At 60.0% G+C, this 57,671-nt stretch carries 50 protein-coding genes (1 of these 50 cut by a window edge); 23 read left to right on the plus strand and 27 right to left on the minus strand.

The genetic code is table 11. From position 1 onward, the window contains the following. Positions 1-201, minus strand: partial view of an acetyl-CoA carboxylase biotin carboxylase subunit gene (locus BMY45_RS16850; RefSeq protein ID WP_092399521.1) — the 5' portion only. Its footprint begins 1,215 nt before the window's first position; 201 of the gene's 1,416 nt are visible here — the first part of the coding sequence; its start codon is at positions 199-201; its stop codon lies beyond the left edge, outside the window. A gap of 188 nt (positions 202-389) precedes the next feature. On the opposite strand from BMY45_RS16850, the gene BMY45_RS16855 reads away from it, so the two are divergent. Beyond that, complete coding sequence (locus BMY45_RS16855; RefSeq protein ID WP_092399523.1) at positions 390-1,352, plus strand: LysR family transcriptional regulator; 963 nt, start codon at positions 390-392, stop codon at positions 1,350-1,352. Here the strand turns inward: BMY45_RS16855 and BMY45_RS16860 are convergent. The 3 genes from BMY45_RS16860 to BMY45_RS16870 all read right to left on the minus strand — a co-directional run bounded on the left by BMY45_RS16860 (position 1,294) and on the right by BMY45_RS16870 (position 5,615). Next, entirely contained in the window at positions 1,294-1,503 is a 210-nt protein-coding gene (locus tag BMY45_RS16860; RefSeq protein WP_092399525.1) for a PA3496 family putative envelope integrity protein, read from the minus strand. The two genes, BMY45_RS16855 and BMY45_RS16860, sit on opposite strands and share 59 nt — an antisense overlap. Positions 1,504-1,734: 231 nt before the next feature. Continuing rightward, a complete protein-coding gene (hexR, locus tag BMY45_RS16865) occupies positions 1,735-2,601 on the minus strand; it encodes a transcriptional regulator HexR (RefSeq protein WP_003187110.1) in 867 nt (288 codons plus the stop codon). 140 nt (positions 2,602-2,741) lie between these two features. Beyond that, positions 2,742-5,615, minus strand: a complete 2,874-nt coding sequence (locus BMY45_RS16870; RefSeq protein ID WP_092399527.1) for a putative bifunctional diguanylate cyclase/phosphodiesterase — start codon at positions 5,613-5,615, stop codon at positions 2,742-2,744. 261 nt (positions 5,616-5,876) lie between these two features. On the opposite strand from BMY45_RS16870, the gene uvrD reads away from it, so the two are divergent. The 3 genes from uvrD to BMY45_RS16885 all read left to right on the plus strand — a co-directional run bounded on the left by uvrD (position 5,877) and on the right by BMY45_RS16885 (position 9,794). Next, positions 5,877-8,060, plus strand: coding sequence for a DNA helicase II (gene uvrD, locus BMY45_RS16875; protein ID WP_092399529.1), 2,184 nt, complete (start codon positions 5,877-5,879; stop codon positions 8,058-8,060). 312 nt (positions 8,061-8,372) lie between these two features. Next, on the plus strand, positions 8,373-9,248 hold the full coding sequence (locus BMY45_RS16880) for a Tim44 domain-containing protein (RefSeq protein ID WP_092399531.1): 876 nt from the start codon (positions 8,373-8,375) through the stop codon (positions 9,246-9,248). 138 nt (positions 9,249-9,386) lie between these two features. Further along, complete coding sequence (locus BMY45_RS16885; RefSeq protein ID WP_003187120.1) at positions 9,387-9,794, plus strand: SMI1/KNR4 family protein; 408 nt, start codon at positions 9,387-9,389, stop codon at positions 9,792-9,794. Positions 9,795-9,816: 22 nt separating this feature from the next. Here the strand turns inward: BMY45_RS16885 and BMY45_RS16890 are convergent, their stop codons facing one another. Then, entirely contained in the window at positions 9,817-11,580 is a 1,764-nt protein-coding gene (locus BMY45_RS16890; protein ID WP_092399533.1) for a cation:proton antiporter, read from the minus strand. Positions 11,581-11,835: 255 nt separating this feature from the next. Between BMY45_RS16890 and BMY45_RS16895 the strand changes: the two genes are divergently transcribed. Next, positions 11,836-12,321, plus strand: coding sequence for an acyl-CoA thioesterase (locus BMY45_RS16895; protein ID WP_047226692.1), 486 nt, complete (start codon positions 11,836-11,838; stop codon positions 12,319-12,321). Positions 12,322-12,360: 39 nt separating this feature from the next. Here BMY45_RS16895 and pdxY read toward each other — a convergent pair whose 3' ends face one another. Continuing rightward, positions 12,361-13,233, minus strand: coding sequence for a pyridoxal kinase PdxY (pdxY, locus tag BMY45_RS16900; RefSeq protein WP_092399535.1), 873 nt, complete (start codon positions 13,231-13,233; stop codon positions 12,361-12,363). A gap of 119 nt (positions 13,234-13,352) precedes the next feature. On the opposite strand from pdxY, the gene BMY45_RS16905 reads away from it, so the two are divergent. Beyond that, positions 13,353-13,775: a DUF3301 domain-containing protein gene (locus BMY45_RS16905; RefSeq protein ID WP_047226690.1), complete on the plus strand. Its 423-nt coding sequence runs from the start codon at positions 13,353-13,355 to the stop codon at positions 13,773-13,775. A 12-nt stretch (positions 13,776-13,787) separates the two neighbouring features. Here the strand turns inward: BMY45_RS16905 and BMY45_RS16910 are convergent, their stop codons facing one another. Then, positions 13,788-14,753, minus strand: a complete 966-nt coding sequence (locus BMY45_RS16910; RefSeq protein WP_092399537.1) for a CobW family GTP-binding protein — start codon at positions 14,751-14,753, stop codon at positions 13,788-13,790. A gap of 27 nt (positions 14,754-14,780) precedes the next feature. On the opposite strand from BMY45_RS16910, the gene BMY45_RS16915 reads away from it, so the two are divergent. Continuing rightward, positions 14,781-15,134 carry an NADH:ubiquinone oxidoreductase gene (locus BMY45_RS16915; protein ID WP_092399539.1) on the plus strand — a complete coding sequence of 118 codons (354 nt, stop codon included), beginning with the start codon at positions 14,781-14,783 and terminating at the stop codon, positions 15,132-15,134. Here BMY45_RS16915 and BMY45_RS16920 read toward each other — a convergent pair. Both BMY45_RS16920 and zigA read right to left on the minus strand, forming a co-directional pair. Further along, entirely contained in the window at positions 15,131-15,781 is a 651-nt protein-coding gene (locus BMY45_RS16920) for a DUF1826 domain-containing protein (RefSeq protein ID WP_092399541.1), read from the minus strand. The genes BMY45_RS16915 and BMY45_RS16920 overlap by 4 nt on opposite strands. Next, positions 15,781-16,989, minus strand: coding sequence for a zinc metallochaperone GTPase ZigA (gene zigA, locus BMY45_RS16925; protein ID WP_092399543.1), 1,209 nt, complete (start codon positions 16,987-16,989; stop codon positions 15,781-15,783). Before zigA ends, BMY45_RS16920 begins: the two co-directional genes overlap by 1 nt. Before the next feature lie 161 nt (positions 16,990-17,150). Between zigA and BMY45_RS28440 the strand changes: the two genes are divergently transcribed. From BMY45_RS28440 to BMY45_RS16950, 5 genes are all read left to right on the plus strand, one after another. After that, on the plus strand, positions 17,151-17,543 hold the full coding sequence (locus BMY45_RS28440; protein WP_092399545.1) for a glutamine synthetase: 393 nt from the start codon (positions 17,151-17,153) through the stop codon (positions 17,541-17,543). A 127-nt stretch (positions 17,544-17,670) separates the two neighbouring features. Further along, positions 17,671-18,567, plus strand: a complete 897-nt coding sequence (folE2, locus tag BMY45_RS16935; protein WP_092399547.1) for a GTP cyclohydrolase FolE2 — start codon at positions 17,671-17,673, stop codon at positions 18,565-18,567. After that, positions 18,564-19,232 carry a metal ABC transporter ATP-binding protein gene (locus tag BMY45_RS16940; RefSeq protein ID WP_092399549.1) on the plus strand — a complete coding sequence of 223 codons (669 nt, stop codon included), beginning with the start codon at positions 18,564-18,566 and terminating at the stop codon, positions 19,230-19,232. Before folE2 ends, BMY45_RS16940 begins: the two co-directional genes overlap by 4 nt. Further along, entirely contained in the window at positions 19,232-20,098 is an 867-nt protein-coding gene (locus tag BMY45_RS16945; RefSeq protein WP_092399551.1) for a metal ABC transporter permease, read from the plus strand. Before BMY45_RS16940 ends, BMY45_RS16945 begins: the two co-directional genes overlap by 1 nt. Before the next feature lie 11 nt (positions 20,099-20,109). After that, positions 20,110-20,985: a metal ABC transporter substrate-binding protein gene (locus BMY45_RS16950; RefSeq protein WP_092399553.1), complete on the plus strand. Its 876-nt coding sequence runs from the start codon at positions 20,110-20,112 to the stop codon at positions 20,983-20,985. A 105-nt stretch (positions 20,986-21,090) separates the two neighbouring features. On the opposite strand, the gene BMY45_RS16955 is transcribed toward BMY45_RS16950, so the two are convergent. Next, the gene (locus BMY45_RS16955) at positions 21,091-21,612 is read right to left on the minus strand and encodes a DUF3617 domain-containing protein (RefSeq protein ID WP_092399555.1); all 522 of its coding nucleotides are present in this window, start codon (positions 21,610-21,612) and stop codon (positions 21,091-21,093) included. Between the two features lie 141 nt (positions 21,613-21,753). Between BMY45_RS16955 and cls the strand changes: the two genes are divergently transcribed. Continuing rightward, on the plus strand, positions 21,754-23,193 hold the full coding sequence (gene cls / locus BMY45_RS16960; protein ID WP_092399557.1) for a cardiolipin synthase: 1,440 nt from the start codon (positions 21,754-21,756) through the stop codon (positions 23,191-23,193). Positions 23,194-23,208: 15 nt separating this feature from the next. Here cls and cfaB read toward each other — a convergent pair whose 3' ends face one another. After that, positions 23,209-24,396, minus strand: a complete 1,188-nt coding sequence (cfaB, locus tag BMY45_RS16965; protein WP_092399559.1) for a C17 cyclopropane fatty acid synthase CfaB — start codon at positions 24,394-24,396, stop codon at positions 23,209-23,211. Between the two features lie 320 nt (positions 24,397-24,716). Here cfaB and lpdA point away from each other — a divergent pair, with 320 nt between their 5' ends. Further along, on the plus strand, positions 24,717-26,117 hold the full coding sequence (lpdA, locus tag BMY45_RS16970; protein ID WP_092399561.1) for a dihydrolipoyl dehydrogenase: 1,401 nt from the start codon (positions 24,717-24,719) through the stop codon (positions 26,115-26,117). A 69-nt stretch (positions 26,118-26,186) separates the two neighbouring features. On the opposite strand, the gene BMY45_RS16975 is transcribed toward lpdA, so the two are convergent. The 7 genes from BMY45_RS16975 to BMY45_RS17005 form a co-directional block, all read right to left on the minus strand. Then, positions 26,187-28,337, minus strand: a complete 2,151-nt coding sequence (locus tag BMY45_RS16975) for a hypothetical protein (protein WP_092399563.1) — start codon at positions 28,335-28,337, stop codon at positions 26,187-26,189. Beyond that, positions 28,324-29,517, minus strand: coding sequence for a DUF3142 domain-containing protein (locus tag BMY45_RS16980; protein ID WP_092399565.1), 1,194 nt, complete (start codon positions 29,515-29,517; stop codon positions 28,324-28,326). The genes BMY45_RS16975 and BMY45_RS16980 overlap by 14 nt, the downstream gene beginning before the upstream one ends. A gap of 79 nt (positions 29,518-29,596) precedes the next feature. After that, a complete protein-coding gene (locus BMY45_RS16985; RefSeq protein ID WP_092399567.1) occupies positions 29,597-30,412 on the minus strand; it encodes a class I SAM-dependent methyltransferase in 816 nt (271 codons plus the stop codon). After that, a complete protein-coding gene (locus tag BMY45_RS16990; RefSeq protein WP_092399569.1) occupies positions 30,406-31,560 on the minus strand; it encodes an acyltransferase family protein in 1,155 nt (384 codons plus the stop codon). The genes BMY45_RS16985 and BMY45_RS16990 overlap by 7 nt, the downstream gene beginning before the upstream one ends. After that, positions 31,557-32,432, minus strand: coding sequence for a class I SAM-dependent methyltransferase (locus BMY45_RS16995; RefSeq protein ID WP_092399571.1), 876 nt, complete (start codon positions 32,430-32,432; stop codon positions 31,557-31,559). Before BMY45_RS16995 ends, BMY45_RS16990 begins: the two co-directional genes overlap by 4 nt. After that, the gene (locus BMY45_RS17000) at positions 32,429-33,721 is read right to left on the minus strand and encodes a glycosyltransferase (RefSeq protein WP_092399573.1); all 1,293 of its coding nucleotides are present in this window, start codon (positions 33,719-33,721) and stop codon (positions 32,429-32,431) included. The genes BMY45_RS16995 and BMY45_RS17000 overlap by 4 nt, the downstream gene beginning before the upstream one ends. Next, entirely contained in the window at positions 33,715-35,310 is a 1,596-nt protein-coding gene (locus BMY45_RS17005; protein ID WP_092399575.1) for a glycosyltransferase, read from the minus strand. Before BMY45_RS17005 ends, BMY45_RS17000 begins: the two co-directional genes overlap by 7 nt. A 425-nt stretch (positions 35,311-35,735) precedes the next feature. On the opposite strand from BMY45_RS17005, the gene BMY45_RS17010 reads away from it, so the two are divergent. The 8 genes from BMY45_RS17010 to BMY45_RS17045 are packed head-to-tail and all read left to right on the plus strand — an operon-like array spanning position 35,736 to position 44,739. Further along, the gene (locus BMY45_RS17010; protein ID WP_092399577.1) at positions 35,736-36,650 is read left to right on the plus strand and encodes a GDP-mannose 4,6-dehydratase; all 915 of its coding nucleotides are present in this window, start codon (positions 35,736-35,738) and stop codon (positions 36,648-36,650) included. Next, entirely contained in the window at positions 36,647-37,615 is a 969-nt protein-coding gene (gene gmd / locus BMY45_RS17015) for a GDP-mannose 4,6-dehydratase (RefSeq protein WP_047226665.1), read from the plus strand. Before BMY45_RS17010 ends, gmd begins: the two co-directional genes overlap by 4 nt. A gap of 3 nt (positions 37,616-37,618) precedes the next feature. Further along, on the plus strand, positions 37,619-39,061 hold the full coding sequence (locus tag BMY45_RS17020; protein WP_092399579.1) for a mannose-1-phosphate guanylyltransferase/mannose-6-phosphate isomerase: 1,443 nt from the start codon (positions 37,619-37,621) through the stop codon (positions 39,059-39,061). Then, complete coding sequence (locus tag BMY45_RS17025) at positions 39,061-39,858, plus strand: ABC transporter permease (protein WP_092399581.1); 798 nt, start codon at positions 39,061-39,063, stop codon at positions 39,856-39,858. The genes BMY45_RS17020 and BMY45_RS17025 overlap by 1 nt, the downstream gene beginning before the upstream one ends. Continuing rightward, positions 39,858-41,123 carry an ABC transporter ATP-binding protein gene (locus BMY45_RS17030; protein WP_092399583.1) on the plus strand — a complete coding sequence of 422 codons (1,266 nt, stop codon included), beginning with the start codon at positions 39,858-39,860 and terminating at the stop codon, positions 41,121-41,123. Before BMY45_RS17025 ends, BMY45_RS17030 begins: the two co-directional genes overlap by 1 nt. Continuing rightward, positions 41,120-42,487, plus strand: a complete 1,368-nt coding sequence (locus tag BMY45_RS17035) for a glycosyltransferase family 4 protein (protein WP_092399585.1) — start codon at positions 41,120-41,122, stop codon at positions 42,485-42,487. Before BMY45_RS17030 ends, BMY45_RS17035 begins: the two co-directional genes overlap by 4 nt. Next, positions 42,478-43,608, plus strand: a complete 1,131-nt coding sequence (locus BMY45_RS17040) for a glycosyltransferase family 4 protein (protein ID WP_092399587.1) — start codon at positions 42,478-42,480, stop codon at positions 43,606-43,608. The genes BMY45_RS17035 and BMY45_RS17040 overlap by 10 nt, the downstream gene beginning before the upstream one ends. Further along, entirely contained in the window at positions 43,609-44,739 is a 1,131-nt protein-coding gene (locus BMY45_RS17045; RefSeq protein ID WP_092399589.1) for a glycosyltransferase family 4 protein, read from the plus strand. It abuts the gene before it with no gap. A gap of 58 nt (positions 44,740-44,797) precedes the next feature. Here BMY45_RS17045 and BMY45_RS17050 read toward each other — a convergent pair whose 3' ends face one another. Both BMY45_RS17050 and BMY45_RS17055 read right to left on the minus strand, forming a co-directional pair. Then, on the minus strand, positions 44,798-45,424 hold the full coding sequence (locus BMY45_RS17050; protein ID WP_092399591.1) for a glutathione S-transferase family protein: 627 nt from the start codon (positions 45,422-45,424) through the stop codon (positions 44,798-44,800). 125 nt (positions 45,425-45,549) lie between these two features. Beyond that, complete coding sequence (locus BMY45_RS17055; RefSeq protein ID WP_092399593.1) at positions 45,550-46,452, minus strand: LysR family transcriptional regulator; 903 nt, start codon at positions 46,450-46,452, stop codon at positions 45,550-45,552. A gap of 280 nt (positions 46,453-46,732) precedes the next feature. Between BMY45_RS17055 and BMY45_RS17060 the strand changes: the two genes are divergently transcribed. Next, complete coding sequence (locus BMY45_RS17060) at positions 46,733-48,946, plus strand: LTA synthase family protein (protein WP_177193359.1); 2,214 nt, start codon at positions 46,733-46,735, stop codon at positions 48,944-48,946. 195 nt (positions 48,947-49,141) lie between these two features. Here BMY45_RS17060 and nudK read toward each other — a convergent pair whose 3' ends face one another. The 7 genes from nudK to BMY45_RS17095 all read right to left on the minus strand — a co-directional run bounded on the left by nudK (position 49,142) and on the right by BMY45_RS17095 (position 57,622). Beyond that, complete coding sequence (gene nudK / locus BMY45_RS17065) at positions 49,142-49,735, minus strand: GDP-mannose pyrophosphatase NudK (RefSeq protein ID WP_092399597.1); 594 nt, start codon at positions 49,733-49,735, stop codon at positions 49,142-49,144. 95 nt (positions 49,736-49,830) lie between these two features. After that, complete coding sequence (locus tag BMY45_RS17070; protein ID WP_092399835.1) at positions 49,831-51,258, minus strand: FAD-binding oxidoreductase; 1,428 nt, start codon at positions 51,256-51,258, stop codon at positions 49,831-49,833. A gap of 122 nt (positions 51,259-51,380) precedes the next feature. After that, positions 51,381-52,901 carry a tripartite tricarboxylate transporter permease gene (locus tag BMY45_RS17075; RefSeq protein ID WP_092399599.1) on the minus strand — a complete coding sequence of 507 codons (1,521 nt, stop codon included), beginning with the start codon at positions 52,899-52,901 and terminating at the stop codon, positions 51,381-51,383. 9 nt (positions 52,902-52,910) lie between these two features. After that, on the minus strand, positions 52,911-53,393 hold the full coding sequence (locus tag BMY45_RS17080; RefSeq protein WP_092399601.1) for a tripartite tricarboxylate transporter TctB family protein: 483 nt from the start codon (positions 53,391-53,393) through the stop codon (positions 52,911-52,913). Positions 53,394-53,473: 80 nt separating this feature from the next. Continuing rightward, entirely contained in the window at positions 53,474-54,445 is a 972-nt protein-coding gene (locus tag BMY45_RS17085) for a tripartite tricarboxylate transporter substrate binding protein (protein ID WP_092399603.1), read from the minus strand. Positions 54,446-55,011: 566 nt separating this feature from the next. Continuing rightward, complete coding sequence (gene glmS / locus BMY45_RS17090) at positions 55,012-56,844, minus strand: glutamine--fructose-6-phosphate transaminase (isomerizing) (RefSeq protein WP_092399605.1); 1,833 nt, start codon at positions 56,842-56,844, stop codon at positions 55,012-55,014. 1 nt (position 56,845) lies between these two features. Further along, positions 56,846-57,622 carry a DeoR/GlpR family DNA-binding transcription regulator gene (locus BMY45_RS17095; RefSeq protein ID WP_092399607.1) on the minus strand — a complete coding sequence of 259 codons (777 nt, stop codon included), beginning with the start codon at positions 57,620-57,622 and terminating at the stop codon, positions 56,846-56,848. Positions 57,623-57,671: the final 49 nt, after the last annotated feature.

Consider the following 57,671-nt stretch of genomic DNA (forward strand, 5'->3'; position numbering starts at 1 on the left):
GTTCACCAGTTTGCGCGGGTTGAGATAGCCGGCCAGCGGATCGGCGCCGATGCTGTGGGCCTCGTCCGCACGCTTGACATGCAACGCATGGCGGTCCGCGTCGGAATAGACCGCGACCGAGCGAATGCCCATCTCGGCGCAAGCGCGCACGATGCGGACGGCAATCTCACCACGGTTGGCGATCAGGATCTTTGTTATCAATTGGAGGTTCCCTTGAGCCGGTGGTACCACGACCTGGAGCTTCAGGTCGACGCGTGACCAGATGTAACAATCGGTCGCAGCACCACACTAGTCCTGGCTGTTGATTAACAAAAATGAATATTTATTGGGTCGTGCATAAGCAAAGACTTATAGTTGATTCATCCGCCCCGACCCAGAGGCTATAGAAAATGCGTAAGTCATTGATGCGTATGACATTGCGTCAACTGCAGATTTTCAACGAGGTGTGCGACCTGAGGTCCTACAGCCGCGCAGCCGACGAAATGTCTCTCACACAACCGGCCGTTAGCCTACAGATTCGATCACTTGAGGAACTGATCGGCCAGCCGCTGTTCGAGTACGTTGGCAAAAAACTCTACATGACCGAAGCCGCCGAAGCCCTTCAACGCGCCAGCCGGGACATCTTCGGGCGCCTGGAAAACCTCGACATGCAATTGTCGGACATGCAGGGCTCGCTGCAAGGCCAACTGAAGCTGGCGGTGGAATCCAGTGCCAAGTACTTCGTGCCGCACCTGTTCGCCGCTTTCAAGCGCCAGCACCCGGAGGTCAACCTCAACCTCACGGTGGTCAACCGCGGCCAAGTGATCCGCAGGCTCTCGGACAACCGCGACGATCTGGTGATCATGTCCATGGTGCCTCAGGACATGGGCCTGGAATTCCTGCCATTTCTCAACAACCCAATCGTCGCTGTGGCACCCCCCGACCATCCGCTGTGCCACATGGGCCCGTTGCGCCTGCAAGACCTTGAGCCGTATACGCTACTGCTGCGCGAGCCGGGGTCAGGCACGCGGTTGGCCTGCGAGGAATATTTCAAGGAGAAACGGGTGCATTTCACCCAGACACTGGAAGTGGCGTCGGCGGAGGCCCAACGCGAATGCGTACTGGCGGGGCTGGGCGTGGCGCTGCTGACGCGCCACGCCGTAAGCCGGGAGCTGGTGTCCGGCGCGCTCATCGAGTTGCCGGTGGAGGAATTGCCGCTTTACCGCAGCTGGTGCCTGGTGCAGGCCAGGGCTAAGCGCCTGTCACCGGTGGCTCACGCCTTCCTGGCGTTCGTTCGCGGCGAGCGCGCTCAGATCATTGGCCTGGTTGGTCGTTTCGACGGGAAGCCGCCGGTGTTGCCTGCCAATAGTTGAATTCTACAGCGTCCGGAAACTCGCTGATTTCGGCCAGCAGCTGGCGCTGCTCACAGCGGTCTTCGATGGCACGACGGAACGCCATGCGGCGCTGGTCTTCCTGCTGACGACGGGTTTTGACGGCGCTGCGTTCTTCGTAGGACTGGGTCATGTCGAGACTCCCAAGACGTATACGGGAGCTTTACGATGAAGGCGCGGGATGACGGTTTGGCGGCGCGAGCGTTACAGAACGATGAATTCGGGCAAATGCCGTTTTGTGGCGAGGGGATTTATCCCCGATCGGTTGCGCAGCAACCGCAAAAAACGGGGCCGCTGCGCGCCCCAGCGGGGATAAATCCCCTCGCCACAAAAGCCTCCTCGACAAAGAATCGGAGAGACCCAATTAGTCATCCAGCGCCTTCACCGACTTGGGCGACAGCCGCAGGCTGCGAAGGCTGCGCTTCACGCTCTTGAGATGGTTGACCAGGCTCGGGCCGCGCGCCATGGCGACGCCCATCGCCAATACGTCGATCACCACCAGGTGGGCAATGCGCGAGGTCAACGGCGTGTAGATCTCGGTGTCTTCATGCACGTCGATGGCCAGGTTCACCGTCGAGAGCTCGGCCAGTGGCGTCTGGCTCGGGCACAAGGTGATCAGCGAGGCACCACTTTCGCGCACCAGGTTGGCGGTGATCAACAAGTCTTTGGAGCGCCCCGACTGGGAAATGCAGATCGCCACATCGGTGGGTTTCAACGTGACCGCCGACATCGCCTGCATGTGCGGGTCGGAATAAGCCGCTGCCGTCAGCAGTAGCCGGAAGAACTTGTGCTGGGCATCGGCCGCCACCGCGCCCGAAGCACCGAAACCATAAAACTCGACACGCTGGGCCTGGGACATGGCCGTGACGGCTTTTTGCAACGCCACCGGGTCAAGCTTCTCGCGAACCTCCATCAGCGTATGCAGGGTCGTGTCGAAGATTTTCAGGCTGTAGTCCGCGACCGAGTCGTCCTCATGGATCGCAAACTGGCCGAAGCTCGCACCCGCGGCCAGGCTTTGCGCCAGCTTGAGTTTCAGGTCCTGAAAACCCGAACAACCGATGGCTCGGCAGAAACGCACAATGGTCGGTTCGCTGATGCCGACGCTGTGGGCAAGATCGGCCATGGAGCTGTGCATCACGGCCGCAGGATCAAGCAATACGTGATCGGCGACTTTCAGCTCCGACTTGCGCAGCAGATGGCGTGACTGGGCGATGTGTTGCAACAGGTTCAAGGGACTGGACTCTTGTTATTGGCAGAAGCCGGGATGTAGCAAGCTTGTAGTTATACTACAAGAATCGGCTTTTTGCCCGCCCAATCCGTAACTCAATCTCCCGGTTTCATGCCGCATGCGCGCCATGTAGCAGCGGCGGGCTAGCAATCATCCCGGTTGGCCCATAACAGCGCGGCCAGCCCTTGGGCTTCAACCGGCCGGCTGATGAGATAGCCCTGAACCTCATCACAGTGTTCGGCTTTCAGAAATTCGAGTTGCTCTGGCCGCTCGACGCCTTCGGCCACCACTTTGAGCGACAACCCATGGGCCATTGCAATGATTGCCCGGGTAATGGCCGCGTCTTCGCTACCCTCCGTCAGCCCACGAATGAACGCCTGATCGATTTTCACGTAATCCACAGGGATGCGTTTGAGATAACTCAGAGACGAATAGCCGGTACCAAAGTCATCGATCGCCAGCTTGACGCCGAGGTCGCGCAGTTGCTGGAACGTCGCGATGATGTGCTCAACGCTGTCGAGCAATTGGCTTTCAGTCAGCTCCAGTTCCAGGTATTGCGGCGCCAGACCGGTTTCCTCCAGCACTTGCCGAACCAGGCTGACCAGCTTGCCCTGGCGCAACTGATGCACCGACAGGTTGACCGACACCCTGATCGGCGCCAGGCCCTCACGCTGCCATTGGCACGCCTGCCAACAGGCCTGGCGCAACACGAACTCGCCGATCGGCCCGATCAGCCCGGTCTCTTCGGCCAGGCTGATGAAGTCTCCCGGCGGGACTCGGCCCATGAGCGGATGATCCCAGCGCACCAATGCCTCGGCGGCGTTCAGGCGGCCTGTCGCCAGGCACAATTTGGGTTGATAAAAAACCTTCAACTGCTGCTCTTCCAGGGCTTTACGCAGCTGGTTCTCCAGTTGCAGCCGCTCCAGCGTGCTGGCCTGAAGGCTGTCGGTATAGAACTGGAAATTGTTGCCGCCCAAATGCTTGGCATGTTGCATGGCCATGTTCGCCTGACTGACCAGCGTGGAAATCTCCCGCGCGTTGTCGGGCAACATGCTGATGCCGATCGAGGCACTGACCACCAGTTCATGGCCCTCGATGGTCAGCGGCAGACGCAACTTGGCGGACAGGCGGGTCGCCACCCGCGCCAGGCTGGAAAGGTTGCCGTAGGCATCGAACAGCACCCCGAACTCATCGCCGGATAAGCGGGCGATGGTGTCCGCTTCGGGCAATGCATTGATCAGGCGGCGGGCCATCTTCTGCAACAGCTGGTCAGCAACATCATGGCCGAGGCTATCGTTGAGGAGCTTGAAACGGTCCAGGTCGATATGCAGCAATGCCAGGCTGCGTCGTCCGCCCTGGCGCACCCGTTGGTGGGCTTCGTGCAGGCGCTCGCGAAACAGCGAGCGGTTCGCCAGCCCAGTGAGTTCGTCGTAATGGGTCAGGTAGCGCATTCGCTCTTCGGACTCACGCCTGGCTGAAAGATCGGCGAAGAAGCCCACGATATGGCTGACATTTCCCCGAGCATCGCGCACCACGTTCAGTTGCAGCCACTGCGGATACAGTTCGCCATTGGCCCGGGCCTCCACCAGCTCACCTTGCCAGGTGCCGTGCTGCTTGAGCGCCTGGCGAATGACCGGGTAGTGCCGACGGGCATCACGACTGCATGGCAGATCGACCACATTGCGCCCGAGCATGTCATCGATATTAAAACCTGTGACCCGCGTGAAGGCCTGGTTGGCGGCCAGCAGCGCGTAATGCGGGTCAAAAATCACAATGCCTTCGCTGGCGGCCTCGAAAACCGTGGCCGCCAACTGGCGCTGTTGCTCGAGCTCTTTACGGGGGCTGATGTCTCGCCGGGTGCCGACCATGCGCAGCACTCGGCCACTCGGGCTGCGCTCCACGGCCCGACCGCGGTCTTCGATCCAGACCCAATGGCCGTCGCCGTGACGTACGCGGTATTCGATCTGGTAGTCCTCGCTACGGCCTTTGAGGTGCTCAATGAGGGCGCGTTTGAGGGCCGGCACGTCTTGAGGATGCAGGCGCGGGGTCAGGTGGCTGAGCATCGCTGTGATGTACTCGGGCTCCAGACCGAACAGCTCCTTGAGCTGGGTGTGATGGACTTCGTCGGTTTGCAGGTTCCAGTCCCACAGCCCCAACTCACTGGCTTTGAGCGCCAGGTCAAGACGCGCTTCGCTCTTGCTCAGGGCCTGGCTGGTCGCCTCCAGCTCGAGACTGCGCTGTACCACGCGCGCCTCCAGTCCTACCTGAGCCGACCGTAGTTTTTCCTCGGCGCAGCGGCGTTGTTCGACTTCCCGACCAAGCGCCTCGTTGAGCTGTGCGCTACGGGCTTGCGCCTGCTGCAAATGCTCGATCAGCGCCTGGTTCTGGAACCTTCGCAGCATGCCACTTTGTATCAACCGGTTGACCTGCCAGGCAACCACGCTGAGCGAGACCAGCACGACCAGCCCGAGCCAGCCCCATCCGCGCTGCTGTTCATCACCGCCCCAAAATAGATAACCGATGGCCGGCAATAGGCACGGCAAGGTAAAGGACAAAAATGCCGGAAGGCTCACGGCATAGGCAACGCTGGCCGACAGGGTAGCTGCGCCTATCAGGCCGAATACCCAGGCTTGTTGCTGGAAACTGTCGGCCGGTACCAGTGCTATACCCGCTCCGGCCAATGTCAGCCCGGTCATTGCCGAGCCGAGCAAAAACATCCGCAACCAGACCGGGTGCGCTTGGCGGCTGGGTATCGCCGAATCGAAGGCCGCCACCTGGATGACCCGCAGCGCTACCAGCGAGAGCAACCAGACCAGCCAGACGCTGACCTGAAAATGACGCGAAGGCCCCCACAACAACGCGGCGCAAACCAGACCGTTGACCAGCATGAACAGCGTGGGCAGCAGCGAACCCTGATACAACAGCCTTGTGCGTTCGACCGCCATTTCCGTGGCGTACTGCTTGCAGATGATCCGTGGTTCCACACAGGGGCCCGCCAGATCGGAATTTAGGGTCATAGGCACTTGTTCTTGTTCTTATTCAGCGGAGCATGGAGAACCCGAAACATTCAGCGAGCATACACAAGGCAGCGGCCATCCCACACTGTCCAAGCTCATAAAAATGCTGAAAAAGTCGCTATTTCATTGGGTCGCGGGCCCTTCAAGCGAGTCCCGCCAATGCTTGTGGCCCATGACCAACCGGTCATCACCGACCGGTCTTTTATCGGCTGGCGCAAAGCTCGGTTTGCCCGGGCTGCCGCCGCACCCTAGAATGCCCCGATGCGCGATGATCTCTCCCTTCTGCTGAACTCCCTCAACGATGCCCAACGCCAGGCCGTAGCGGCCTCCGTGGGTCGTCAGTTAGTCCTGGCCGGTGCCGGCTCCGGTAAAACCCGGGTGCTGGTGCACCGTATCGCCTGGTTGATCCAGGTCGAGAACGCCTCGCCCCATTCGATCCTGTCGGTGACGTTCACCAACAAGGCCGCTGCCGAGATGCGCCATCGCATCGAGCAACTGATGGGCATCAACCCGGCCGGCATGTGGGTCGGTACCTTCCACGGCCTGGCGCACCGCTTGTTGCGGGCGCATTGGCAGGAAGCCGGCCTGAGCCAGACGTTCCAGATTCTCGACAGCGACGACCAGCAGCGGCTGGTCAAGCGGGTGATCCGTGAGTTGGGCCTGGATGAACAGCGCTGGCCGGCTCGTCAGGCCCAGTGGTTCATCAACGGCCAGAAAGACGAAGGCCTGCGCCCGCAACACATCCAGGCCAGTGGCGATCTGTTCCTGGCGACCATGCGCAGCATCTATGAAGCCTACGAGGCGGCGTGCCAGCGCGCTGGTGTGATCGACTTCTCCGAACTGCTTCTGCGCGCACTGGACCTGTGGCGCGATCACCCAGGCCTGCTGGCGCACTATCAGAAGCGCTTCCGGCATGTGCTGGTGGACGAGTTCCAGGACACCAACGCCGTGCAATACGCTTGGTTGCGCCTGCTGGCCAAGGGCGGCGACAGCCTGATGGTGGTGGGTGATGACGATCAGTCGATCTACGGCTGGCGCGGCGCCAAAATCGAGAATATTCATCAATACTCGGCGGACTTTCCTGACGCCCAAGTGATCCGCCTGGAACAGAACTACCGCTCCACTGCCGGCATCCTCAAGGCCGCCAACGCCTTGATCGCCAACAATACCGGGCGCCTGGGTAAAGAGCTGTGGACCGACGGTGGCGAAGGCGAAGCGATCAACCTCTATGCCGCCTTCAACGAACACGATGAAGCCCGCTACGTGGTGGAAACCATCGAGAGCGCGCTGAAAACCGGCCTGGCCCGCAGCGACATCGCCATCCTGTATCGCTCCAACGCCCAGTCCCGGGTATTGGAAGAAGCCTTGTTGCGCGAACGTATCCCGTACCGCATCTATGGTGGCCAGCGCTTCTTCGAGCGCGCCGAAATCAAGAACGCCATGGCCTATCTGCGCCTGCTCGAAGGACGCGGCAATGACGCGGCCCTGGAGCGGGTAATCAACGTCCCGACCCGGGGCATTGGCGAGAAAACCGTCGAAGCGATTCGCGACCACGCGCGCCACAGCCATGTGTCCATGTGGGAAGCCATGCGCCAGCTGGTTACCAACAAAGGCATGACCGGTCGCGCCGCCGGTGCGCTGAAGGCCTTCATGGACCTGATCGAAGATCTGGCCACCAAGTGCACGGACATGCCGCTGCATTTGATGACCCAGACCGTTATCGAGCAGTCCGGCCTGATCGCCTACCACGAAGCGGAAAAGGGTGAGAAAGGCCAGGCCCGGGTGGAAAACCTTGAGGAGCTGGTCAGCGCCGCCCGAAACTTCGAGAACACCGAGGAAGACGAGGAGCTATCGCCACTGTCTGCCTTCCTGGGCCATGCCTCTCTGGAGGCCGGCGACACCCAGGCCGACGAGCATGAAGACAGCATCCAGTTGATGACCCTGCACAGTGCCAAGGGCCTGGAATTCCCCTACGTATTCCTGGTGGGCATGGAAGAGGGCCTGTTCCCGCACAAGATGAGCCTGGAAGAGCCGGGGCGCCTGGAAGAGGAACGACGCCTGGCCTACGTTGGCATTACCCGCGCCATGCAGAATCTGGTGCTGACGTACGCCGAGACCCGGCGCCTGTACGGCAGCGAAACCTACAACAAGGTGTCGCGCTTCGTACGTGAAGTGCCCAAAGGCCTGATTCAGGAGGTGCGGCTGTCCAACAGCGTCAGCCGTCCGTTCGGCGGCGGCCAGCAGCAAAGCACCAGCAGTCTTTTTGGCGGCAGCGACATCCCGGAAACCGGCTTCAGTCTCGGCCAGACCGTGCGTCATTCGGTGTTCGGCGATGGCGTGATCCTCAACTTCGAAGGCGCCGGCGCCCAGGCCCGGGTTCAGGTGAACTTCAGCGAAGGCAGCAAGTGGCTGATGCTGGGGTATGCCAAGTTGGAAGCGATCTAGAGATTTCGTAAGAAGCACCTTGCTGTGGGAGCAAGGCTTGCCCGCGAGGCGGTGGCACATTCGACACAGATGCGTCAGACCGATCGCTATCGCGGGCACGCCTTGCTCCCACAGGTATCTCTCCCCCTCCCACATTAGCTTCCGACCGAACTTATTTCCTTTTCCTACAGCCCAAAGCGAACAGACCCTCTTGCGCGACTGAAGCGGAACCTCACCTGTCACGCAAAAGCCCGAAACACTCTGCCGCTAGCCAGCAACAGTTCACCTGTGCAACATGGCGCGCGTGCTATCCACAAATGGGAATGCCCTTATATGAAACGTTTTCTTAGCATCGCCATGGCGTTGTGCATCGGCCTGACGATGGCCATCGACGCCAATGCCGCCAAGCGCTTTGGCGGTGGTAAAAGCTCGGGCGCTGCCCCGACCCACCAGACCAGCCAGATGGCGCCGTCCTCTGCGGCCGGCTCTACCGCGGCTACTGCGGGCGCGGCCGGTGCGGCTGGCGCCGCCACCAAGGCCAGCGGTGCTTCGCGCTGGCTCGGCCCCCTGGCCGGCATCGCCGCCGGTGGCCTGCTCGCCTCCATGTTCATGGGCGACGGCTTCCAGGGCATGCAGATCTTCGACATCCTGATCATGGCGGTCATCGCCTTCCTGGTCTTCCGCTTCATTGCCGCACGTCGTCGCAAGCAGCAGGAGCAACTGGCTCCGGCCGGTCATGCGCCGATGCAACGTGAGGTGTTCAACCAGCAACCGGCCAGTGGTTCGATCTTCGGTGGTTCGGCAGCACCCGTGGCTGCTCGTCCGGTGATCAACGCGCCAGCCTGGTTCAACGAAGAGCGCTTCATCGAAGCTGCGCGTAACCATTTCATGTCCCTGCAGCAACACTGGGATGCGAACGAAATGGACAAGATCTCTGAGTTCGTGACCCCGCAACTGCTGGAATTCCTCAAGCGCGAGCGAGCCGAACTGGGCGATGGCTTCCAGTCGACCTACATCGACAATCTGCAAGTACAGCTGGACGGTGTTGATGATCGCGCCGACAAGACCATCGCCACCCTGACCTTCAGCGGTGTGTCGAAGGACTCGCGCTTCGACAAGGGCGAAGCGTTCAGCGAAAGCTGGAACATGGAACGTGCCCTGGGCGATGACCAGCCTTGGCTGGTGGCCGGTATTCGCCAGAACGGTTGAACCTCTGCGCGTTTTGCATGTTGAAATAAAAGAACCCCGGCTCAGGCCGGGGTTTTCTATTTCACGGTTGCATCTATAGCGAGCTACTGTATAAACCGCTCCATATAAACCGCGCCATCGAGAAAGAGGATCCCGGACGTGGAAGAAATCATCGAACAATTGCGTGAAGCCAACGAACCCGTACCGGTTCCACTGGAGTTGCCTGACGAAGACTTGCTGGTGGAGATCGAAGAGCAGCTGTTCATCGATATTCCGTTCGTATTCAGAGAATTTTTGCTGACGGTCAGCGATGTTGTCTACGGCAGCCTGGAACCGGTGACCGTCACCGACCCACAGTCCCATACCTATCTGCCAGATGTGGCCGCCAATGCCTGGGATGCCGGTGTCGACCGTAGCCTGATCCCGATCTGCCAGGACGGCGACGACTATTACTGCGTCGAAGAAGACGGGACCGTGGTGCTGTGGCAGGCCGAAGAAGAGCTGATTGCCGAAGAAACCTGGGAATCCGTCTGGCACTGGGCCCGGGACGTCTGGCTGGAAAGCTGATCCGCCGCACGCCCGCCGTCGGTCAATGCCCGGACGATTCCTTGTGATTGTCCAGGGTCTCCAGCAAGGCCACCTGCATCCGCGTATGCAGGCGGACGAACCAGCGCCAGAGCAATGCCGCCACGGCCGTGGCCACCACCGCGATCAGTACCAGCAACTTGTTGGTCGGTAGAATACTGGCCGACAAGGCTGCCAAGAGCAGGAAAATCATCAGCAGCGAGAGGATCGGGATCACTTCTGCGATCACTCGCCGCACGCGCTGGGTGTGACGGCCGGCCATCTCCGGCTTCACGCCCATTTCCGCCAGCAGCATCGACAACGCCTTGAGCTTGCGATACGCGGCAATCAAAAACGGCAGCGACAACAACAACGCCCCGCCCCAGATCAGCGCTTTCTGCCAACTCGGGTCGCTGATCCAGGCTTGCAGATAGGCCGACATTTGTTCGGCAAAGTAGCCACCGGCGATAAAAATCGCGATGACCAGCGCCAGGTTGATGCCCACCTGCAGCAAAATCCGCCGGATCATGGCGGCTAACAGCGCGCCCTCCCCTTGCGGTTGAATGCTGCGAAGCCACTCGCCATACATTCCCAGTACCCTCGACAGCCGTTGTGGCATAACGGCAGCCAGCCTGACCGATAAAGGGTCGGCGGCCCGGATCAGGTAAGGCGTCAGCAGAGTGGTCAGGACCGAAACCGCGACCGCTACCGGATAAAGGAAATCGCTGGTGACCTGCAAGGTCATCCCCAGCGATGCGATGATGAAGGAAAATTCGCCGATCTGCGAAAGGCCCATCCCGACTCGCAGCGAGGTCCGCCCGTCGTTGCCGGCAATAAAAGCACCGAGGCCGCAGGACAGCACCTTGCCCAACACCACTGCGCCAGTGATTACGGCAATCGGCCAAGCGTATTGGAGCAATATGACCGGATCGAGCATCAGCCCGATGGCGACGAAGAAAATCGCGCTGAACAGGTCGCGCACCGGCTCCACCAGTCGCTCGATTTTCAGCAACTGCCGCGACTCGGCCATGATCGCGCCGATCAGAAACGCTCCCAGCACCATGCTGTATTCCAGCTTTACCACCAGTAGGCAAAAGCCGAAACACAGGCCCAGCACGGTGATCAGCAACATCTCGTCGCTGTCGAACTTCGCCACGTAAGCCAGCAGCCTGGGCACCAGCAAAATGCCGATCACCAGGGCGACGATCATGAATAACGACAATTTGCCGACCGTGGAGAACACTTCGCCGGAGCTGACCGTCCCGCTGACAGCGATGCTCGACAGCAAGGCGATAATGCCGATGCCCAGGATGTCTTCGACGATCAGGACCCCGAAGATCAACTGCGCAAAGCGCTCGTTCTTCATCTTCAGGTCATTGAGGGCTTTGACGATGATGGTGGTCGAAGAGATGGCCAGGATTGCCCCGAGGAACAACGAGTCCATGGTGTTCCATTCGAACCAGCGGCCGATTTCGTAGCCGATCCAGATCATCAACACAATTTCGAGGAACGCCGCGATGAACGCCGTGGCACCCACCTTGAACAGCTTGCGCAGGCTGAACTCCAGGCCCAGATAAAACATGAGGAAGATGACTCCCAACTCGGCCAAGGTCTTGATCGTCTCTTCGTCGTGGATAAAACCGAAAGGCGGGGTATGCGGACCAATGATGAAGCCAGCAACGATGTAACCCAGCACCACCGGTTGTTTGAAACGATGAAAGAGTACGGTGACCAGCCCCGCTGCCATCATGATGATCGCCAGGTCTTGAATAAAACTGATGGCATGCATGGTGGGGCTCCCTGTTCAAATGACCTATCACAGAGCTGGATAAGCCCGTTTCCATTGTAGGAAATACCCTCGCAAGGGGCTTTTGAAGGGTACCACCGCGACTTCCGACAAAAAGACAGTGCAATATATGGAAACAGATCCACCGGGGCGTGACGGCTGCCACAGGCGCAGCGTCCCGATACTGGTAGTTTGAAAACCTTCCAGCACCCGCAGAGGTGCACTCCCGAAATTGCTGCCTTGAACCGTGAGTACGTTATGGAACCCGGAAATGCCCAGCTGTCGATGACGGTGCTGATGACCCCCGATATGGCCAACTTCTCTGGCAATGTCCATGGCGGCACCCTGCTCAAGTACCTCGACGAAGTCGCCTACGCCTGCGCCAGCCGCTACGCCGGGCGCTATGTAGTGACACTGTCGGTTGACCAGGTGATTTTCCGCGAGCCGATTCATGTCGGCGAACTGGTGACGTTTCTGGCGTCGGTGAATTACACCGGGAACACCTCGATGGAAGTGGGCATCAAAGTCGTGACCGAAAACATTCGTGAACGCTCGGTGCGCCACACCAACAGCTGCTTCTTCACCATGGTCGCGGTGGACGACCAGCGCAAACCCGCCGCTGTCCCGCCATTGCAACCGCAGAACAGCGAAGAAAAACGCCGTTACGAACAAGCCCAGCAGCGTCGGCAGATTCGCCAGGAGCTGGAGAGGCGGTATCAGGAAATCAAGGCCGACGGGCCTTAACAGATCCGCCCGGCTCGCGCCCACAGGGATTGGCGTTGATCAGAGGCTGATTGGTACAGCTTCGAACCTTACCCTCGGATGGGTGATCCGGTCCTGGGCGCGTACCAGTTCCAACTCGTAACTGGCGCACGCCTGGGTTTCCAGCAGGACTTCGTGCACGGCTGCGGCCGTAAATTCAAGCGCCGCCACCAGGCTGTCACCCAGCAACACCCGCGCCAGGAACAGTCCCGAGGTCAAGTCACCCACCCCCACCGGCTGGCGAGGGAAAGCCAACAAAGGACGGCGCAGATGCCAGCTTCCATCAGCGGTCACGAGCAACATTTCGAAGCTGTCCTCGGGCTTACCCGGATAGGCCAGATGTTTGACGAGTATCGCTTTGGGTCCGCGGGCCAGGAGCACGCGAGCCATAGCCACGCAGTCCAGCAGCGACTGCGCCTTGCGTCCCGAAAAGCTGTCCAGCTCCAGCTGGTTCGGGCACATGATGTCCGCCACACTGGCAGCTTGCTCCAGAAGAAAATCGCTCACCTCGGGCGCCACGATGCAACCCTTCTCCGGATGCCCCATGACCGGATCACACAAATAAATTACCTTGGGATTGCACGCCTTGATTCGCGTCACGCCCGCCAGAATCGCCTGTCCTTGGGCGGCGCTGCCCAGGTAACCGGACAACACCGCGTCACAATTGCCTAGCTCGCCGATCGCCGCGATCCCCTCTACCAATGCCGGTATCTGATCAGAGGCAAGCACGTCGCCGGTCCACTGTCCGTACTGAGTGTGATTGGAAAATTGCACGGTGTTGAGCGGCCAGACATTCACCCCAACCCGCTGCATAGGAAAGACTGAAGCGCTGTTACCGGCGTGGCCGAAGACCACGTGAGACTGGATGGCAAGCAGATGAGGGGTACGTTTCATGCGGGATGTTTCCGTAAAACGAATGAAATTCAAGCCGCGCAGTATGCGACTAAACGCAGCCTGTACGACAGACCGGGGACACAGTTAAGCTGACAGCAACTTGTAGGAGCACTTCGTTCATGCTGACCCTTGGAAATATTTTCGTGCTGATGCTGCTGGCTACCGCCGGCGCCTGGCTGTGGCACAACCATGGTTTGCGCGAACGAGCGTTGGCGAGGGTCATGCAACATTGCGCCAACCTCAAGATCGAGCTGCTGGACGGCAACGTGGCGCTGAAAAAGATTGGGTTCGTCAAAGACGCCAGCGGACGCCGGCGCCTGGCCCGCATCTATAACTTCGAATTCACCGTCACGGGTGAATCGCGCCATTCGGGCACTATTACCCAGTTCGGGGCCCACAGCGCGCAAATCGAGCTGGCGCCCTACCCAATGCCGTTCGAAGAGTCAGCGCCGACACCGATCGAACCGGTCCAGACCAGACCCAGGGCCGAAGTCATCGAGTTGAGTCAGTGGCGCCAGGAACACAACAAGTGGAAGCCTTGAAGCAAGGCTGACTCACGGGCACCGACAGTTCGCCAGACCGGCTTGCAGCGCCGCCACGTCTTGAGGTCCATCAAAAATCAATTCGATTCGTGAGTCCTGGCGCCACTCGCTCGCCTGCCACCGCAGCGTCGCGCCCTCCAGCGCATTGGCTGAAACCCAGCCATCGGCGCTGTGGATAACCATCTTCGCCCGTTTCCAGCCGCGACCTTGCAGCCAGCGCGTCAGCGTCGCCGTGTCCAGTCGCTGACTCGGATGCCAACGCCAGCCAATACTCCAGCCGCCTTCCTGTTGCTGATACAGGCAGATGGGCGATGTCGGGTCGGTCCAGACGGCCGGCATCTGTCCCACCTCCTTGGGCAGACTCACGTCATCCACAGCCCCACTTCCCCGAGCTGCAAGACCTGGCAGTCGATCGATCGGCATCACAGCCTGTCGAGTCCAATACAAGGCAATCTCCGGCAGTTGCGCAGTGATGCCCAGGCGTTCGGTTTCGCTCAGGTGCTCGGATTTGTTCAGCACCACCAACCCTGCATCGGCCAGAGTTTGCCGTTGGGCGTCGGGCAACGGCGTGCCATCCGCCATCGCTCGGGCATCAAGCACCAACACGCAAGGCTGAACCGCCAGCACGCCGAGCCATGGCCTTTCGTTCAGTTGCCGCATCAACTGCGCCGGATGGCCCAGGCCGGAGGGCTCGATAAACAGTCGATCCGGGCGCGCCTTGCGCAGTAAACGAGCGAGGCCGATCTGAAATGGCGCGCCGTTGACGCAACACAAACAGCCCCCGGCCACTTCGCCCAGTGCGATACCATCGGCAGTCTGGGTCAGCAACGCCGCGTCCAGGCCGATTTGACCAAACTCGTTGATCAGCACCGCCCAGCGCTCATTCGCCGGGCGCTGCGCCAGCAATTGCTTGATCAGGCTGGTCTTGCCAGCACCCAAAGGGCCTGCGATGACGTGGGTGGGAATGTTCTGCAACATAATCGGCGGCTTTCGATGGAGGTGAACATGCGGTTGATCGGCTGTTTTTTATTGGCGCTGACGTCGAGCCAGGCGCTGGCCCAGGCTTGTGTCGTGCATAGCCAGGCAGAACGGCTCGATGTGAAAGTCTGCCAGCAGAACCGCAATATTCCACAGAAACTGTTCGCCGACGGCTTCTGCCAGCCAAACCTTGCCGGACAAAAAGTCGAGGTGCAGTACGTCGATCAATGCCCTGGCGGCGCGTTTGGCATCTGCAGCAATGCCCAGGTCGCCAATATGCCCTACCGCCAGGATATTCACTATTACGGCGTGGCCAGCGATGCGGCCTATCTGCAGCCGTTTTGTGAAGGACAAAGTCAGGGCAACTGGCTCAAACCTTAAGCGAGCCAGTCCAGAGTAAGGATCAATCGACGCTCCCCCGGCGCCAGCTGCGGCGAGCGATGGATCAGGCCCATGCCCTCGTTTCCATGCCACTTCTCGCCTTTGAGCAGCGCCACATCGCCACAGGCAAGCTGCTGAACCGCATGCGGGTCACCCGGTTCAGCTTCAGGCTGCCCCAGACATCGACGATCCATCACACCCTCCTTTAGCCACTGGCTACCCACGCCGGCGTACGTGGTGATCAGCCGCACCGGCACATGGTCGACGTGAAAACGCGGGCACATGGCCTTGTCCAGCGTTCGCAGGCGCAGGCCGACACGTCTGGCGCCCAGCAGGCAGGTAAACGCACTGACCAGCCAGGAGACATCGCTGATGAAGCCTTCATAGCCCTGCAGATCGCCAAAGCCTGCGGCGAGACCATCCAGTGCCGGTTGCGCGTCCTCCTGCGGCAGGTCGAGCACCCGCGATTCGGCCAAAGGCTGACCTATGGAAAGCACCATGGCCGCAAAATCGCTGATGTGCACCGGCAGTTGACGTTGCCAGACCGCCAGGTTGGCATCGTCGTCCAGAATTTGCGTCAGGATCCGCGGAGTGTCACCCTGAACCTGGCGTACCTGCACTTCCCGCTTCGCACTGGGCGCCAGCATCACGCTGCGGCCTCGTCATGCCAGGGGCCGAACGGGTCCGGCAGCAAACGCCAACTGTCGACACCCAGGGCCATTTCCGCGTCACTGAGCAGGCAAGCGTCCAGCTCGGCAGTCAGTTGCGTGAAGTCGATATTCTGGCCGATGAATACCAGCTCCTGCCGGCAATCACCGGTGGCGGGAAGCCAGTTTTTCAGGATGGCTGCGGTACTTTCCCCATCTTGCGGCCATTGGCTTTTCGGTACAAACCGCCACCAGCGCCCGGCGAATCCATGTCGCATCAAGCCGCCGGCCTGGGACCAACTGCCCGCTTCTTCATGTTTGCTGGCCAACCAGAAGAAGCCCTTGGAGCGCAGGAGCTTGCCATTGGTCCACGAACGGTCGATAAAGCTGAAAAAACGCTGGGGATGAAATGGCCGGCGCGCCCGGTAAGCTGCCGAAGCGATACCGTATTCTTCGGTTTCGGGCACGTGCTCACCGCGCAGTTCCTGTAGCCAGCCCGGTGCTTGAGCCGCGCGCTCGAAGTCGAAAAGGCCTGTGTCGAGGATCTTTTCCAGCGGTACTTGGCCCATGACCATGGGAATGATCTGCGCCTGGGCGTTGAGCCGTTCCAGAATCGCGATCAACTCCTCCCGTTCGTGACGGCCGATCAAGTCGATTTTGCTGATCAGAATCACATCGGCGAACTCGATCTGCTCAATCAACAGATCAGTAATGGAACGCTCATCCTCCTCCCCCAGGGTTTCGCCTCGTGAAGCGAGGCTTTCGGCAGCGTGGAAATCCAGCAGGAAATTTACGCCATCGACCACCGTCACCATCGTGTCGAGCCGTGCCACATCGGCCAGGCTGCGGCCCTGTTCATCACGAAAAGTAAAGGTTTCCGCCACCGGCAAGGGTTCGGAAATCCCCGTGGACTCGATCAGCAGATAGTCGAAGCGGCCTTCCCTGGCGAGCTGGCCGACTTCTTCCAGCAGGTCTTCACGCAACGTGCAGCAAATGCAGCCGTTACTCATCTCCACCAGTTTCTCTTCAGACCGGCTTAGGGTGACATCTCGCTGGACTTCGCTGCCATCGATGTTGATCTCGCTCATATCGTTGACGATCACAGCGACACGCAGGTTGTCGCGATTGCGCAGGACGTAATTGAGCAGTGTGCTTTTACCGGCGCCGAGAAATCCGGACAGCACGGTGACGGGAAGACGATTGGGCACAGGTATATCCTCATCGGGCGGGCGGCGCTGACGCGGTTGAACGCAGGTCGCGGCTCTTTTCTTCAGGCTTGGGTTCGGTTCAAGGTCTAAGCCTTTTTAATGTTATAGTATAACAACAACATTTAACCAGCATCGCTGTTCAACCGGTCTGAAGTAAAAACATGCGCAATTTTCTAAAATTTGTATTCGCAAGCCCGATGCTGCTGTTGGCGCTGGATGCCTCAGCCCAAAGTCCTGTGTTGGCAAACTGCACTCGCAGCGCGAATTTACTGGCCTGTGTGGATGGCCAAGGCAATGCCTACAGCGTCATGACGGCTGGAAACACCCTTTATCTGCGTGGGTTTGAAGTGATTGGCCGGCGCTATTGGGCCCAAACCACTAGCCGTTACGGCCAACTGACGTTCTTTACCGGAATAGCTTCTGACGGAGAGAGCTGGGTGGGATACAGCCGGCGCGTAGGCTGGACGACAATCAATCGTTTCTCGAGCTCGGGTGGAAGCACTGGGAAATTCCTATGTGGACGCATAAGCGGGTGTCAGGACGCACCCCGCTGATGTTTCACGTGGAACGGTTCGTGAGCCATCCCCCCCTGAGTAAAATGAAACTGCGTTCATGAATAGTGTTCGTCGTGCACATTGTTATAGTATAACATCTATTGTGTGCCTATGACGGACCTTGAATATGAATGCGTTAACTCTGCCGGACGTTGCTGCGCAGGCTTCGCGCCAGTCCCTGCCCCTCGATTGGGTAGGCATGTGCGGCATCGCGGTACCCGTATTGATCGACGGTCAACGTCTCAACGCGATCGCTGATGCCGGTGTCAGCCTTGACGACGGTGAAGCCCGTGGCATCCATATGTCACGCTTGTATCTGGCGCTCGAGCTGCTCGAAGACGCGGCGCTGTCTCCCATGCTGTTACGCCAAATCCTCCAGCAATTCCTCGACAGTCACACAGGCCTATCCGCCGCCGCCTCGCTGAGCGTTCGCACCGGTCTACTGTTCAAGCGCCCAGCGCTCGTCAGCCCACTGGCTGGCTGGAAGCGCTATCCGATCAACATCGAAGCCCACCTGAAGAATGATGTGTTCCACGTGGAACTGAACATTCAGATTGCCTATTCGTCCACCTGCCCTTGCTCGGCCGCGCTCGCTCGTCAGTTAATCCAGCAGCAATTTGTAGACGACTTTGCCAATAAGGCACTCGAGCACGCCAGCGTCCTGGCTTGGCTTGGCTCATCAAAGGGCATCGTCGCCACGCCGCACAGTCAGCGCAGCACGGCCACCTTGAATCTGCGGCTGAACCCGGGCGTCGACGAGCTGCCGCTGCTGTCCATCATTAACGAAGCTGAAGCGGCCCTCGGCACGGCTGTACAAACCGCAGTGAAACGGGCCGATGAGCAAGCCTTCGCGCTCGCTAACGGTCAAAACTTGATGTTCTGTGAAGACGCCGCGCGGCGGCTGAGCATGGCCTTGCGGCGATCCCCCGATATCGCCAGCCTCAATGTGCGAGTGGTGCACGCCGAAAGTCTGCATGCCCATGACGCTGTGGCACAAAGTCGTTGGGTCAGGGAGGCTCTGTGATTCGTTGCCAGTCATTGCGCTGGGGCGCCCCGGGCCACCCCCTCACACCGCCGCTGAACATAGAACGGCCGGCGGGGAGCCTGACGGCCATCGTCGGTGCCAACGGTGCGGGCAAAAGCAGCCTGCTGAAAGTGCTGGCGGGCCTGCAAAAACCTCTATCCGGCAAAGTCGAACTGGATGTTCCACGTCGCGGCAGCGTCTCGTTTCTGGCGCAACAGCAACATCTGGACCGGCAATTTCCAATCAACTTGCAAGAGCTGGTGGCGGCGGGATCCTGGGGTAGCAGACACACGCCGGCGATGCGCCGCCATCGATTGAAAGCCGTACTGCAAGACTGGGCGTTGGATGGCCTGGAGCATCGCTCGTTGATGGCGTTGTCGGGAGGCGAGCTGCAACGCGCCCTTCTCGCCCGTTTGAGTCTGGCCGAAGCGCCTCTGCTGTTGCTCGACGAACCCCACGCCGCCCTCGACGAACAAGGCCAGGCGCTATTGTGGAAGCACATTCACGGCTGGCATGCCGAAGGCCGTACCCTGGTGGTGGTGTGTCATGATCTCGCCGCGGTGCGCCAACATATTCCGCATACATTACGGGTCAGCCAAGCCGGCTGCACGCTGGGCCGCAGTGTCGATTTGATTACCCAACAACCCTTCACGCAGGTGGCCTGATGCTCGCGGCCACCCACCTCTGGCAACCCTTTCAGGAATTTGTCTTCATGCGCCGGGCACTGCTGGGCGGCCTGGTATTGGCGTGTAGCACGGCACCGCTTGGCGTGTTTTTGATTCTGCGACGCATGAGCTTGATAGGCGATGCCGTCGCTCACGGCATCTTGCCCGGAGCAGCACTGGGTTTCTGGTTCGCTGGGCTGAGCCTGCCAGCCCTGACGCTGGGTGGACTCGGCGCAGGCTTGAGCATGGCCGGGCTGGCGGCCTGGATTACCCGTCGCACCGGTCTGCGGGAAGACGCCAGCCTTGCGGCGATTTATCCCATTTCCCTGGCCGCCGGTGTGTTGATTCTCGGTATGGCCGGCAAACGCCTGGACTTGCTGCACCTGTTGTTCGGCTCGGCGCTGGCGGTAGATGGCCCGACACTTACCGGCATGCTCTGGGTTTCGGGGATCAGCCTGCTCGCGATGACGCTGATTTACCGACCGCTGTTGCTGGACACCCTGGACCCTCTTTTCCTGCAAACCGTCAGCCGTCTGGGCCCTCTGGCCCATGGCGTGTTTCTGACCTTGGTCGTGTTGAACCTGGTCATCGGCTTCCAGGCCATCGGCGCACTGATGGTGGTCGGCCTGATGATGTTGCCTGCTGCCGCTTCACGATTCTGGGGCCGCCGTTTGCCGGTTCTGATGGGAGTCGCGGCGCTGTTTGGATGTCTGTCGGTGTGGCTCGGGCTGCTGTTGTCATTCCACTTCTCGCTACCCAGCGGGCCGGCCATCGTACTGGTGGCGGGCGCGCTGTATCTGCTGTCCGTAGTGTTCGGTCCGGTGCACGGTTTGCTGCGTCGCCCGCCTTTACTCACATCCCAATGAGGTGTTTCCCGATGCGCGTTCTGCTCGTGCTGTTCAGTCTGATGCTGTCCTTGTCGACGTCTGCCGCCGAAAAGCTCCAAGTGGTGACCAGCTTCAGCATCCTTGCCGACATGACCCAAGAGGTCGGCGGCGCGCATATCCAGATCACCAACCTGGTGGGGCCGGACGCGGATGCACACACCTACGAACCTACGCCAGACGACGCCAAGGCGTTGCTCAGGGCCAAACTGATCATCAAGAATGGCCTGGGTTTTGAACCGTGGCTGGATCGCCTGGTCACCAGCACCGAAACCAGCGCCCCAGTGATCAGCGCCAGCCGCGGCGTTATTCCTCGTTCGCTGGATGAAGACGGCGAGACTGTTCCCGACCCGCATGCCTGGCATAACCTGGCGAACGCCGAACTGTATGTCAGGAACATCACCAAGGCGCTGGAAACCGCCGACCCGGCCCACAAGACCGACTACGAACGTAACAGCCAGGCTTATCTGAAAAAGATCTACGCGCTGCTCGCCGATGCCAAGGCCAAGCTTGGCGCCTTGCCACCGGGCAATCGCAGGATCGTGACGTCCCACGATGCCTTCGGCTATATGGGACAGGCCTATGGCATCGAGTTTATCGCGCCACAGGGGCTGTCCACTGAACGGGAGCCCTCGGCCGCCGATGTCGCGGCGCTGATAACCCAGATACGCAAAGCGAAAGTAAAAGCCGTGTTCATGGAGAACATCAAAGACGCGCGCCTGCTCAAGCAGATAGCGGCTGAAAGCGGTGCGCACATCGGCGGCACGCTGTACTCCGATGCGCTGGCGGCCAGCGGACCGGCCAGTACCTTCATCGGGTTGTTCGAGTACAACCTGAATATGTTGTACGAAGCGTTGAGCCGGCCATGATTTGCAAGCGCTCTTGAAAGAACTTCTGTGGGAGCAGAGCTTGCTCGCGATGCGCATGCGCCTTGCTGCCACAGATCAACCAGGTCATGTACGCCAGAGCGGGACTCAAGCCCTCGGCTTGACCGTCCCGCAGTCCTGCCCCAACCACACGGCGCGGGTATCCAGGCTGCCGTTCTGCTGGATGCCGGTGGCGTTGAACGTGCCGTTCACCGTCGTAGTGAATTCCCGATCACTCTGGAATGTCGCGACCCCATTGCCTTGGGCTTTCGGACAACTGAAACGAAACTTCCACTGATTGCCGGTGCGCTCGGTGATCTGTTGTTTGCACCCCGATTGCGGGTCTTGCAACGGAATGTCATTGGTCTGGACCTGTTCCGGGGTCAGGCATACGCGAATGCCCTTTCCGCCCATGGTGATGCCCTGCTTTTCCAGCATCGCCCGTTGCTCTGGGGTTATCTGGTTTTGCAGTTGGCCAAGAATCAGTTGCAGATCTGGCAGATTCTGGTTGTCGACCTTCATATTGCTTGTAGTCAGCTCCCACAAACCGGGTTGAAGCATCTGCGCCTGAGCCACCACAGAAACCGACAAACCAACCGTCAGGGCCAAACCCAGCAGACAAACTTTCATCACAAGCACTCCAGAGGACAGGTGGCCGTTAGACGTCTCCCACAGGCTTCGGTTCAGGCTCGACAGGAGTGAATTAATTAGCGACATCCGCCGTGGAACATGGTCTGTTAAGCATTGAAACTTCAGGAGCAAGGCTGCCCCATGGATTATTTCGGCCCGCATGTTTTCGGTTACCTGATCGCATTGCTTCACACTTTGGGTTCTATCGCCGCCGTTCACGCGGTGCTGACGGTACGGACCGCTCAGGGTTCCATCGCCTGGGCCCTGTCGTTGGTATTTATCCCCTATTTGACGTTGATTCCCTATCTGGTTTTCGGCCGGAGCACGTTCGACGGTTATATCAAGGCGCGCCGACAAGCCAACGAAGAAATGCGCAAAGCCGTCTCCGAGCTGAACTGGCGGCCATGGGTCGAAGAAGCTCTCACCGCCCGCGCCTCTCAAGCCTACGCCTCATTACGGGCGATGCCCAAGCTGGGGCGCACGCCGTGCCTGGCGAACAACCAGGTGCGCCTGCTCATCAATGGCTTCGCCACATTCGAGGCAATTTTCGAGGCCATTGAGGGTGCCCGAGAAGCCGTGCTCATTCAGTTTTTCATCATCCACGACGACCGCCTCGGCCAACGTCTGAAAACGCTGCTCTTGAAGAAAGCCGCAGAAGGCGTCGCGGTGTATCTCCTTTATGACCGCATTGGCAGCCATTCCCTGCCCCACCGCTACGTCCAGGCATTGCGCGACGGCGGTGTCCATGTCAAAGCTTTCGCCACCCGTAGCGGCTGGCTCAACCGATTCCAGGTCAATTTTCGCAACCATCGCAAGATCGTCGCGGTGGACGGCGTCCTGGGCTTCGTCGGCGGACATAACGTGGGCGATGAGTACATGGGGGAAAAGCCGCCCTTGGCGCCCTGGCGCGATACCCACGTCGAAGTACGCGGACCCGTCGTGGCGAGCATGCAGGAGTCGTTTGCCGAAGACTGGTTCTGGGCGGCCCGCTCATTGCCACCGCTCATCCTGCCGGACGCCTACCCGGATGACGGCGTGCTCTGCCAATTGCTGGCCAGCGGCCCGGCCGACGCGTACGAAACCTGTTCACTATTTTTTGTCGAAGCGATCCATGCGGCTAGCGAGCGTATCTGGATCACCACGCCGTACTTCATTCCTGATGAAGCGGTATTCGCTGCGTTGCGCCTGGCGGCATTGCGCGGGGTAGACGTGCGCATCTTGCTGCCATCACGCCCAGACCATAAGGTCGTCTACGCGGCGTCGAGCCTATACGCGTTCGAAGCAGTACGGGCCGGCGTGCGGGTATTTCGTTATGAGCCGGGCTTCCTGCACCAGAAAGTCGTGCTGATTGACCGTGAAATCAGCGCCATCGGCAGCGCCAACCTGGACAATCGCTCGTTCCGGCTGAACTTCGAAGTGATGCTTCTGACCGTGGATATCTCGTTCGCTACGCAGGTCGAGCAGATGCTCGAGAACGACTTCGCCCAAGCACTGGAAATAGACAAACAGGAAGGCCGGGAGACCCACCGCCTGCAGAAGATCGGCATGCGGATCGCCCGGCTTATTTCCCCGATACTCTAAGTGGCACACATCTGATCAAGGGGTATAGATGTCGTCGCGAGTCCAGGGCAACTCATGGCTGCCATCGGCGTGCGTCTTCACCGCCAGGATCTGGTGCAGGTTGATCCAGCCCTTGGCGAATGCGTAGGCGCATCCGGCCAGATAAAGGCGCCAGATCCGCAGCGCTTGCTCTGGCACTTCTTTGGCGGCGGCCGCGAGGTTGTCTTCCAGCCGCTCACTCCAATGATCGAGCGTGCGGGCGTAATGCATGCGCAGGCTTTCCACATCGACAATCTCCAACCCCGCTTCGCTGATCTGGGCGGAAATCATCGACAGGTGCGGCAGCTCGCCATTGGGGAACACATACTTCTCAATGAATTCACCCGCACCACGTCCGACCGGGCGACCGTCCGTGTGCTTGGCGGTGATGCCATGGTTCATCACCAAGCCACCCTCGCGAACCGCGCCGAAAAGGGTTTTGCAGTACTGCTGAAGATTGGCATGGCCAACGTGCTCGAACATGCCGACGCTCACCACTTTGTCGAAGCGACCGTCCTGGGGCAGGTCCCGGTAGTCGAGCAACTGCAACTCCACCTGACCATCCAGGCCGTCAGCCGTGACCCGCTCCCGAGCCAGGGCCAGTTGCGCCTTGCTCAGGGTGATGCCAAAGACCCTAGCGCCGAACTCCCGCGCCGCGTAACGCGCCAACCCGCCCCAGCCGCAGCCCACATCCAGCAAGTAATCTCCCGGTTGCAGGCGCAGCTTGCGGCACAAATGGCGGAATTTGGCTTGTTGAGCCTGCTCAAGGGTTTCGCTACCGGTCTCAAAGTAAGCACAGGAATAGGCCATGTCGCTATCGAGCCAGAGCTGATAAAAGGCGTTGGAAAGGTCATAGTGGTAGGAAATCGCCTTGGCGTCGGCTTCCTTGTCATGAACCGAGCGTACCGGCAGGTAATCAACGTTTTCGGCCAGCAGGGCTTGGCTCCATTCATCGCAGACGCGGATGACTTCGTGGATCGATCCTTCGAGTTCCAGCTTGCCTTCTACAAACGCCGCTCCCAATGAATTAAGGCTGGGATGGGTGAGTTGTGCGACCATCTGTGGGTCCTTGACCACGATCGTGACGCTGGGATCGGCACCCAGCGTAAATTCATGGCCGTCCCAGAGCCGCAGCCGAAGCGGTAAATGCAGATTCTGTAAGGCCGGTGGAAGTTGCGCGAGCATGAGATAGCCCCCCTTGTTTCAGACGTCTGAAATGAGGGTAGACCATCCTGGAAAAGTAGCAGCCTATGGAATTTATAGCCTTTTTCTATCGCGCTGCCCTTGCCTCCCTTCTGAGGGTCATTTTCAGCATTTAGATCCCGGGGCGCGTTAACTGAATAAGGCCTAGCCACCCAAAGACCGGCCCCCTGAACAACCCCATTTGTTCCACGTGGAACTAAACTCAGCAAACCAACCCATCTCAATCCTGGCCCTTGACCGAGCCATTCGAAAACGCACACATTACGCTCATAATTTTTCTCAAGCCGAGCGGGAGAAGAGCCATGAGCAACTACGACGTAATCATTCTGGGCGGTGGCCCCGGTGGGTATAACGCGGCGATTCGCGCCGGACAGTTGGGGTTAAAGGCTGCCTGTGTCGAAGGCCGAGCCACCTTGGGCGGCACCTGCCTGAACGTCGGTTGCATGCCCTCCAAAGCATTGCTCCACGCCTCGGAGCTGTACGAAGCGGCCATGGGAACGCCATTCGCCAATCTGGGCATCGAAGTCAGCCCCACCCTCAACCTCGCTCAAATGATGAAGCAGAAGGACGAGAGCGTGGCGGGACTGACCAAGGGTATCGAATTCCTGTTTCGCAAAAACAAGGTCGAATGGATCAAGGGTTGGGGCCACATCGACGGGCCCGGCAAAGTGACGGTCACCGGTGAAGACGGCGGCAAGACCACACTGAGCGCCAAGGACATCGTCATCGCCACCGGTTCCGAGCCCAGTCCCCTGCCGGGTGTGGCGATCGATAACCAGCGCATCCTCGACTCCACCGGTGCATTGTCCTTGAGTGAAGTGCCGCGTCATCTGGTGGTGATCGGCGCGGGCGTCATCGGCCTCGAATTGGGTTCGGTCTGGCGGCGCCTGGGCGCTCAGGTCACGGTGGTGGAGTACCTCGATCGCGTCTGTCCTGGCGTGGATGGCGAGGCCGGCAAGACCTTGCAAAGGGCCCTGGCCAAACAAGGCATCCAGTTCAAACTGAGTTCCAAAGTCACAGGCGCCACTTCTTCGGCCAGCGGCGTGCAATTGCAGGTTGAGCCCGCCACGGGTGGCGAGGCGCAGACCCTCGACGCGGATTATGTACTGGTCGCCATTGGTCGTCGGCCGTATACCCAGGGGCTGGGGCTTGAAAACGTCGGCCTCAGCACCGACAAACGCGGCCTGCTCGCCAACAAGGGCCACCGCACCGAAGTGCCCGGCGTGTGGGTGATCGGCGACGTGACATCCGGCCCGATGCTGGCCCACAAGGCAGAAGACGAAGCCATGGCCTGCATCGAACAGATCGTCGGCAAGGCCGGCGAGGTCAACTATGACCTGATCCCCAACGTCATCTACACCCGCCCAGAACTGGCCAGCGTCGGCAAGACCGAGGAACAGCTCAAGGCTGAAGGCCGTGCCTACAAGGTCGGGAAGTTTCCGTTCACGGCCAACAGCCGGGCGAAGATCAATCACGAGACCGAAGGTTTCGCCAAAATACTGGCCGACGAACGGACCGATGAAATCCTCGGCGTACACCTGGTGGGGCCGAGCGTCAGCGAGATGATCGGGGAATACTGCGTCGCCATGGAGTTCAGTGCCTCAGCCCAGGACATCGCGCTGACCTGCCATCCGCACCCTACCCGCTCGGAAGCCTTGCGCCAGGCGGCGATGAATGTGGAAGGCATGGCGACACAGATGTAATGCGTGAGTTTATCCACAACCGCTGGGAGCAAGACTTGCTCCCAGCGTGCCTGGATGTACACACAAAGCTTAGCGAGCCGAAATTCGGGCCTTGCGCTGGCGAAGGTTGATCAATCCCAGCCCCAGCGCCACCACCAGCAGGACACCGGCTATTTGCAGCCAAACTTTGTAGGGCCGCAACGCCGAACGAATCGGCTCCAGGGCCTGGGTCACGTAGCGTTTGTCCGCGTTGCGAAAATCAGGATAAGGGCAGTGCCGGCCAAAATCCCACGCCCACTCCACGTAAGGGCCGTGCTGCACATAACGTTGATACAACGCGCGTTGCTCCGCCAGGCTGGAGTTGTACCCCACCGCGGCACACAGTACCGCCGCAAACGCATGGCTGGTATGGGGCAGGTTATCGGCCGCCTGGCTCGCCAACGCCGTGGCGACAAAACGATAGTGATAACGCGCGTCCGGTTGCGCGGCGCTGGCCTGCTGGCGTTGCCACTCGCCTTCGCTGATCAGTGGTCCAACCTTCAGGTCGGCGGGTTCAAGGCTATAGTTGCCGCCAAAGGTGGCGTAGTCCGGCGCCATCTCGTAACCGAGCAGTTCCATACCCTGGGTACGCGCGAACCAGGACGCATTGAAATACGCCTCGGCCCGTCGAGTGGGCCACCATCTGGACTCGGCCTCCTGACGCAACTGCCCATAAGCTCGAGCCTGGTTCTGTAGCTCGACGTTGTCGAAGTAGTCTGGCGCCTCGTCGTAGCGTCCTTCTCGTAGCAAGCGACGCCCCAGCAGATTGCGCAGGTTCGCGGCCACCGGCAGTTGCACGTAATTGTCGCGATCCTGCTGGCTCAACGGCGGCACCGCCGGGACTTGAGCGTCGACGTATTGCTTGAGCTCGTCGACTGTCAGCACTCGCTCAGCGACCGTAGCGGCGTCATACCAATAAATGCTCTGGCTGCGGTAGAGCTGATCGAAGGCTTGAAGGTAATCGCCCCGTTGCAAGGCCAGGATCGCGCTTTCGCCTTCGACCCGACACTTGGGTTGCACCGACTCGTAATTCCAATCCGGCGTGCGTCGTTCGCCCCACGACTCGTCTTTGGGAAACGCCTGGGCAGCTTTGGCATAGGCCGCCGCCGCGGCGCCTTTGTCACCCTCGCGCACCGCCAGTTTGGCCCGCAGCCACCAAGCCAGGCCGCTATCCCCGGCCTTTTCCAGGAACGCCTTGGCGGCGGCATAATCGCCTTGCTGATAATTCACCGCCGCCAGACGGTCGGCATTATCGAGGCTGTCACGGGTGCTGGCTTGCAGCAATTGGACCAGCCGCTTCTCGCCGGCCGGTTGCTCACCGAATGACCAACCGATGCGGCTGAGCAACGAAGCGGTGAGCAGTTGCTGCACTGCTTTGCCTTTGAGCAGGCGCATCAACTGCTCGTCCGGCAGCTCGTTCAGGTCACCGACCAATTGTTTCAACGAACTGTAGCCGACCTCGGAGCCCAGCAGGTTCTGGCTGGCGTAGAGTTCAATGGCACTGTTCCAGTCGTCACGGATGTAGGCAACCCGGGCTTCTTCGCCGAGGCTGGCGACACCCAGCTCCAACGGGTCGCTGAAGCCACTGATGCTCAACTGACGAGCCAGACGGAACGCCTCTTGAGCCTGGTCCAGCAATCCTGCCGGTTCACCGCTGCCCGCCTCGCTATTCATGGCGAACAAGGCTCGCCCCAGGGAATACGCAGCCCACGTGCTGCGCAACCGGCGCTCGTTCGCCGGCAACGCGAGTAACTGACGGAACGAATCGACCGCCAGCGCATGCTCGCCGGCGTTGAAGGCTGTCGCGCCGATCGCGTACAAGCGCAGTTCGGCAGGCAGATTCGCCGCTTCGGTGGTGACCTGCTGAACGTCGGTCAGCGCCCGCACACGCTCCACGACCGCTTGTTGCGGCGGGGTCAGGCCGAGCCGTTCGGCCTTGTTGCGTTGTTCGACGTAGGCAGGTAAATCACCGTAGCGCTGATCCGGGTTGGCCGTCGCATCGGTGACCGGCTTGAGCCCGGCTATGGCGTGGCCGAGGCGACTGATCTCGAAGCGAAAGCTGCCTTCGGGCAAATCCGCCAGCGATTGACTGCGGTTATCCAGCAGGCGCATCGGGAAGTCCGGTCCGCAGGCCAGCGCCTGACCCAACGGCAGGCTGAGGCTCAGGCAGAGCAGACGACTGGGCCACTTACGGGTGAACATTGAAACCTCCTTGGTCAATTTTCGTACAGCGCGCCCAGCCAACGGCACGCTGGGCGCCGGCGGCCAGGCGGCCTTCCTGAATGCGGGTGAAGGTAAGCAGTCCGGGCGTTTGTTGCAACGTGTACCCCGCCAGCGCATCAGCACCGTCGCACGCGCCAACCACCAGGGTCAGACGCTGGGGCCAGGGACTGTCGAGGTTGCCCTGATTAACCAACTCAATATCGTAAAGCCCGCCCTGTTCATGCACTCGCAAGGACAACCGACTGTCCAGGCGGTCTCCCCGCGCAACGGCACCGAGGGTGGTCAAACTCCAGGCCCGTCGGTCATCCGCCAGCGGCAGGCGAAACCAGATCAACCCGGCCAGATGTTTCGGCGGTTCGGCCCGCAGTTCTGCCACCAGCCCGGCCACTTGCTGCGGGTCAGCCAGCAGCTCACGACGCTCGCCGCCTTGATCGATTGGCACTTCACTTTCAACCACCGGCACACCACTCTCCTGAGCCAACAGCGCCATGCCGTAGGCTGGCAGGGCCAGATAGAACGGTCGCGTGGTGACACCACTCCAGCGTTCGGCCCAGTGCAGCGCCTGTTTCGGGTCGAACAGCCCCTGCCGGGGATCACTGACCGCGTGGACCTGCAACACGCTGCTGTCCACCGTCCGCAGCAGTCCTGGCAACGCAGGGCTGTCAAGCCAGGCCGGCAGTGCCGTGATGCTCAGCCCCAGCGTGGCGGGCAGGGTTTGCCGCAAACGGTTCAAAAATGCGCCATAGGCAGGCAGTCGTGCATTGCCGGCATCGTGGTCGATCTCGATCCCTACCGGGGCCAGGCCTTGCGCTTGCCAGTCGCTCAGCAGTTGCTGGATCTGCGCGATCACATCGTCCTGATCCAGAAATCTGAGCTGACCGTCCAGGCGTATCACTGCGATCAGCGGTCGACCGTCAGCCTTGAGCAGTTGCGCATCGATCCGCGCGCGGCTCCAGCCGGCCTGGGGAAAGGCCTGCAAGGCAAGAATGCGCAGGCTGGAAAAATCCTTATGGCTTTGCCGCAGCGCCGGTGCGTGGGCCGGCGTCCACTTGCGTTGCCAGACATAGAGTTGGTGATCGAGAGCCGGGGCCGGGGACTGTTCACAGCCGCTTAAAAGCAATGCGGCAAGGGTGAGCGATAGCCGGAAAAGAAACGCCATGGAATTTCAGCACCCAAAAAAGGCTGGCAGATTAACCCCTCCCGCGCCAGCCACAAATGAATTCATCCTCAGCACCTTGTCATTCAGCCTTACGCGCAATAATCACCTGACTCTTGGCCACCACCGCATCCAGCGCCTGCTTGATCTGCGCGCCGCGGGGCGAATTGAGCACCGCTTGCCAGGTGTCTGCCCAATGGTTGAGCAGCGGGTGGTCGGCATTGCTGAAATCGACTTTCGCTTCCCAGAACAACAGCATCCACATCGACCAGTAGAAACCGTACTGGCTGTGACTCAACACTTCCAGCCCGGCCTCGCTGACCATGGCCTTGAACTGCTCTTCGCTGATGATGCGAATGTGGTTGGGCTTCTGGAAATACTCCGGTGCGGCGATGTCCTTTTGCAGGTCTTCGGAGCTGGGGTGCGGCACGCTCAACAGGTACAGCGCGCCGGGCCGGCCGACCCGGACCAGCTCGGCGAGAAACTGCGCCGGGTCGTCGACATGCTCAATGACTTCCGTGGACACCACGCGGGTGACCGTTCCATCGGCAATGGGCAGCGGGTTGCAGTCGGTCACATGGCATTCGACGTCACGCGCCGGAGTGTCGCTCAAGCGCTGACGGGTGGCCTCGACCTTGGCCGCGTCGATGTCGGCGATGATGATCTTCGCCCCACGCATGCCACAAAAATGCACGTTGCCACCGTCGCCGCAGCCAACGTCCAGCAATGTGTCCTCAGGCGCAACCGGGAAACCGCTGAACAGTTCTCCGGTTTGCTGATTGAACCAGCCGCTGAGCATCGCATCGTGCAGCCCGAGCATATAGGGATCGACCTTGTCGGCCGCTGGCGTTGCGGGCGCGGGCGTACCCGTGGTGAGTTTCTTCAAAAGGCTCAGCATGAAGGGGCTCCAGAGACGGGAAGGACGGGACGGGCGGCACGCAGGCGTTCAACCAGTTGAGCGCCGCGCTGGCGCATGGGCATTTCAACCATCCGGTAGTTGAGTTCGCTCAACAGCCCGATCAGCGTCAAGGCACAGGCAAGGGCCAACCAGGAATCACTCGCCACGTCCGGCGACCCCAGCGGGGCGAAACGAAACCACAGTTCGCGCAGCAGGAAAAACACCGGGATGTGGATCAGATAGATCCCGTAGGAGCGGCTGCCAACCCAGGTCAGCGCAGTTTTCAACGGGCTGCGGGGCAACAGATAGTCCCGGTCATAGGAGGCCACCCACACCAGCACGGCACTGAGCAGTGCGATGACTCCGAGACGGTAGAATGACAGATTGAAATGCTCGGTCGCGATCCAGGCCATCACGCTGCCTAGGCCTGCCATCAGCAACACACCCAGCCCGGGCCAACGTAGCCACTTGGGTTCGAACCGCCAATAATCGGGGCGCAAACTCCAGATCGACAGCAGCACGCCGAGGGCCAGGGCGTCTGTGCGGATGACCGAAAGCCATACCGCGCGCCAGGTGAAAAACTGCACCAGCACCACCGCCAGCAGCACCCAGACCAGATACCGGCGGGAGACGAACACCAGCAGCGGCAGAATCAAATAGAACTGCTCTTCCAGCGAGAGCGTCCAGTACACAAAGCTCGCACCATATTCATAGCGCATGAATGCATCGGCAAAACGCAAATTGGCGAATTGCAGAAAACCGGCCAGGGTCGCCTGTACATTGGCTTGCACACTGCCGAACGCGCCAGAGCGATTGAAAAACAACGCAGCCAGCAGCATCAGCAGCAACCAGAGCCACGCCGACGGCAGCAGGCGAAACGCCCGGCGGATCCAGAATTCCCGGACAGTGGCCCAGAACTGCCGAGAAGTGTCACAACCGCGCAGTTGCGGGATCAGACTGCGGCCAATGACAAAGCCCGATATTGCGAAGAACAGATCCACGCCCCACCACAGCTGGAAGCTACCGGAAAGAGCCGCCAGACGCGGCCACCCACCGGGAAACGGCATGCCTTGTACGTGATGAAACAGCACACCCATCACCGCAACGGCGCGCAACAACTCGATGTCCATGATTCGCTTGCTGCTCATGCCGAACTCCGGGCCGCAGGATCGGGTTTGCGGGCAATGATGACCTGACTCTTGGGCATGAATTGATCAAGGACCTGCTTGATCGCCAAGCCATCGGGTCGTGTCAGCACGCCCTGCCAGAGGCTAGCCCAGCTCTCCATCAATGGCGGATAAGGCGCCTGGATCCGGTCACGCACCGCCCCCTCGAGGGCTCGTCCGGCCGCGCGTTCGCTGGCCCAGAAAAAAATCATGCCCATGACCCAGAAAAAGCCGCTGGCCTGGCGATGCTCGATGACCAGCCCCGCGTCCTCCACCAATGCAGCGAATCGTTCGGCACTGAAAATCTGCACATGGTTGGGAGACTGGAAGTAACCCGGCGGTGCGATGCCCTGCTGTAAATGCTCGCCTACGGAGGCCGGCACGCTGAGCAGGTACTGCGCCCCTGGCCGGCCCATGCGCACCAGTTCGGCCATGAACGGCTCGGGTTGGTCGACATGCTCGAGCACTTCCATGCACACAATTTTGCTCGCGCAGCCATCGGCCAGCGGCAACGGCAGGCTGTTGCTGACCAGGCTCAGAAACGGCGCGCGGGTCTGGGCCTCGACCTGGCGGGCCAGGTTTCGCACCTTGTCGTATTCGCTGTCGGTAAAAATCACTGAAGCGCCTTGGCGCACTGCAAACAAGGTCGCCACGCCCTCCCCGCAACCAACATCCAACAAGGTGTCCTGGGCGGTGATAGCGAAGCCTTTGAGCAACTCGCCGCTGTCGTTGAGAAACCAGCCGTCGAGCATTGCGTCGTAGAGGCCCACGTCACGGGGCGACACGGCGCCAGTCGATGGCGGCGCAGCAGGTACGACGGGCGGCCTGAGCCACGCCAGCAACCGCCCGATCATGGCTGCTGCGCGTTCCGGCGACGCTCCAATACCTGTTCAAAAAAAACCCGCAGACGCTGCTCGGCGTTGGCCTGGCTGCAGAACGTTTCCAGACTGCGCACGGCATGGGCCGACATGCGGCGATAACGCTCGGGGTCGTTTTTGGCCACGTCATAGCTGGCGCGATAGGCCGAGCATAGCGAGTCCCAATCGGTGACATAACGCAGGGTACGAAACGCTGCACGGGGGTCATGGGGCCAGGCCGTCAGTTCCTCGGTGCACTCGACGACAAAGGCATTGTCATGGTCGATGTAATCGGCCATCGCCGTGTTCAAGGGTGCAATCGCCGGCCGGCCGCAGGACATGAACTCCATCAGGGGCAAACACTGACCTTCGCCGTAGGAGCAGTTGACCACGTAGCGAGTGGCCTCCACCAATCGCTCGTAGTCCGCATCCGCCAGGTAACCGTGGATCAGCACGATACGGCAGCGGTATGACTGGTTCTTGTAGACATGGTGCAGCATGTCGTTGAGTGCAGCGGTGACGTCGTGGTGGGTCAGCTTGAGTACCAGCGTTGCGTCAGGAACGTCGCGGAACGTCGCACAAAACGCGCTGATCATGTCCTTCCAGTTCTTGCGTCCATCGTAAGGGTTGAAGACCGACGTATACACCACTCCGTCCAGAAGCAGCTCGCAATCCTGGGCCGGAGCATCAAAAACCAGCGCCGTACCGGCCTGGTGCGCTGGCGGGCCGTAGGGCCGCAGGTCGACGGTGCGGCTGTCGATCAACAGCCCGCGCAACTGCAGTCGCATGTGATCGACCGTAGGTCGCTGGGCCAGCATCGCACCGCGCGCGTAAAACCGGTCCCATACCGGAGCGGCAATGGCGGCGATGGGGAAGTCCGCCCCCATTACCTCCCGCACGGCGTGGACGGTGAAGCTGGAATGGGTAATCGCCATACCGGTCGCGCCAAGGACCACCCGCCAGTCGTGCCGCGGCTCACCCTGCCAGCTTTCGGTCGGGATGGTGCTGAACTCCCAGGCGAAGACGGGAATCGTCGGGCAGGCGTAGTGGGCATCTGTGCGATGGGGCGGGGAAAAGGACAGGAAGACACAATCCTCGCCGCGCCCAAGGCAATCGGCATATAGCTGATCGACTTCTTGTTCCGGCCGGGTCACTTCAACAACGTGCCCCAGTCGCTCCAGCACCGGGCGAAACTCCTTGAGCACGAAGTAATAGCTGTATTCGGGTTTGCCGAGGTTCGCCAGAATGTTGCTCTGATTGGTTTCCGAATAAACGATGATCAGCATGATGTCGCACCCACCTGGGCCAGCAGCGGCGCATTCTCGGCACTGCCTTGCGGGGCCAGGAAATCCACCAGGCGCTGCTGCACCGGGGCAAAACCGCAATAGCGACGCATGCGCTCATTCGCTGCCACCGCCATGGCCTGGTAGGCCTGCGGCTGATGCCGGGCCATGGCGTAGCTCTGCTGGTAAGCCAGTTTCAGCGATCCCCAGTCGGGCCGATGGCGCAGGGTACGGTACAAAATGCGCGAATCTTCCGGCCAGATGGTGGGTTCATGGCTGGATTTGACGATAAAGGCCACTTCGGTATCGATGTAGTCACGCATCGCCGTGTGGTCCGGCGCGATGGCCGGGCGCGCGCAAGACATGAACTCCATCAGCGGCAGGCACAAACCTTCACAGCGCGAAGCATTGACGTAAAAACTCGCCGCACCGTACAACCGGGCGAATTGTTCGTCCTCCAGATAGCCGTGCATCACCACTACCCGACAGCTGAACGGCGATAGCTGGGACAGCAGCGTGAGCAACTCGACGTAGTAGGTCGACAGATCGTTCTGGGTCATTTTCAGCACCAGCGTGGCGTCCTCGACGTCCCGCAGCGCCCAACAAAATGCCGTGATCAAGTGATGCCAGTTCTTGCGACCGTCATCGGGGTTGAACACGCTGACATACACCACCCCGCTGACTTCGGTTTCCACCACCCGACGGGTGTCCGGCAGCACCGCCTGGGGATGTTCCGATGGCGCCGGTTCTGAAGTTGGCTCGACGACACCTGGCACAGGCCGCGTCGGGCCTCTCATCAGTCGGCTCACCAAAATGCGCACCGGCACTGGCACCAAGTCGCGAACCGCTTCGCGATACCAGCACAACAGGTTGTGCTTGATCAGCCACAACGGCCCGTGGGTGGCCTTCGCGGTCACGGCGCGCAGCACCTCGCGTAGGTAATGCCGGGAGATGAAAGCGCGGCGCCGCCACGTCAGGGCCGTAGGTTCGCTGGACGCCCTCCCCGATGCCGCTTCGGCAAGCGGCGCAATCAAGCCATCTGCCGACAGCCCAAGGGGACGGCTGTCGATGATGCAGCCTTTGATCTGTAAGACCGTGCCCGGATTGACCGGTGTGATGGGATATTGCTCACGAACCGCAGCGAAGCGTTCCCACAGTGGCGTGGGTAAAACCAGCACCGGGAAATCCTCGCCCAACGTACGACGGATCGCCTCGGCCGTGTGGCTGGACAGGGTAATCACCCGGCCATGGCGCGCCAGCGTGCGGCTCCAGTCATGGCGCAGGTCGTCATCCCAGTGCTCGGCCGGGATCGAGTCGAACTCCCAGGCCACCACGCAGACCATGGGGCACGCCAGATCGACAGGCGTCTTGTGGGGGGGTGAAAACGAGAGAAACAGGCAGTCCTGCCCCGCCTGCTGCAACGTTCGATAAAGCGGATCGACCTCGGCGACCGATGACACCACATGCACCCGGCCCAGGCTTTCCAGCACGGGGCGATAAGCCTTGAGCACGAAGTAATAACTGTACTCAGGGCGGCCGAGGCTCTGGCTGATGGAGTGATCGTTTACGTCCGAGTAAAGAATGAAATTCATGGCATCCCATCATGGAGCGGCCATCCCGGCGACTCCACCTCATGACGGTCGACTCACGAACCGGCCCGGCCAGGCGGCCGTTGCTCGTCGATTGTCTGCGTACCCGTCTCGTTCTTGTTTTTAGTGGCCCTTGCCCCGTGGCTCGACTTGAAATCGACATCGCAGGGATCGTGACAAGGGGCATTCTAACCACATCAGCCAAGGGTTCGTGAACAGGCGAATGAGAATAAACCGGCTATAAATATGAGAACCGACCGGTCACGGTTTGTGTGGTTGAAATTGCTTCGAAATTGGCACAGATTGGCAACCAAACAACTACAACAAAAGCTTCATCTGGGCTGACTTTCAACTGGGTTTCTCCGAACTTACGGAAATATCCTACTCAGATCCGCACCAGACGAAGTTCGTATCGAGAGGACTGGTGCTTGAAAAAACGTCTGTTCGTTACAGGCCTCAGCGGTTTCGTAGGACGCCACATCAAATCTCGCCTGGATGCCCCTGATTCCACTTGGCAGGTGATGCCCGTCCCTACCCGTTATGACCTGACAGACGGTAGATCCCTGGAAGGTCTCTGGCCGCAGATCCCCGATGCCGTGATTCACCTGGCGGGCCAGACATTCGTTCCAGAAGCCTTTCGCGATCCGGCCCGCACCCTGCAAATCAACCTGCTTGGCACCTTGAATCTTCTCCAGGCCCTCAAGGCCCGAGGATTCACCGGAACATTTCTGTATGTCAGCTCCGGTGATGTGTATGGCCAGGTCAACGAAACCCAACTCCCCATTACCGAATTGCACCCCCCTGGTCCGCGCAACCCCTATGCCGTAAGCAAGCTGTCAGCCGAACTGCTGAGCCTGCAATGGGGCATGAGCGAAGGCTGGTCGGTGCTGGTGGCCCGCCCTTTCAACCACATCGGCACCGGTCAGAAAGACAGCTTCGTCATCGCCAGCGCGGCCCGGCAGATCAGCCGTATCAAGCTGGGCTTGCAATCGGCCCAGCTGCAAGTGGGCGATATCGATGTCACCCGCGACTTTCTTGACGTAGACGATGTGATTTCAGCCTACCTGGCACTGCTGGACCACGGCGTGTCGGGGCAGACCTACAACATCTGCTCGGGTCACGAGCAAAGCATTCGCAGCCTGATCGAACAATTGGGCGACATCGCCCAGGTCGATGTGCAACTGATCCAGGACCCCGCGCGTCTTCGTCGCGCAGAACAGCGTCGCGTCTGTGGTAGCCCTGCCAAGCTACGCCAGGCCACAGGATGGACGCCTGAAACAACAACACAACAATCCTTGCGGGCGATCCTGTCCGACTGGGAGATACGGGTACAACAAGAATGAAAAGTGCATTGATCACAGGGATCACCGGCCAGGACGGCGCGTATCTGGCCAAGTTACTGCTCGACAAGGGTTATAAAGTCCATGGCCTGGTGGCCCGGCGAAGCAGCGATTCGCGCTGGCGGCTACGCGAGACCGGGATCGAGAACGACATCGTATACCTGGACGGCGACATGGCCGACGCCTGCTCGGTACAACGCGCCGTGATCAAGTCAGCGCCGGACGAGGTGTATAACCTGGCCGCGCAGAGTTTCGTCGCCGCTTCCTGGAACCAGCCGGTGACCACTGGCATCGTCGATGGCCTCGGGGTGACCCACCTGCTCGAAGGCATTCGCCAGTTCAGCCCTCAAACCCGTTTCTACCAAGCGTCAACCAGCGAAATGTTTGGCCTTATCCAGGCCGAGCAGCAGGATGAGCACACGCCGTTCTACCCACGCAGCCCCTATGGCGTGGCGAAACTGTACGGCCACTGGATCACCGTCAACTACCGCGAAAGCTTCGGCCTGCACGCCAGCAGCGGCATTCTTTTCAATCATGAATCGCCCCTGCGCGGCATCGAGTTCGTGACGCGCAAGGTCACCGACGCCGCTGCGCGCATCAAGCAAGGCAAACAGCAGGAGTTACGCCTGGGCAATATCGACACCAAGCGCGACTGGGGCTTTGCCGGCGATTATGTCGAAGCCATGTGGCTGATGTTGCAACAGGACAAACCCGACGATTACGTGGTTGCCACAGGCGTAACCACCACTGTGCGCGAAATGTGCAGGATAGCCTTCGAGCATGTGGGCCTGGACTACCGTGACTTCGTCAAGATCGACCCGGCGTTTTTCCGCCCGGCCGAGGTGGACGTGTTGCTCGGCAACCCAGCCAAGGCCCAACGGGTTCTTGGCTGGAAACCCAGGACCGACCTCGACACCCTGATCCGCATGATGATGGATGCGGACATGAAGCGCGTCGCCAAGGAGTAGGCCATGCTGATTCCCATGATTCTCTCCGGCGGTGCCGGAACGAGGTTGTGGCCGATGTCCCGCGAGGGCCATCCCAAACCCTTCATGATCCTGCCTGACGGCCAGTCGCTGCTGAGCAAGACCTACCGACGCGCCGCCGGGTTGTTCGACGGCCGCGGCGACATCGTTACCGTGACCAATCGCGAGTATTACTTTCAGAGCCGCGACCACTACCAAAGCGCCCATCTGGCACGCCATCGCGGCCATTTCGTACTTGAACCGACGGGCCGCAATACCGCGCCGGCCATCGCCACGGCGACGCTCGCGGTGCAAGCCCTGCATGGTGACGACGCCATCCTGATGGTGATGCCCGCAGACCACCTGATCCAGAACGAGGCGGCCTTCAAGGCTAGCGTGGAGCATGCCACGCAACTGGCCAAAAGCGGTTACCTGGTGACCTTCGGTGTACTGCCCACGACACCGGAAACCGGCTTCGGCTATATAGAACGCGGCAAACCCCTGGATACCCAGGGCGCTGCCAAGGTCGTGCGCTTCGTCGAAAAACCCGACCTGCAAACCGCAACACACTATCTGGAAAGCGGCCGTTTCCTGTGGAACTCGGGCATGTTCTGTTTTTCAGTCAAAACCCTGTTGGCGGAATTGCAGAACCACGCCCCGGCGTTGCTGGAACAGGCTCGCGCCTGCATAGCCGCGAGCACGGCCGTGGAGACATCAGGTTGCGTGCAACAGGAACTGTCCGCCGCGCATTTTTCCGAAATGCCGGACATCTCCATCGACTACGCCTTGATGGAGCGCTCCAATAATGTGGTGGTAGTCCCCGCCGCCTTCGACTGGAGCGACATCGGCTCATGGAGCGCCGTCGCCGATCTGGTACCCGCCGATGCACAGAACAACCGCGTCAGCGGTGAGGCGTTGTTCATCGACAGCCAGAACAACTATGTCCAGAGTGAAGGACGGTTGGTGGCCGCACTCGGTGTGGAAAACCTGATCATCATCGACACCGCCGACGCCATCCTGGTCGCCCATTCCGACCGAGCCCAGGATGTACGGCGCGTCGCGCGCCAGCTCAAGGACAAGGAGCACGAATCCTATCGCCTGCACCGCACGGTCAGCCGTCCATGGGGCAGCTACACCGTGCTGGAACAAGGCCCGCGCTTCAAGATCAAGCGCATCGTGGTCAAGCCAGGCGCGGCGCTATCCCTGCAAATGCACCATCACCGCAACGAACACTGGGTGGTCGTGGAAGGCATGGCCAAGGTCACCAACAATGGCTCTGAAGCTCATCTGGTGGCCAAGAACGAATCGACGTTCATCCCCGCAGGGCACCGCCATCGGCTGGAGAACCCCGGCGTCATCGACCTGGTGATCATCGAAGTCCAAAGCGGAGAATACCTGGGAGAAGATGACATCGTGCGCTTCGAGGATCACTACGGCAGGGCCGTCTGATGTTGCTAACCTTGCACCGCGCGCTGTGGAGCTACCGCGGTTTCGTCCTTGGCAGCGTCAAACGCGAATTTCAGGCGCGCTATCGCAATTCTTTGTTCGGCGCGTTGTGGACCGTGCTCAACCCGCTGTCGATGATCCTCGTCTACACCGTGATTTTTTCCCACATCATGCGCGCCCGCCTGCCGGGGGTGGACGATGGCATGGCCTACAGCGTCTACCTCTGCGCCGGGCTGCTGACCTGGGGGTTCTTCGCCGAGATCACGACACGCAGTCAGGGCATGTTTCTGGAAAACGCCAATCTGCTGAAGAAAATCAGCTTTCCCAGGATCTGTCTGCCGGTGATTGTGCTGTTCAACGCCGGGATCAACTTCGCGATCATCCTCAGCCTTTTTCTCGGTTTCCTGTTGATCACCGGCCGCTGGCCAGGAATGACGTTACTGGCGCTGGTGCCCTTGCTGGCCCTGCAAGTGATGTTCGCCGCTGGGCTGGGCATGTTGCTGGGGATTCTCAATGTGTTCTTTCGTGATGTCGGGCAACTGTTCGGTATTTGCCTGCAATTCTGGTTCTGGCTAACGCCCATTGTTTACCCGATGACCATCCTTCCGCCGTCGATCCAGCAATTGCTGGCCCTCAACCCCATGACAGCGCTGATGCAGAGTTACCAGAATTTGTTTCTGTACAACCAATGGCCGGTCTGGAGTTCGCTGACACCGCTGCTGGTCATCGGCCTACTGATGTGCGTCACCGGTTTGCGGATGTTTCGACGCCGCGGCGGTGAAATGGTGGATGAACTCTGATGGGGCATTTACGCGTCAGTGGCCTGGGCAAGGCCTACAAGCAGTATCCAAACCGCTGGAGCCGGCTATTCGAATGGCTGATTCCCTTTTCCCGCCCGCGTCATCAATTGCACTGGGTCTTGCAGGGCGTCGATTTCGAGATCCAGCCCGGTGAAGCCGTCGGCATCGTCGGGGTCAACGGCGCGGGCAAAAGCACCTTGCTCAAAATGATCACCGGCACCACCCAACCCACCTGCGGCCATATTCAATTGCGTGGCCGCGTCGCGGCGTTGCTGGAACTGGGCATGGGGTTCCACCCGGATTTCACGGGCCGCCAGAACGCCTTCATGGCCGGGCAGTTGCTGGGCATGCAAGTGGAGGAAATCGAAGCATTGATGCCGCAGATCGAAGGTTTTGCCGAAATCGGCGAGGCCATCGACCAGCCAGTACGCACCTATTCCAGTGGCATGCAAATGCGCCTGGCCTTCAGCGTCGCCACGGCCCGCCGCCCGGACATCTTGATCGTCGATGAAGCTCTCTCAGTGGGTGACGCCTACTTCCAGCATAAAAGCTTTGAGCGCATCCGCAGTTTTCGCAAGGCCGGTACGACGCTGCTGATCGTGTCCCACGATCGCTCGGCGATTCAGTCGATCTGCGACACCGCCATCCTGCTGGAGCACGGGCGCATGGCCATGCGCGGCAAGCCGGAAGAGGTGATGGATTATTACAACGCGATGCTGGCCCAGCGCGAGGGTCAGATCGTCCGCCAGGAAATGCTCGCCAACGGCCAGGTACGTACCATCTCCGGCACCGGGGAGGCCGGCATTGTTGATGTTCAGCTGTTGAACAGTCAGGACCAGCCGGTGGAAGTGGCTGAAATCGGCCAACCGATGGTCTTGCAGGTCCGGGTCGAGATCCGCCAGGACATCGAGCGCCTGGTGCTGGGCTTCCTGATCAAGGACCGCCTCGGTCAGCCCATGTACGGCATCAACACCCATCGCCAGGATAAAGCCGTGACGGACCTCAAGGCCGGCGAACACGTCACCTTCCGTTTCAGTTTTGACATGCGCCTGGGCAAGGGCAATTACTCCGTCGCGCTGAGCCTGTCCCGACTGGATTCGCACCTGGACCGCAACTTCGAATGGCGCGACTACGGGCTGGTGTTCCACGTCATCAACAATCGCCAGGAAGATTTCGTTGGCTGTTCGTGGCTGCAGGCCCGCACCAGCATCCAGCGCACGGCATTACCAGCGGTCGAGGAACTGACGCAAAAGGAACTGCCATGACTCGCCTGCTGATGGAATGCACCTACGTGTATGAACATCCCAGAGCCAATTCCGGGATTCAGCGAGTAGTGCGCAACGTTATCCGCGAACTGCCGGCCAGAGAAGCAGAGCACGCATGCATCCCCGTCGTGATACTGCAAGGCAAGTTGTACGAAGTGAAGAGCCTCGCCCCGCTGCCCTCCAGGGGGCTGGATCTGGTCAGCCTGCGGGTACGGCTGGAGCAATTCGCCAGCCTGTTCTGGCTCAGGCATCGGACGCTTGAAAGGCGACGCCCCTTCAGCCAGTCGCGATGGGCACGCCGCGTGTTGTACTTAGGCTGCCGGCTGTTTGCCCTGGGCTTTCTGAGCATTCCGATCCGGGTGCTCGATCGCTTGCTCAAACGCCAGAATGTCCCAGCGCGTTGCGTGCCCCTTCAACACCGCCCCGGCGACCAACTGGTGCTGCTGGACTCTTCCTGGCACGCCGATTTCTTTCCTCTGGCCGAACAGCTCAAGCGCGATGGCGTCGGGATTGTCTCGGTGATCTACGACCTGATCCCCCTGACCCACCCGCAGTTCTGCGATGCCGGGCTGGTCAAGGTGTTCAATCATTGGTTCGACTGGATTGCCCGCACCGCGGACGGCTACATCGCGATCTCCAGCACCATCCGCGACCAGGTTCGCCAGGAGATGGAGCGACGCGTGGGCCAACAGCAGGTGAGTGAGCGCTGGTTCGACTATTTCCACCTGGGCAGCGAACTGGATTTGGTGAACGCCTCCAGCACCATCGACAGCAAACTGCTGCGAGTATTCATGCAGCCCGAACCGATGTTCCTGATGGTCAGCACCATCGAACCGCGAAAAAACCATGCCTACCTGCTGGATGCGTTCGAACGCGCCTGGGCCGCCGGCTCCCAGGCGCGGTTGTGCATCGTCGGGAAAATCGGCTGGAAATGCGAAGCCTTGATCGAACGTATCCGGCGCCACTCGCAACTCAACAGCCGCCTGTTCATGTTCAATGATCTCTCGGACCACAGCCTGGAACACGCCTACCAGCATGCCACGGCGCTGGTGTTCCCCTCCTACGTGGAGGGCTTCGGTCTGCCGCTGGTGGAGGCCATGCAACGCGGATTGCCGGCGATGGGCAGTGACATCGACGTGTTTCGGGAAATCGGCGGTGAGTTCATGGTTTATTTCGACCTCCATGACCCCCAGAGCCTGACGGACCTGGTCCTGGGCATGGAACACAGCGGGGTATTCCCGGCCAAGCGCAACCTTGATCAATGGCAATGGCTGAGCTGGCGCCAGGCCAGTGCGCAATTGGTGGAGCGCATCGAGCGACACATTGATGAAGTGATCCTCGACAGGGAAACAGCATGCGAATAGCTCTGAACGCCCGGATTCTCCAGGCGCCACGCACCGGCATCGGCCATTACGTGGCGGAACTGGCCACTGCCCTGGCCCAGGAGCCGGATGTACAGCTGTCATTGTTCCACGGCTGGGGCTGGAGCTCGCAGTTGCCGCAAGCGGCCACGCCTGGTTACTCGCGACTTACACCTTTGCTGCGCCAGGTACCGGGGGCCTATCGGGCGCGGCGCTGGCTGGAGCAGAAACGCTTCGATCAGGGCCGTTCCCGCGCCATCGACCTGTATCACGAACCGAGCCTGTGGCCCCTGGCCTTCGAAGGGCCAACGGTGATGACGCTGCATGACCTGACGCACCTGCGCTACCCCGAGACGCAACCACCGGCACGACTGAGGGAAATCGAGCGTCGGCTCAGCCGTGCGGTAGAGCAGTCGCAGCTGATTCTGACGGACTCGCAGTTCATCGCCGATGAAGCCCGAGAACATTTCGGTCTTTGCGCGGAACGCTTGAGAGTCGCCCCGCTGGGGGCTGCGGCACGTTTCCATCCGCGCGAACCCGAAGCCATCGATGGGGTTCTCAAAGCCCATGGGTTGGAAGCAGGCCGATATTTTCTGTGTGTCGGCACCCTGGAGCCACGCAAGAACCTGTCGCTGGCTCTGCGCGCCCACGCCAGGCTGCCCGAATCCGTCCGTCAGACTTTCCCTTTGCTCATCGTAGGAATGAGCGGATGGCAGCGTGCACAACTCAGCGACGAGTTGAAAAATGCCCTGGCCGGAGGTCATGTTTGTCTCGCGGGCTACTTGCCCGACGAACAGGTAGCCCAGCTATTGGCAGGAGCACGTGCACTGATCTTTCCGTCGCGCTATGAAGGCTTCGGCCTGCCGGTACTCGAAGCCATGGCCAGCGGCACCCCGGTGATCACCACGCGCTGCTCGGCAATGCCGGAAGTGGCCGGAGCGGCCGGCAATTATTGCGAGCCCGACGATCCCCAAGGCATGCGCGAAGCCATGGACCGGTTGATCGAAGATCGCCTGCATTGGCAGGCATGTCGTGAAGCCGGGTTGCAACAAGCGGCGCTTTTTTCCTGGCAACGGTGCGCCAAGGTGACGGCCCAAACGTATCGCCAGGTTCTGGGAGGTTGAATGCGAGTCCTGCACTTTTACAAAACCTATCTGCCGGACTCCATGGGCGGCATCGAACAGGTTATTTTCCAGCTGTGCGACAGCAGTGACCGATTAGGCATCGATAACACCGTGCTGACGCTGAGCGACGATCCGGCGCCGGGTCCGATCACCATCCGACAGCATAAGGTTCATCAGGCCCGGATGGACTTCCAACTGGCCTCCACCGGGTTCTCCTACAGTGTTTTCAAGAAATTCCGCGAGCTGGCTGCCGAAGCGGACGTAATCAACTACCACTTCCCCTGGCCATTCATGGACCTGGTGCATTTTTGCAGCGCACTGAAAAAACCCTATGTGGTCACCTACCATTCGGACATCGTGCGTCAGCGGCATCTGCTGAAGCTGTATCGCCCTCTGATGCGACGCTTCTTGAACGGCGCGGATCGTATTGTCGCGGCGTCGCCTAACTATGTGCATACCAGCGACGTGCTCAAGGAGTACCGCGATAAGACCCAGGTCATTACCTATGGCTTGAACAAAGCCAGTTATCCACAGCGTGACGCTGAACGCATCGCGCAGTGGAAGACCAAATTGGGCGAGCGCTTCTTTCTGTTCGTGGGGGTGATGCGTTATTACAAAGGCCTGCACATTCTCCTCGACGCCCTCAAAGGCGTGGATTATCCGGTGGTCATCGTCGGTGCCGGTCCGCTGGAGAAAGAACTGCATGCCCAGGCGCAGGCGCTGGGCCTGCGCAACCTGCACTTCCTCGGACGCCTGGGCGATGAAGACAAGGTGGCATTGCTGGAACTGAGCTACGCCATCGTGTTCCCGTCGCACCTGCGCTCTGAAGCGTTTGGCATCTCTCTGCTCGAAGGCGCGATGTATGGTAAGCCGATGATCTCCAGCGAGATCGGCACCGGCACCAGCTACATCAATATCCACAATGAAACAGGCCTGGTGGTGCCCCCCAGCCACCCCGAAGCTTTCCGGGAAGCGATGCGTACCCTATGGGACAACCCGGCACAGGCCAGGGAAATGGGCATCAGGGCCGAAGAACGTTACCGGCAGTTGTTCACCTCTGAGGAGATGGGCCGCAAATGGCTGCAACTGTACGAGACGTTGCTGGAGCAAAGGGCGCTTTCCTTCGCGTAACACCCGTCAATGAGGCGAGCGGATAAATCCCCTCGCCTCAAGGTTGCTCAACGCATTTTTAGGCCTGCTGTTGCAAACCGGCAGCCGTACGCGGCATGCCGACGAACCCGGGCAAGGCCTCGATCCGTCCCAGCCATGCACGTACGTGGGGGTAGTCCTCCAGCGACACATTGCCCTCCGGGGCATGGGCGATGTAACTGTAGCCGGCGACATCGGCAATCGTCGCAGCGTCACCCACCAGAAACCTGCTGTCGCTCAAATGTTGATCAATGACTTTCAGCAAGCTATGGGAGCGGGTGATCGCATCTTCTGCGTTGTAGGGCGCGCCGAATACCGTGATCAGCCGAGCAGTGGCCGGCCCCGCATGGAGCGGACCCGCTGCCACCGACAACCAGCGCTGCACCCGGGCGGCGTCGACCGGATCCGTTGGCAGCCAGCGGCCCTTGCCATATTTGTGCGCCAGGTACACCAGGATGGCGTTGGAATCGGCCAGCACCATACCGTCATCGTCAATAACCGGCACTTGGCCAAAGGCATTAATTGCCAGGAAATCTGCCTGTTTGTGGGCGCCTTTAGCCAGGTCGACGAAAATCACCTCGACGGGCAGTTCAAGCAAGGAAAGCATTAGTTGTACGCGATGTGCGTGGCCGGAAAGCGGGAAGTGATAAAGCTTGATGGGATTCATGGTCGACTCCGCTGCAAATGACGCCATCAGCAGAACGGCGTCGATGGGGTCATCTTCCGCTTGAACTCCGGACTAGAGAATCACCCGAATATGCAATCCATTGTTTCAAACGGCGAAACAATGTCTCAGCCTTTCAACGCCGGATGCTCGCGCAACGCACGGACGGTAAAGTCAACAAAACTGCGGACTCGCGCTGGCGCTTTGCGTCCACCTTGGTACACCACATGGATCGGCAGGGGCGGCAGTTCGAAGTCAGCCAGAACGATCTCCAGTTCACCGTTGGCAACGTTGCTCATCACCTGATAAGACAAGACCCGAGTCAACCCCAACCCCTGACAGGCCGCCGTGATTGCAGCCTGGTTGGCCGTGACTACCAGTCTCGGCGCGGGCCGCACAGAGAGCGGTTGCCCTGCGTCGATGAACGTCCAGTTTCTGATCTGACCGGTGGCCGATGAGGCGACCACCGGCATGTGCTCCAGATCCTGCGGGTGTGCGGGTCGGCCATGGCGAGCGAAGAGCTCAGGGGAACCGCAAACCACCCGTCGCACTTCACCCACACGCACGGCGTGCTGGCTACTGTCGGGCAACTCGCCAATGCGTATGGCAATGTCTATGCCCTCCTCGACCATGCTGACGATACGGTCCAGCAATAAGGCATTGATGCCCACCTCGGGGAATTGCTGCAGGTAATCGACCAGCACCGGCGTGACAAACAACTGACCAAACAGCACCGGAGCGGTAATCGTCAATTGCCCGCGGGGCTGGGCGTGACTGCCAACCGCTGAATCCTCGGCTTCCTGCAAGTCAGCCAGAATTCGGCGGCAGTCCTCGAGAAAGCGCTGGCCCGCTTCGCTCAGGTAGACGTTGCGAGTGGTGCGCACCAACAAAGGCGTACCGATGCGCTGCTCCAACGCCGCCACGGCGCGTGTGACGCTGGCCGCCGACAGGCCCAGGCGTCGCGCAGCCGCCGAGAAACCGGAGTCCTGGGCAACAGCGACAAAAACCTGCATTTCCTGAAACCTGTCCATTCATCCTCCAGCGCAAAACCTTGATACAAGTTGGCTGCACACCTCAAATCCGCGCCGTACCGCCATTGTAGGGGGCCGTGCCAGCGAACCACAGCGCAACGCGATCGGGCATCGGCACATCGACCCGGTCAATTGCGACTATGCTTGGTACCATCGAGCATACTTTCATGACAACTTAATGACTCGAACCATGACGTAAGTCTTGTGGACACGGGCTTACTCGCAAGCCTGTGTCCATAAGTTGCGTGCCTCACTGGCGTCCATCGGAAGGCCCCTTTTTGTGAATGTTTTTTACCGCGGCTTCACCCACCCCCTCGCCCCGCTCATCGCCCTGGCCGGATGCGCATTAATCATCCCCATGAGCCTGCGCCTCTCGCTAGGATGGTCCGATCCGCTGGGCTATCTGTCTGACCTGGGCATGGGCGGGTTGCTGATCGTGCTGCTTTACCGTCGTCCCTGGTGGGTGGCATTACCCATTTTGCTGGTCTGGAGCATGCTGACGCTGGCCAGCATCGAACTGGTCAGTGCTGTCGGGCGCATGCCCACCCCATCGGACCTGCATTACCTGACCGACCCGCAATTCGTCGAAAACTCCACCAGCGGCGGCTTCGCCCATCCCTGGCTCGCAGCGATTCAGTTGGCAGCGGTGGCGGTCTGGCTGATTGTCCAATGGCCCCGCCGGTTGTATATGGCACCTCGCTTGCCGCGCCACGCCTGGGCGCTGCCGATCGTGCTCTTACTGAGCCACAGTGTGGTGCAATCCTGGCGACCCAGTGAGGCAGACCAATGGAACCTGTTCAATCTTCCCCACCAACTCGTCACGGCGGCCGTTGCCGCCGGGCAGGATCGTACCCAGCTATGGCTTGAAGATGATGCAGTGGTTCAAGCCCCGCCCATGGAAGGTCTTACCCGGCTTGATCTTGAAGGCCAGAAAATCCTGCCTGCACCGGGCCGGGCACGCAACGTCCTGATCATCACCTTGGAAGGCATCCCCGGCGCCTATGTGGGCGTCAACCGCCAGGCCCTGAAAAGCAGCTATCAGGAAGACCTGATGCCGCACCTCAGTGCCTGGGCCGAGCGCGGCATGAATACCCCTGATTACGTCCTGCACAACCACCAGACCATTCGCGGCCTGTACTCGATGCTGTGTGGCGATTACGAAAAATTCGACGACGGCACGCCCAAAGGCGTCGAGATGTTGAACCTGGCCCGGCGCAATCAGGCCTGCCTGCCGGCCCAGTTGCGCCGCAACGGGTTCTCCACGCATTTCCTGCAAGGTGCGGGCCTGCGTTTCATGGCCAAGGACCGGATCATGCCGCACATCGGCTTCGACACCACCCTGGGCATGGACTGGTTCACCAAACCTGCCTATCTGGAATTCCCTTGGGGCAAGGACGACAAGACATTCTTCGAGGGCGCGCTGGATTACGTCGGACAACTGCAACAGGCAAAGAAGCCCTGGATGCTGACGCTGCTGACGGTGGGCACGCACCAGCCCTACTCAGCGCCGGATGACTACCTGCAACGCTACGACACTACCAAGCAGGCGGCCGTCGGTTACCTGGATGACGCACTGGACAGCTTCATGTCGGGACTGGAGCGCCAAGGCGTGCTGAAAGACACCCTGGTGATCATCACCTCGGACGAATCCCACGGCATCGACGATGTGCGCCTGGCGTCATCCTGGGGTTTCAACCTGACATTGGCGCCAGAGCCATTGCCCCGGATCAAGTCAGGGGTTTACGGTCATGTCGACCTGACTGCCTCAGTCCTCGATTACTTCGGTTTCAAGGTGCCCAAATCGTTGTCCGGTCGCTCGATGTTCAGGGACTATGCAACGGGTCGGGAAATGATGTCGTTCACCAACGGCAAGCTGCGCTATCACGACGGTAAAGGCACGTTCACCGAATGCGATTTTCTGCAACGTTGCCGCTTTTACTCCAGCGAAGGCTTCATCACTGAGCGCGTCGCTTATGGCGGGCAATACAGAGGTCAGCGCGCCAGGCTGATCAGCGCGCGAGGCTCGGCTCTGGACCGCAGTCTGCTACGCACCCCCCTCAACCAGCATTATCAGTTCGGCAGCGCCGATCAAATCCCGCTTCCGGCCCAAATCACCAACGACTGGACCGATAACCTGATCGGCGCCCAGTACCTGGAGATGCCCAAGGGCTCACAGACCCGCGTCAGCCTGACCATCCGCGCCCTGGGTCCGGACAATGCGGCCTATATTTCCCTCAAGGCCAAAGAGTTCGAGCAGGATGTAGCGATCGACCTGCCGACGGAAGTGGCGGTGACGCCCGAACAGCCGCTGGTGATGAACATCCGTTTCGATAACCCGCAACCCCGCAAGGCTTTCTCTTTCCATCTGCTGGGGCACGGGGTGGGCGCCATCGAAATCAGTGACTTCAGTGTCGTGACCGAACTGCCGGAGCAAACGGAGCCCTCGGATTACCTGAACCTCGTCCAGGAAGACAGTGACGCCCAGTCCAGTTGAATGAACACCGCGCAGCCCATGAGCAGCACTGAGCCTTACATCGCCCCGGGCTGAATTGATCAATGATTGACCAATTACTTAAGGATCGAAGGCGATCAGCAGAGCGGCGCGCGCAACAACTCGCGCACCGCCTTTGTTGACTGAATGGCTTTTTTGAAACGCAGGCTCAAGCTCTCGGCCTTAGCAAGCAGCAGACTAATCCAGCAACCGATGCAACTTGGCGTACTGCAACAGCATGATGGTTTTGCCGTCGCAGATATCCCCGGTTTCGATCATGCCCAGCGCCTTGTCGAGGGACATCTCCAGCACTTCGATTTCCTCGCCCTCGGCTTCCAGCCCACCGCCCTCATGCTGTTTATCTTCGTCGAAGTATTCGCCGACGAAAAAATGCACGCGTTCTGTCACCGACCCTGGGCTCATGAATGCCTCGAACACCTTGCGTACATCCTGAACGATATAGCCGGTTTCCTCCTGGGTCTCCTTACGGATGCAGGTGTGCGGGTCGTCGTTATCCAGCAGGCCGGCACAGGTTTCGATCAACAGACCATCGTGGCCATTGACGAAGGCCGGGAAGCGGAACTGCCGAGTCAGCACCACGGTTTGCTTGGCCTTGCTGTACAGCAGGATGGTCGCACCGTTGCCCCGATCGTAGGTCTCGCGGGCCAGTTCGCGCCATTGGCCATCGCGGCCGAGGTAGTCGTAGGTGGTTTTGCGCAGCACGTACCAGTTGTCCGAGAGCACTTCGACTTTCTTGATGCGCACGCGATCTTTGGTGTTTGCCTGTGTCATTCAGCCATTCCATATCCAGTGTCTGAAAGCGGCAGAGCGGCCGTAAAGGCCGACGGCCTGCCATGATTGAGGCAGGCTAGCAGAGGCAGGATCGATCACTCCAGCCCGGTGGCAAACACCTTGCCGGGGTTCATCAACCCGGTCGGATCCAGCGTGCGCTTGATGGCACGCATCAACTCGATCTCCAGCGGATCCTTGAAATGCGCCGCCGCGTCCGGCTTGGCTTGCCCCAGACCATGTTCGGCACTGATGCTGCCGTTGAAAGCGCTCGTCATCTGGTAGATGACCTGCATGATCGCTTGTTCCTGGGCCTTGAACGGGGCATCGGCATGCCCCAGAGGCTTGCTGATGTTGTAGTGCAGGTTGCCATCACCCATGTGACCGTAAGAAACAATGCGTACGCCGGGAAACGCCTGTTGCAAGGCGCTATCGGTACGCTCGATGAACACCGGAATCTGGCTGACGGGCACGCTGATGTCATGCTTGAGGCTCGGGCCTTCATGATTCTGCGCCTCGGAAATACCTTCGCGCAGAGCCCACAATGCCGCAGCCTGAGTCTGGTTGCTGGCGATCACGGCATCGATCACCCACCCGGCCTCAAAAGCATGGCCCAGGCCACTTTCAAGCAACGACTCCAAAGGCGCGTCAGGCACCGTGTCGCGCAATTCGATCAAGGCGTACCACGGGTGCGGCCCCTGCAAGGGGTCACTGCAACCGGCCACATGGTCCAGAACGAACTCCAGGCTCTGGCGCGACATCATCTCAAAACCCGTCAGACGGTCGGCGCACAGGCTGCGAACATGCCCGATCAGGTCGACGGCGGCCTGCGCAGAAGGCAGCGCGACCCAGGCGGTTGCCGTGCTGTGAGTCGCGGGAAACAACTTGAGCACCGCCGCCGTGATAATTCCAAGCGTGCCCTCTGAGCCAATGAACAGGTGCTTGAGGTCATAACCGGTGTTGTCTTTGCGCAGGCCTCGCAAGCCGTGCCAGACACGTCCATCGGGCAATACCACCTCCAGCCCCAGGGTCAGCTCGCGCATGTTGCCGTAACGCAGCACGGCCGTGCCGCCGGCATTGGTGGCCAGATTGCCGCCCACCGTGCAACTGCCTTCGGCCCCCAAAGACAGGGGGAACAAGCGACCGGCTTGGCTGGCGGCTTCTTGCAACTGCTGCAGAATCACCCCGGCCTCGACCGTAATGGTTTCATTGGCCAGGTCGATTTCGCGGATGCGCTTCATCCGGGTCAAGGACAACACCACCTGGCAGCCAGACGAATCCGGGATCGAGCCGCCACACAATCCGGTATTGCCGCCCTGCGGCACCAAGGCAACGTGGGCGTCATGGCAAAGCCGCACCACCGCCGCCACTTCTTCAGTGGTGGCCGGGCGCACAACCAGTGCGGCCCGGCCTTGATAAGCGTTACGCCAGTCAGTCAGGTAGCTGTGCATAAGTTCAGGATCACGCACCAGCCCCGCCGCGCCGACCACTTGCTCGACGCTTTGGATCAAGGTGTTCCAGGCCATAGGGTCGAGATCGGCCGAAGGGAGCGGATTGGGGTTTTGCATGACTGACTCCGGACGTTTGAATTCGGCTGCTGCAGCGCACATCGTGCGTTGCAGCAGTGGAAGCGACCGATTGAGCTGAACTAGCTGCGCATCAGCTCAATGGCGGCACTTTTCTTGTGACGGATCACCGTCACCAAGTGCCAGGAGACAGACGCCGCTGCGAGGGCCAGGAAGACCGCCGAGATCGGCGTGGTGAGGAAACCGCTGAAGTTACCATCCGAGAGCATCAGACCGCGACGCAGGTTGGTTTCAGCCATAGGTCCGAGGATGAAGCCAATGATGAACGGCGCAATCGGCAAGCCACCTTTGACGAAGCCATAGCCCAGCAAACCGAACAGCAACACCGCCCAGACGTCGAAGATCCGGCTGTTGAGGCCGAACGCACCGACTACGCAGAGCACCAGGATGATCGGCAACAGAATGTGCTTGGGCACCGCCAACAGCTTGATGAAGATGCGCAGCCCGTAGAACTCCAGCACCAACATCAGCAACGAGGCCAGGATCAGCGCGGCAAAAATGGTGTAGACCAGCGGCCCCTGACTGATGAACAACAATGGGCCCGGCTGGATCCCGTGAATCATGAAGCCGCCAAGCATCACCGCCGTGGTGGTGTCACCGGGAATCCCCAGGGTCAGCAGCGGGATCATCGCACCGCCAATACCGGCGTTGTTCGCGGTTTCACTGGCAACCACGCCCTCGATGGAGCCTTTACCGAATTCTTCTGGGTGTTTGGAACGCTTTTTTGCCGCAATGTAAGAAACAATGTTCGAGGTACCAGCGCCGATGCCCGGCAGGATCCCGATGCCCAGGCCAATGAACGACGAGCGGGTCGCGTTCGGCAATTGGCTGATGAACTCCTTGATTGAAAAACCAAAGCCCTTGACGCCCTTCATGCTGATGTTCTGTGGCTTGGCACGGTGGCTCGAGCGGGCGCTTTCGGCGAATTTCAGCACTTCGGCGACCGCAAACATCCCAATCATGACGGTCAGCATGGCGAAGCCACCGTTAAGACTCGGCAGGTCAAAGGTAAAGCGCCGGATGGCCTCGACCGGGGCGATCCCGACAGTCGAAAAGGCAAAGCCCAGGGCACCGGCAAACAACCCTTTGACCAGCGATCCGGTGGACAGTGTGGCAATCAGGGTTAGCGAGAAAACAGCGATGGAGAAATATTCGTGGGGACCGAAACTCAAGGCCACGTCAGCCAGGATCGGGGCGATAAACATCAACGCCGCAATGCTGAAAATCGTGCCCAGGAACGAGAACACCACGCCAATGCCCAGCGCTTTGACGCCCTGGCCCTTTTTCATCATCGGCGAACCATCGAACGTGGTGGCGATGGAGGCCGGCGTACCCGGTATGTTGAGCAATATCGCTGAAATCAGCCCTCCCGAGGTAGCGCCGACAAAGAGCGCAACCAGCAGTGACAGGCCAGTGGCCGGGCCCATCGAATAGGTCAGCGGCAAGCACAGGGCGATGGCCATGGTGGCCGAAAGACCGGGCACCGCACCGAAGACGATCCCCACTGCAACGCCGAGGGTGATCAGGACAAATACGTAGGGCGAGAATACGGCACCAAAGCCTTGTTGCAGGAGCTCAATCATCACCGTCCCCTAGAAATCCAATAGACCGACGGGCAGCATCAAATCGAAGCCCTCACGGAAGATCACAAAAATCAATGCCGCCGAAACGACCGCAATCACGGCATAACGCAGGTGCTTGACCTTCTGGTCCGCGGGGGTCAACACGATGAACTGAGCGTAGAGGTAAAGCGTGGTCATGATCGCGAAACCGACGATTTCCAGCAGTGCGGTATAGAGCGTCACCAGCGCGATGGATTTGATAACGGTCGGGTAATCGATCGACTCCGTTGCTTCGGCGGGCTCGCTGGATTCGGCACGTTGCTGGGGCAGCTTTTTCCAGGCCAGCAATTGCAACACGCCCAACAGGCACAGCGCGCCGGAAAGAATCCAGGGCACAAAGGCGGCGTCGACGAAACTGCGACGCGGCAGATTGGCGGTCAACAACATGTACGCCACACCGGCACCGAGCATCGCCAGACCGGCGAACAATTCATTTCTTTTGTAGGTATCCATACAGGATCCTCTTTCACTTGAAGGGCCGAGCAAAGGGGCGCTGGCCAATACGGTAAGCGCCCCCTCCTGTTTCCCAGGATTTACTTGGCTTTACGCATTTCGTCCTTGAACTGCATGAAGTCGTCACGGGTTTTGGTCAGCGTAGCAATGGCTTCTTCGGTGCCCTGGAAGCTGACAGGCTGCTTGAACGATTTCTTGAGTTCTTCAGCGTATTCAGGTTCTTCGGTGATTTTCTTCATGGTGTCAGCCATTTTCTTGACGATGGCCGGGTCTGTGCCTTTCGGGAAAGCCACGATGTAAGGCTTGTCCAGGACCAGATCCACACCCTGCTCCTTAAACGTCTTGACGTCGCCCAGCAGCGCGTTGCGCTCTGCGTTTGGCTGTCCCAGAGCAGTCATCTTGCCGCTGGCAATGTAGTCCTGAACCGAACCATAGCTGATAGCACCCAGGTCAATGCGCTTGCCCAGCAAGGCCACCACTTTTTCCGAAACGGTGCCGCTGTCGACCATCTTCAGTTTGACGCCGGCGAGCTTCTCGAACATCAAGCCTTGCAGGTGCGAGAAGTTACCCATCTCGGTGCCGTAGGTGATGGTGCCTGGCTTGGCCTTGGCCTGTGAAATCAACTGATCGAGGGTGTCGATGCCCGAGCTTTTGGCAGAGACAAACACAGCGCCTTTATCGACGCCAGCGATGCAGGAGACATCGAACGCATCGAAGCGATCTTCCGACAACCCTGCCACTTCGTTAACGATCATCTGACCGGTGTGGGTGAACAGAATGGTGTTGCCATCTGGCGCCGCGCTCTTGACCGCGTCGGCAGCGATGGTGCCGCCCCCGCCGGCCATGTTGGTAACGACCATGGACTTGCCGGTCAGCTTGGTGAAGTACTTGGCCATCATCCGTGCGTTGAAGTCGGTATCGCCGCCGGCGTTGGCAATAACCACCACCTGCACCGGACGTGTCGGCCAGTCGCTCGCATCAGCGGCAACGGCCGTTCCGGCCGTAAGGGTCAAGAAGGACGCGATGAGAGAGGCGCATAGTGTTTTTTTCATTATTTTTCTCCAGAGATGCTGCCGTAGAAGGTGTTGCTAGGGCGTTGGGTGTGACGAGGATGAATCGGGTGCGTGATCACCCTGCGCGCAGTGGCAATGCCAGACGGGAGCGCGGCTCGAGGCGAACGATGCAAAGGGGTTTGCCCAGGCGAACAGATTTTACTGGCTGAAAAGCCGTGAGCCGCCTGGCGGGAATGCGAAAACGGGAAGAGATGCGCCCCTGCACTGTTATGCAGAACGGGCAGAGAGCGATGCTGATGAGCCGTCGGAGCGAATGGCATAGCAGAGCCTGCGTCGATTTTATTATTTTATGTCATACGTTGTCGTACGACTTGGCCGATTATCGTCACCTAAAATAATTTTTGTCAACGCGGATATTTGTTGAATCGGTGCGAGGAGGAAGACGTGGCCTCATGTTTACGCTCATGAGGAGAAATGCGCGGGGGAAGATCGGACGAGCGGCGGCTCAGCGATGCCCCTCAGGAGTCGAGATGCGAAGGGCAGCAGTCGGTGACGCCAGGGTGCAGAGGAGACGAATCCACCTCCGCAACCCCGGCTGCCAAGGCTTACTCCACTGTCACGGACTTGGCCAGGTTTCGTGGCTGGTCGACATCAGTACCCTTGAGTACGGCGACGTAGTACGACAACAACTGCAGCGGGATCGTGTAGAGAATCGGCGACAGGATGTCGTGGATGTGCGGCATGTGCACCACGTGAGTACCTTCACCATTGGTCATGCCGGCCTTCTCGTCCGCAAAGACAATCAGCTGGCCGCCACGGGCGCGTACTTCCTGCAGGTTGGACTTGAGCTTTTCCAGCAGCTCGTTGTTCGGCGCCACGGTAACCACGGGCATATCGTTGTCCACCAGGGCGAGGGGGCCGTGCTTGAGCTCGCCGGCCGGGTAGGCTTCGGCATGGATGTAGGAGATCTCCTTGAGCTTCAAGGCGCCTTCCATCGCCACCGGGAACTGCGCGCCACGACCTAGGAACAGGGTGTGGTTCTTCTCGGCGAACAGCTCGGCGATTTTTTCCACCGTGCTGTCCATCGCCAAGGCTTCGCCCAGGCGGGTCGGCAGGCGGCGCAGCTCTTCCACTAATGTTGCCTCGACACCCTCTCCCAGGGTCCCGCGCACCTGTCCGAGGGACAGGGTCAGCAACAGCAGGCCCACCAACTGCGTGGTGAACGCCTTGGTCGAAGCCACACCGATTTCACGGCCGGCCTGGGTCAGCAGGGTCAGGTCGGATTCGCGGACCAACGAGCTGATGCCGACGTTGCAGATCGCCAGGCTGGCGAGGAACCCTAACTCCTTGGCGTTACGCAGGGCAGCCAAGGTGTCTGCGGTTTCACCGGACTGGGAAATGGTCACGAACAGGGTGTCGGGTTGCACCACCACTTTGCGGTAGCGGAATTCGCTGGCGACTTCGACCTGGCACGGAATACCGGCCAACTCTTCCAGCCAGTAACGAGCCACCATCCCGGCGTGGTAGCTGGTGCCACAGGCAACGATCTGCACGTTGCGAACCTTGGCGAACAGCTCGGCGGCCTGTGGCCCGAACGCCTGGACCAGCACCTGGCTCTGGCTCATGCGGCCTTCCAGGGTGCGTTGCACCACAGCCGGTTGTTCGTGGATTTCCTTGAGCATGAAGTGGCGGAACTCCCCCTTGTCGGCGGCTTCGGCGCCGTCACGGTATTGAACGGTCTCGCGCTCCACGTCTTTTCCGTCGATGTTCCAGATCTGCACGCTGTCGCGGCGAATTTCGGCGATATCGCCTTCTTCCAGGTACATGAAGCGGTCAGTGACCTGACGCAGCGCCAACTGATCGGAAGCCAGGAAATTTTCCCCCAGGCCCAGACCGATCACCAATGGGCTGCCGCTGCGGGCAGCAACCAGTCGATCCGGCTGTTCGGCACTGATCACCGCCAAGCCATAGGCACCGTGCAGCTCCTTGACGGTGGCCTTGAGCGCCGCAGTCAGGTCCATCAACTCCTTGAGCTTGTGATTAAGCAGGTGGGCAATGACTTCGGTGTCAGTATCGGAGGTGAACACATAGCCGAGTGCCTTGAGTTGCTCACGTAGCGCTTCGTGATTCTCAATAATGCCGTTGTGCACGACCGCCAGGTTGTCGGAGAAATGCGGGTGGGCGTTACGCTCGCACGGCGCGCCATGAGTGGCCCAGCGGGTGTGGGCAATGCCCAGGCGCCCCACCAGCGGCTCGGCGTCCAGCGCTTGTTCCAGCTCACTGACTTTGCCTGGGCGTCGCATGCGCTCAAGCTTCTTGTCGTTGGTAAACACCGCCACACCGGCGCTGTCATAACCGCGGTATTCGAGGCGCTTGAGGCCTTCGAGCAAGATTGCAGTGATGTTGCGTTCAGCAACGGCGCCGACAATTCCACACATGCTATTTCTCCTGGCTGACAGACGCGCAGATCACATGGATCCCACGAGCCTGAATCTGATCGCGGGCCTCCACGGGCAGGCGATCATCGGTAATGAGGGTATGGACGCTGCTCCACGGCAGTTCCAGGTTAGGGATTTTTCGGCCGATCTTGTCGGCCTCCACCATCACGATCACTTCGCGGGCAACCTCAGCCATCACACGGCTCAGGCCCAGCAGTTCGTTAAAGGTGGTGGTGCCTCGGACCAGATCGATGCCGTCGGCACCGATAAACAACTGGTCGAAATCGTAGGAACGCAGGACCTGCTCCGCGACCTGGCCCTGGAACGACTCGGAATGAGGATCCCAGGTGCCACCGGTCATCAACAGCACCGGTTCATGCTCCAGCTCGCTCAGGGCACTGGCGACATGCAGGGAGTTGGTCATCACCACCAACCCCGGCTGCAGACCGAGCTGAGGAATCATCGCCGCGGTGGTGCTGCCGCTGTCGATGATGATCCGCGCATGTTCGCGGACCCGCTTCACGGCGGCCCGGGCAATGGCTTGTTTGTATTTGGAGACGGCTTGCCCGTTATCGGCGACCAGTTCCTGCGGCATGGGCACCGCGCCACCGTAACGACGTAGCAGCAAACCATTGGTTTCCAACGCGGCGAGATCCTTGCGAATCGTAACTTCCGAGGTTTCGAAGCGCTTGGCCAACTCATCAACACTGACTTCGCCCTGCTCTTGAAGCAAGGCAAGGATGTTGTGGCGGCGCTGTGGTGTGTTGCGCTTGGACATAAGGATAAGTTTCGATTCGAAAGATAACGTAAGTAATCAAAACCTATTG

Source organism: Pseudomonas sp. NFACC39-1 (assembly GCF_900110355.1).
Classification (GTDB): domain Bacteria; phylum Pseudomonadota; class Gammaproteobacteria; order Pseudomonadales; family Pseudomonadaceae; genus Aquipseudomonas; species Aquipseudomonas tehranensis.

Bases quoted from the DNA above. Each gene is read 5' to 3' on its own strand.
- BMY45_RS17045 (WP_092399589.1), top strand. From the start codon at position 43,609: ATGCGAGTCCTGCACTTTTACAAAACCTATCTGCCGGACTCCATGGGC.
- BMY45_RS17035 (WP_092399585.1), top strand. From the start codon at position 41,120: ATGACTCGCCTGCTGATGGAATGCACCTACGTGTATGAACATCCCAGA.
- BMY45_RS16895 (WP_047226692.1), top strand. From the start codon at position 11,836: ATGGAACCCGGAAATGCCCAGCTGTCGATGACGGTGCTGATGACCCCC.
- BMY45_RS16910 (WP_092399537.1), bottom strand. From the start codon at position 14,753: ATGTTGCAGAACATTCCCACCCACGTCATCGCAGGCCCTTTGGGTGCT.
- BMY45_RS16985 (WP_092399567.1), bottom strand. From the start codon at position 30,412: ATGCTGAGCCTTTTGAAGAAACTCACCACGGGTACGCCCGCGCCCGCA.
- BMY45_RS28440 (WP_092399545.1), top strand. From the start codon at position 17,151: ATGCGCAATTTTCTAAAATTTGTATTCGCAAGCCCGATGCTGCTGTTG.
- BMY45_RS16945 (WP_092399551.1), top strand. From the start codon at position 19,232: ATGCTCGCGGCCACCCACCTCTGGCAACCCTTTCAGGAATTTGTCTTC.
- uvrD (WP_092399529.1), top strand. From the start codon at position 5,877: ATGCGCGATGATCTCTCCCTTCTGCTGAACTCCCTCAACGATGCCCAA.
- BMY45_RS16995 (WP_092399571.1), bottom strand. From the start codon at position 32,432: ATGATCGGGCGGTTGCTGGCGTGGCTCAGGCCGCCCGTCGTACCTGCT.
- cfaB (WP_092399559.1), bottom strand. From the start codon at position 24,396: ATGCTCGCGCAACTTCCACCGGCCTTACAGAATCTGCATTTACCGCTT.
- BMY45_RS17005 (WP_092399575.1), bottom strand. From the start codon at position 35,310: ATGAATTTCATTCTTTACTCGGACGTAAACGATCACTCCATCAGCCAG.
- BMY45_RS16915 (WP_092399539.1), top strand. From the start codon at position 14,781: ATGCGGTTGATCGGCTGTTTTTTATTGGCGCTGACGTCGAGCCAGGCG.
- BMY45_RS17085 (WP_092399603.1), bottom strand. From the start codon at position 54,445: ATGAAAAAAACACTATGCGCCTCTCTCATCGCGTCCTTCTTGACCCTT.
- BMY45_RS17050 (WP_092399591.1), bottom strand. From the start codon at position 45,424: ATGAATCCCATCAAGCTTTATCACTTCCCGCTTTCCGGCCACGCACAT.
- BMY45_RS17025 (WP_092399581.1), top strand. From the start codon at position 39,061: ATGTTGCTAACCTTGCACCGCGCGCTGTGGAGCTACCGCGGTTTCGTC.
- folE2 (WP_092399547.1), top strand. From the start codon at position 17,671: ATGAATGCGTTAACTCTGCCGGACGTTGCTGCGCAGGCTTCGCGCCAG.
- BMY45_RS17030 (WP_092399583.1), top strand. From the start codon at position 39,858: ATGGGGCATTTACGCGTCAGTGGCCTGGGCAAGGCCTACAAGCAGTAT.
- BMY45_RS16890 (WP_092399533.1), bottom strand. From the start codon at position 11,580: ATGCATGCCATCAGTTTTATTCAAGACCTGGCGATCATCATGATGGCA.
- BMY45_RS17055 (WP_092399593.1), bottom strand. From the start codon at position 46,452: ATGGACAGGTTTCAGGAAATGCAGGTTTTTGTCGCTGTTGCCCAGGAC.
- BMY45_RS17080 (WP_092399601.1), bottom strand. From the start codon at position 53,393: ATGGATACCTACAAAAGAAATGAATTGTTCGCCGGTCTGGCGATGCTC.
- cls (WP_092399557.1), top strand. From the start codon at position 21,754: ATGGATTATTTCGGCCCGCATGTTTTCGGTTACCTGATCGCATTGCTT.
- BMY45_RS16920 (WP_092399541.1), bottom strand. From the start codon at position 15,781: ATGCTGGCGCCCAGTGCGAAGCGGGAAGTGCAGGTACGCCAGGTTCAG.
- BMY45_RS16975 (WP_092399563.1), bottom strand. From the start codon at position 28,337: ATGTTCACCCGTAAGTGGCCCAGTCGTCTGCTCTGCCTGAGCCTCAGC.
- lpdA (WP_092399561.1), top strand. From the start codon at position 24,717: ATGAGCAACTACGACGTAATCATTCTGGGCGGTGGCCCCGGTGGGTAT.
- gmd (WP_047226665.1), top strand. From the start codon at position 36,647: ATGAAAAGTGCATTGATCACAGGGATCACCGGCCAGGACGGCGCGTAT.
- BMY45_RS17095 (WP_092399607.1), bottom strand. From the start codon at position 57,622: ATGTCCAAGCGCAACACACCACAGCGCCGCCACAACATCCTTGCCTTG.
- BMY45_RS16880 (WP_092399531.1), top strand. From the start codon at position 8,373: ATGAAACGTTTTCTTAGCATCGCCATGGCGTTGTGCATCGGCCTGACG.
- BMY45_RS16870 (WP_092399527.1), bottom strand. From the start codon at position 5,615: ATGACCCTAAATTCCGATCTGGCGGGCCCCTGTGTGGAACCACGGATC.
- BMY45_RS17070 (WP_092399835.1), bottom strand. From the start codon at position 51,258: ATGGCCTGGAACACCTTGATCCAAAGCGTCGAGCAAGTGGTCGGCGCG.
- BMY45_RS16955 (WP_092399555.1), bottom strand. From the start codon at position 21,612: ATGAAAGTTTGTCTGCTGGGTTTGGCCCTGACGGTTGGTTTGTCGGTT.
- BMY45_RS17020 (WP_092399579.1), top strand. From the start codon at position 37,619: ATGCTGATTCCCATGATTCTCTCCGGCGGTGCCGGAACGAGGTTGTGG.
- BMY45_RS17075 (WP_092399599.1), bottom strand. From the start codon at position 52,901: ATGATTGAGCTCCTGCAACAAGGCTTTGGTGCCGTATTCTCGCCCTAC.
- glmS (WP_092399605.1), bottom strand. From the start codon at position 56,844: ATGTGTGGAATTGTCGGCGCCGTTGCTGAACGCAACATCACTGCAATC.
- BMY45_RS17000 (WP_092399573.1), bottom strand. From the start codon at position 33,721: ATGCTGATCATCGTTTATTCGGAAACCAATCAGAGCAACATTCTGGCG.
- BMY45_RS16855 (WP_092399523.1), top strand. From the start codon at position 390: ATGCGTAAGTCATTGATGCGTATGACATTGCGTCAACTGCAGATTTTC.
- BMY45_RS16905 (WP_047226690.1), top strand. From the start codon at position 13,353: ATGCTGACCCTTGGAAATATTTTCGTGCTGATGCTGCTGGCTACCGCC.
- BMY45_RS16980 (WP_092399565.1), bottom strand. From the start codon at position 29,517: ATGGCGTTTCTTTTCCGGCTATCGCTCACCCTTGCCGCATTGCTTTTA.
- BMY45_RS16990 (WP_092399569.1), bottom strand. From the start codon at position 31,560: ATGAGCAGCAAGCGAATCATGGACATCGAGTTGTTGCGCGCCGTTGCG.
- pdxY (WP_092399535.1), bottom strand. From the start codon at position 13,233: ATGAAACGTACCCCTCATCTGCTTGCCATCCAGTCTCACGTGGTCTTC.
- BMY45_RS16950 (WP_092399553.1), top strand. From the start codon at position 20,110: ATGCGCGTTCTGCTCGTGCTGTTCAGTCTGATGCTGTCCTTGTCGACG.
- nudK (WP_092399597.1), bottom strand. From the start codon at position 49,735: ATGACACAGGCAAACACCAAAGATCGCGTGCGCATCAAGAAAGTCGAA.
- BMY45_RS17040 (WP_092399587.1), top strand. From the start codon at position 42,478: ATGCGAATAGCTCTGAACGCCCGGATTCTCCAGGCGCCACGCACCGGC.
- BMY45_RS16860 (WP_092399525.1), bottom strand. From the start codon at position 1,503: ATGACCCAGTCCTACGAAGAACGCAGCGCCGTCAAAACCCGTCGTCAG.